The organism is Acetobacter pomorum, from assembly GCF_002738225.1.
In the GTDB taxonomy this organism is placed as follows: Bacteria; Pseudomonadota; Alphaproteobacteria; order Acetobacterales; family Acetobacteraceae; genus Acetobacter; species Acetobacter pomorum.
Genome location: NZ_PEBQ01000014.1, coordinates 57,672 through 108,188 on the forward strand (window position 1 = coordinate 57,672; position 50,517 = coordinate 108,188).

Consider the following 50,517-nt stretch of genomic DNA (forward strand, 5'->3'; position numbering starts at 1 on the left):
GTGCCAAGGTGACCGGAACAGGTGGGCAAACGGTTCTGGCTGGCATTGTGCACATGGTGGAACAGGCACAGGGTAGCAAAGCCAGCGTGCAACGGTTGGCAGATAAAGTGGCATCGGTTTTTGTGCCGGTCGTGCTGGCACTGGCAGTGCTGACATTTGCTACAGGCTGGCTGCTGACAGGCGTGTGGGACCAGAGCCTTGTGAACGCTATTTCAGTATTGGTCATTGCCTGCCCATGCTCGCTGGGGTTGGCCACGCCTACAGCCATTATGGTGGGCACAGGGTTGGGCGCACGGGCAGGGATCTTGTTCCGTAACGCAGATGCACTGGAGCAGACACGCAAGCTCACAACCCTTGTGGTGGATAAAACAGGCACTTTAACCCAAGGGCAGCCCGCAGTTGTGGATGTTCGGTTTACAGTGCACGAAACGGCACAAAACACACTTGCTCTGGCATATGCGTTGGAAAGCCAGTCCGAACATCCATTGGCGCGTGCTGTTGTCAATTATGCCCGTGCACAGGGTATAACGGCAGCAGAAATATCTGGCTTTCAGGCAGTGCCGGGGCAGGGCGTTGGGGCGGAATATCAGGGGCAATCCATTGCATTGGGTTCTCCTGCATATCTGGGCACGCTTGGCTGTGAGATAGATGATGAACTAACCCAAAGCTGGCAGCAGCAGGGGCGTACGGTTGTGGGGGTGGCACAGGGGCAGAGTGTACGGGCATGGTTTGCGCTGGCAGATCAAATTCGCCCAGAAGCGCAAGCGGCCATAGCCGCTTTGCAGCAGCAGGGCTTAGATGTTGTGATGTTAACAGGGGATAATGCCCGTGTTGCTCAGGCCGTGGCTCAGCAGGTTGGTATAAAAACTGTTATTGCTGGCGTGCTGCCAGATGGCAAAGCTGCCGAAATTCGTAAACTGAAAGCGCAGGGAAAATGCGTGGGCATGGTGGGTGATGGCATTAATGATGCCCCAGCCCTGGCCTCGGCCGATGTTGGGTTTGCTATAGGTGCCGGTGCGGATATTGCACTGGAAACAGCCGATGTGGTGCTGATGCGCAGCAACCTGATGGCCTTGGTAGATGCGCTTTCTCTTTCACGCGCCACGGTTTCCAAAATATGGCAAAATCTGTTTTTTGCCTTTATTTACAATATTCTTGGTCTGCCTTTGGCGGCCCTTGGCAAGTTGGACCCCGTTCTGGCAGGGGCCGCCATGGCAATGAGCTCTGTTTCGGTTGTTAGCAACTCCCTGTTGCTGAACCGATGGAAGCCCAAATCCTGATATCATCAGGTCGGCAGGGAGGAATTGGTTTCTCCCAACAGAATGCTGCCTTCTTCTGGCAACCATTCCCCTGTGTTTTCATCACGCCCTTGCAGATAAAACCGGCGCGGTGTGGTTCCTGAAGCTGATTGTGCGGCTTTTTGCAGGAATTTCTGCATGGGGGCGGATTGTTTGCGGTTAATCAGACAGTTTAGCTTGGTTTCAGGAAAAGCTTCCAGCATATGGGCCGAGCAGTCTTCCCCCGCAAAAATCATTAAAGGGGGCATCTGCCGTTTTGCGACAAAATATTTGTGAATAAGGGCCGTTTTGCCCGCATCTGCCGGAAAGGGATAATGGGAGACCTCGGTAGAAAGCAGAATTTTTTTATGCTCGGCTAACCGTGCCCCAAAAACATGCTCACGCGGCAGATTGTATCCATATTCTGCCGACGTGGCGAAAAGTGCGGTAATATCCTCCATGCCGGAGGTGCAGATAACCGGGTCTATGCCGTGTTCTTGCAATATCTGGAACAGATTGGCCATTTCTGGTGTGAGTCGCAGGGCCTGTACAACTTTGGCGGCCACGGGGCCAGCCTTGCCAGGGCGCTCTGCCGGGCATTCCCATGTTTGCTGGGTAATGGAAGCCCCAAGGCACCATTCATTTGCTGCACGGCTAAGGGCAATAACATCTGCTGCCGTTTGCCCTGCCACCAGCCGTATCATCCAGCGTTGCGCGGCTTCTGGCCCATGTAATGCGGCAACAGCCTGTTGGCAAAAGGCCATCCTGGCCCGAAAAGCCTGAAGCGTAACATCTTTTGCAAGCACATCTGTAGGCAATGGATGTGGCATATGTCCGTAACGGGCAGCAAGCGCACGGTAATCTTCTATCAGATCATCCACCAGCACCGGAAAGGAAACCGGCTTTCCGCCCATGTTCATAAATGGCGCAGGTAAGGGATGTGCAAATGCATGTACGTGGATGAGATGCCGGAATTCATCCGCACGCATCAGAAAACTGAAGTGTTCCAGCATGTAAAGGAACAGTGTTTCCTGCACATCGCCCACAATGGCTGTATTGTTCCAGTCTACCACCACATAGGGGCGGCGTTGTGGATTATAGGTGGTGGAATATTGCCCGTTGGCATTGATAACGGTCTGAATGGCCTTATGCACATGCGGGGCCCATTTAAGGGTTTCCAGCATAGGCGGTTCGCGTTCCATCAATTCGGGAATGGATGTTGCCTGTGCCGTAATGGGAAGACCAGCCAGTGCAGAAACGCCCATGCCAGCACAGCCAAGACCAAAACGACGACGGGAAAAACTGTTACGCATGAAAACCTCTGGCTGGTTTGCGTAGAATCTAAATCAGCGTGTTGGGGAAGGTGTATGTAATTGTAAACCAGAACATAGCAAAATGCCTTTTTCCTGACATGCCATGAGCGTTGGGGCCGGGTTAGTTTTCAGGCCTTTGCTGGCATCTGTCAGTAGTACAGTCTTGTAACCTGCTTTTTGTGCATCCATGGCTGTGGCCTTTACACAATATTCCAATGCCAAACCGCAGACAAAAACACGCGTGACGCCATGTTGCTTTAAAATTGTATCCAGCAAGAGGCCGGAGTTTGTTCTGGCTTCAAAAGCAGAATAACTGTCCTGATGGGCCTGCGTACCTTTAAACACGTGCTGGATATGGTCCGGCAAATGTAAACCTAGGGGGAAATCCGCTCCATACGTATGGGCTACGCAATGCGGAGGCCACAGACCATTGTGATGATTGGTTTTGAAAGACGCATGTTCAGGCGGGTGCCAGTCCTGCGAGGTTACAATCAACCCAAAGGGCAGATGCGCTAACTGATTGATAACTGGCAGAATAGCAGTGCCATGCGGCACGGGCAGGGCACCGCCCGGTAGAAAATCATTCTGCACATCCACTACAATCAGCGCATCCTCTTTGCCCAGCATAAGAGCAGACGAGGAAAGCGCTGAGTGTAATGGCATGCGTATTATTCTCTATGCAGAAGGTTGCAGCCGGGCCAAGGCGCGGGTGCGGCCAATTAACGGCAAAAGATCCCGCAGTTCAGGCCCTTGTTCTTCACCTGTCAGAGCCAGACGGAGCGGATGATACAGGGCTTTGCCAGAACGCCCTGTTTTTTCACGCACAGTGGTTGTCCATGTCTTCCACGTGGTTTCATCCCACGGTTCAGGGGGCAACAGGCTGGCGGCTTCCTTCAGGAAGTCATCCTCACCTTCCTGCACGGGGGGGATGATGTCTCCATCTGTGACATTATGCCATAGGCGTGCTTCTGAAAGCAGTTCGATATTTCCACGGATAGCCAGCCAAAAGGCTTCTGTTGCACCTTTGGGTAATCTGTCTGCCACATCTGCATAGGGTGTTTGGGCCAACAGCTTATGATTGAGGGAAAGGAGCTGGCGGGTATCAAACCGTGCGGCAGAGCGGGAGATATGGGAGATATCGTATATCTTGGCCTGCTCATCAAACGGAAGTAGCACAGGATCATCCGAACTGCCCAAACGGGCAAGGTAGGAGATAAGGGCTGTTGCTTCTACGCCATCCTGCCGGAATGTGCGCAGGGAGCATGCATCAAACCGTTTGGAAAGTTTGCCGCCGTTTTCATCCAGCAGCAGCGGGAGATGGGCAAAACGGAAATGATCAGGGTGCGCACCAAGGGCCTGGGCAATATCTATCTGCACGCCAGTATTGGTTACGTGGTCTTCCCCACGGATAATATGGGTAATGCCTGTTTCCAGATCATCCACCACAGAGGCCAGTGTGTACAGCACTGTGCCATCTGTACGCACCAAAACGGGGTCTGACACAGATGGCAGCTTAACCTGGCAATCTCCCATCACCATATCGCGCCAGCGCACGGTGGTGTTGGACAGCTTGAAGCGCCAGTAAGGCACCTTGCCGTTTGCTTCAGCCTGTGCACGCTGTTGGGGAGTCATTTTCAGCATGGCGCGGTCATAAACCGGGGCGCGGCGCTGGCGGATCTGTGTTTCGCGCTTGGCGGCCAGTTCCTGCTCGCTTTCAAAGCAGGGGTAAAGATGGCCAGAAGCCTTCAGCTTCTCAATAGCCGCAGCGTAGCGGTCCAGCCGTTCTGTCTGCCGGAAGGTTTCATCCCACTGAATGCCCATCCAGTGCAGATCTTTCTGGATAGCTTCCACCAGCTCCTCGCGGGAGCGGCCGATGTCCGTATCATCAATACGAAGTTGGAATTGGCCACCGTAGCGGCGGGCGTAAAGGGCATTGGCAAGTGCCTGACGGGCATTGCCAACATGCAGGAGGCCGGTAGGGCTGGGAGCAAAACGGAGTTTCATGACAGAAGCTTATGGCGCGAATGAACAGGAAATGCCAGCCACAGCGTTATGCTGTGTTAGTGCTGGTGGCCGCCATTATCGGCATCGTCTGTCGTGCCGTAAAGGTCTGTCAGGTCTTCATTATCTTCAACCAGCCGGCGTGGGTCCAGCGCACGCCAGTCTCGTTCCATTGGTGTTGCGCGGTGGGCTGTAAAATCATCCAGCTCATTGGCAGAATGCCAGCCATCTTCGCCTGCATCCAGCACAACGGCGTCCTCACCAAAGCTGAACCATGTTGTCAGCACATCTTTGGCGCTGGCGCCGGGGGTGCGGCAGCGTTCCACACTGTCGCGCACATAGGCGCGGGCAAAGGCGTTGGCGTGGGCCAGATCATGAAAAACACCAACATCTTCCACAATGTTATCTTCCGCACCGCCAGAAAGATCCAAAATGCGAACTTTCCATGTTTTGTCTTCAGTATCGGTTTTTTCGGTCATGACTGTTCGCCCTTGGTGGTTTTGCGGAAGGAGGGAAGAAGGAATTCCCGCCCGATTTTTACCCGTTCAACGCCGTTGTAGGAGACAATATCGGCTGTGGCGTAGGTTTCGTTCCATAGCTCAGGAATAAAGGAGCCTGTGCCAACAACATCAACAGGGGCGTGTGCATCCGCCATGCAGGCGCATTTGGTTACGCCAAAGCCGGAAGACGCAATAATTTTAACGTGCTGGAATCCGGCGTTATCCAGCTCTTCGCGCATTTTCCAGATAGCTGCGGCAGAAACACCTGTGCCAATCAGATAACGCAGTTCTTTATCAGAACGGTAACGGCGCAGTGCTTCAGGCGCATGACGGTTGACCACCGCATAGGATTCTTGCGGGTTCAGCCCCTGCATAAAGCGCCCGCCATGTGTATCCAGCCTTACAGCCAACCGGCCTTCTGCCGCTAGTTTGGGGAAGCGGTTGCAAACAGCCAGCGCATCCGTAATTTCTTGCCCAAAGTAATCGACCAGTACTACCAGATCAGTATGGGGAAATTCTGCGTGAAACATTTCGGCAGCACGTACGGTAGAGCCCGCATACCCAATTAAAGCATGCGGCATGGTGCCTGCACCGTGCTTGCTTCCAAAAAAGGGTGCTACGGCATCATTGGCGGTGCCTACAAACCCGATAGCTCCGTTTTCCTGCGCTGCACGCCCACCAACTGAAGCTGCATAGGCCATCAGTTCCTGCATTTCATACCCAGCACAGTGGCGGGCATCCATGGCCAGAAAGCGGGTATGCGGCAAGGAAAGCGCCATCTGATAAGCCCGATGCGCGGCAACGCATGGGCTGCCGAGTTTTTGCAGCAGCAGTGTTTCCAAGTCAGCCAGATGCGTAAAGGAGCCTGTTATATAAACTAAGGGCTCACCAGCACCTACCCATTCCCCTTCAGGGTGAAGCACATCCAGCGTGTAGGAGGCCTGGCGCTGAGCCATAACGTTTTTAAGCCATTCCAGCATCAACCCCGGCGCGGAAATAACCGGACGGCGGATAAAGAAGGCGTATGTTACCTCACAATCTCCAAACCGGCTCACAATCTGGCGGGTGCGATTGAAGTAGGAATCTGTGCGCGCGTGAATTTCCGCATCACTAAGCGGTGCTGCGGTGCCGGCGGAACAGACGCCAGCTGAAGGTTTGAAGGAGGAATGCGTCATCCTGATCTGCTCTTTCTGCCATTGGGGCTGCAGGGATGATGGGAACAACGGGGAGCAAGGTAAACCCCACCCCCCGGTTCTGTGATCAACCTGAAGGTTCAGGTTGGGTTGATAAAAGCGTGTAAGCCTTAGCGTTCGCTTTTCAGTTCTTCCGCAATCAGGAAGGCCAGTTCCAGAGACTGCTCGGCGTTCAGGCGCGGGTCACAGAATGTTTCATAACGGTTGCCCAGATCTTCTTCTGTCAGGCAGTGTGCGCCACCTACACATTCCGTTACGTTCTGGCCTGTCATTTCCAGATGCACACCACCGGCAGGCACGTTTTCTGCCGCACAGACAGCAAAGAACCCTTTTACTTCCTTCACGATAGAATCAAAGGAACGGGTTTTAATCTTCTGCTGCGTGGATGTGGTGTTGCCGTGCATGGGGTCTGTCAGCCACGTTACAGTTTGCCCGGTGGCTTTTACGGCCCGCATAAGCGGCGGCAGTTTATCTGCAATTTTATCTGCACCCATGCGAGAGATAAGCGTAATACGCCCAGCCTCATTTTTCGGGTTCAGGATTTCTGTCAGCTTTTTGATGTCTTCCACGCTGGTGGTGGGCCCAACCTTAATGCCGATGGGGTTACGTACACCGCGCAGGAATTCAACATGCGCGCCATCAGGCTGGCGGGTGCGATCCCCAATCCACACAAAATGCGCGGAGCAGTCGTACCATTCACCAGATGTCGAGTCGATGCGTGTCAGAGCCTGCTCATATGGCAGCAGCAGCGCTTCATGAGAGGTGTAGAACTCTGTTTCATCAATCTGCGGGGCGGAGGCTGCGTTCAGACCGCAAGCCTGCATGAAAGCCAGCGTTTCCCCAATACGTTCCGCCATCACACGGTAGCGGTTGGAAAGCGGAGAACGCTCCACAAAGCCCAGATTCCAGCGGTGCACCTGATGCAGGTTGGCATACCCACCGTGGGAGAACGCACGCAGCAGGTTCTGGATACCGGTGGACTGGAAGTAGCCAGTTTCCATCCGTGCAGGATCGGGGATGCGGGATTCAGGCGTGAAGTCTGAACCGTTAATAATATCACCCCGGTAAGATGGCAGGGTTACGCCATTTACGGTTTCCGTATCAGAAGAGCGTGGTTTGGCGAACTGGCCTGCCATACGGCCAATTTTAACCACTGGCACCTTGGCGCCAAATGTCAGAACCACGGCCATCTGCAACAGCACGCGGAAGGTATCGCGCACGATGTTGGCTTTAAATTCGCCAAAGCTTTCTGCGCAGGCGCCGCCTTGCAGCACAAAGGCCTGCCCGGTTGCGGCCTGTGCCAGATGGTTACGCAGGGTGCGTACTTCCCCAGCAAATACCAGCGGGGGATAGGAACTCAGGCGGTCTTCAACCGTTTTGAGCGCGGCTTGATCCGGATAACTGGGAATCTGCTTTACGGGAAACGAACGCCAGCTATCCGGCATCCAGGTCGCAGACGTCGGGTTGGGCTGGGTGAGCGTTGCACTCATAACGCGGATTCCTGTCAGTTTAAGGGTGGTCAGGTTAGAAGTTGAATAAAGGTTTCAGCAGCCTTGCATCGGTTTTACGGATGCCAAGGGGAGCCTTTATGTCTAAAACCGAGCCAATAGGCAAATCTCATCTTTATGCCAAACGCGTGTGGCTGCCTTTATTGTGTGGCGGTCATATGGCGGACTGGTTTGGCTTTTTGCCATGTTGGTGCAATATAACATGAGCACAACCCCGCTGGAACGTTTTTTCGGGCAGGGTAAATTTTCATTTTTTCGCGGGGTAACGCGCAATGGCGCAGCTGCGTAAACCGTTTGTAACGGTGCTTTCGGGCCTATGTGTTGGGTTTGGTCTTATGGCTGGTATTTCTGCGGCGTATGCAGATCCGGCCCTGATGCCTGATGATAATGTTTCCTTTGCTGAAGGATCCGGCAGCCTGGATTCCAATGGTCAGCAGAGCCCGTCTTCAGAAAAGAAGACTGTGCATGGGCATCGTAATCTGCCTCCTGGGTATCAGGATGCGCCTTCCATGGATTTCCAGCATGGTGCGGATCCAGATCATCTGGCCAAGGTGCATCGTGACTCGGTCACGGGGTCTGATATTTCCAAATACGGTTCTGCCTATCAGAGCAGCGGCCCGTTTGGTTCCGGGCAAGTTGGGGATTCTACGGGTAACGGCTGGGTTATCCCACGTTAATTTTCTTCCACCAAGCGTATCTGGGCCTGACCATTTGTCAGGTCTGTGATGCGTTGGGTGATGTCTTCGCGCCATTCTTCGGGCAGCGTAAGAATGAACTGGGCACCAAGAGCATCAAATGCTGGTGTGTCAGCCTCCACACCCCATTCTGGTAGACGAGACTGAAGAAGCCCGATAAGTGAAAACGGGCAATGAAAGCTCAGTTTAATACGCTCTATCAGCGGTTCTTTAGGGGCTTCTCGCAAACATTCTGCCGCTGTGCCAGCATAAGCGCGTACAAGGCCACCAGCCCCCAGTTTGATGCCACCAAACCAGCGCGACACCACAATGGCAACCCGATCAAGCTTTTGTGCAACAACAACCTGCAAAATTGGCCGCCCTGCGGTGCCAGAGGGTTCTCCAGCATCATGGCAGCGGCAATGTGGGCCAAATTGCCAAGCCCAGCAATGATGCGTGGCATCTGGCCCCGCAGCAGCAATGCGGCTGATAAAAGCTTCGGCCTCTTCTATGCTGGTTAAAGGTGTTGCGCTGGCAAGAAAGCGGCTTTTTTTAATATCCCGTTCCAGACTGAAGGGGCTGAGAAGCGTTTCGGTCATGTGCTTAATGATACAGTCTGCCTAAAGCCTAGAAAATATGTATGTTAATTGTTGCGTTGAATTAGGGAGAGGGTAGCTGTAAAATTACCCTCTCCAAGTAGACTGTTATTCGATAATTCTCGGAATCTTATCTTCCACATCTATATTTAGTGCACAAAAAGATAAACATATAACATTTCATTGAGAGTAGACTTCCACTTGAACAAGATGGAATATATTTTCTTCAAGTAATGAAATTTTTATATACCTTAATTCTTTAAAATCTAGTGTAATAATTAAAGGATTTCCATCGCTTCCACCAAAAGCTATTCCTTCTCTATATGAAGCAACTACATCCCAATTAAGGTTATCAATAGATGTTTCAATTTTTATTTTTTCAGCTCTTTCACTAAAACTTAGACGATTATATATGTATATGTGACGGCATTGAATATTTCTGTCTAATTCTATGGTTAGTGATGGTGACTGTTCTTCTGAAGTATGGAAGGCATAATCTTTATTAATATTCCCATCGCAAGCGGCAGCCCCTTCAGCTTCAATAGTGTCATGTATTGACCAAGAAGAGATAGAAGATGTCCAGGCTTTTGCTCCCAAAGCCCAGTTAATAGGTTCTGGCCGGAGTATCCACTTATTTTGTACAGCAATATCGGTAAATCGAATCATCTTATCAAGGTCCCCCATCATTTTTACACGTTCAAAAAGGTTTTCATAAAAAAGATTAGGGTCAATTAAAGACAAACCTTTTCGAAGAATAGAGTTCTCGATGAAAACTTCATTAATATATCTTCTAGATGAAAAGTCATGACCTCTTACAGGATGGCAAATTGAACCAAATTTATTTGCTTCCGGATCTAGAATGTAATAAGGATCGGTAAATGTAAAGTGGTGAATATCGAAAAATTCTTCTAAACTAGAAATGTTTATTGAATCTTTTATTTCATTTATTGCGGAGGCAATAAACCCTTCGCAATAAGGGAATTCTTTTATTTGCCCATTTTTGTAGTTGGAAGCAATATCTTTTCTTCTTTTATGGAGGTGTTCTACAACTCGTCTTGATACAAGGAGGAAAGGAAAAAAGCATTTCTTTGTAACATCAAATGATTCTTTTAATGTTTGTTCCCATTCCGGTGCCCATCCGCTTGTACCGTCAAATTCATAAAATATAACGTCAATTTTATTTTCATATACATATTTTATAATGGGATCTATATTTTTATTTACTAATACATCATTTTCCACCATAATAAAGTAATCAGCATCTTTATATGTATCCATTAGTACATATAGGGGATAGTCACCGTTGTACCAGAGATTAAATTCAGGTAAATACTCTATTCCAAGATCAGATATGTCACTTGTATGTGATACTTTATTATAAGATCCGCAGTCAAATGTTGAATTGGTTTCATCAGCAACAATAACAAAATCACATAAGCTTGTTGATCCGTTTAGTTTTTGGGCAATATACTCAATATATTGATCCCAAAAATGTGTTCTTAAGGCTAAAACTACGTTATAATTACTTTCCATATGTCTAATTCTCTTGGAGTTTGATTTAGAAGGCTGATTGAGTGACTTCTGCAGGATTCTGTGAATACGGATCATGCATCAGAAGTTTCGATGCGGATACCCTACATCCAGATGGTTCATTGCGTTAGAATATGAGGAAATATTTATATTTACAAAATAATTCTCCGCACTGATAAAATCTAGTACAGCCAGAAGCTAACATGAGTAAGTGAGAGTTTCCAGTCACATGTGGGCGGTATTTTCCAGCCCAATTTGATAGTAATTGGATAAATTCGGGAAAGAAGACTGTTTTTCTTGTGCGTAGGCTGATGATATCCGCTATTCGCGTTAATGCTTTATTGTTTGTTGTGCAATGAGCCTCTCTCTTTCCTTCGAATATCGTATGGATTTTCTGTTAGGGCTTATGGGAGATACCCGTCTGTATGGCTGAATTGACATGAATTGGTAAAATGGCATGACAGGAGGGTGAAAAATAGGCTTGCTCTGTTGGCGTAAGATCGTTTTGTTCCAATAGTTAGGAACAATGGCATTTCACTGTTGCCAGGTAAGGTATCTGCTGGCAGCGGAACAGAATAAAGGAAAGCAGCAGCATGATGCCTGTGTTGCGGAAGAAATGGTTGGTTCTGGCGGGTGTTTGCGCAGTTGCTCTGCCTGTTCTGAATATGCCTTCTGCTATGGCAGAAGAAGGGTTGGGTGATGACGATGATGCAGAAACGCATCGTCCTGCAGATATGCACAAGCTGGCAACCAAGCCGCCTTTGCCGCGTGCCCATAAGGATTTCAGCAAGTATCGCTACAAACCAGAGGGCGATAAAGTGCAGGAGCAGCCAGATGCCAACCGCTTATTGTTTTGGACAGCAGATGGCAAGCCAGATGGTTATGCGCAGCGGCGCGGCAGTAGCATTATTTATTATAATGCCCAAGGGCAGGCGATACGCATTCAGCATCTAACTCCTGCAGAAATGTCTGATTAAAACAGAAATTCTTCTTCTGTCTCTATGTCTTTCAGGCAGAAGAAGAAAGTTTCACCCAGTAGAAATTAGATCCAGAATGGCAGCAGATGTTTCCTCAATAGATCGGCGGGTAACATCAATAACAGGCCAGTTATGGCGGCGGCACAAACGGCGTGCCCAATGCAGTTCTTCCTGAACCTTTTCCAGATCAATATAGGCGTAATCTGCTATCGGATCGACTTTGGCTTTGGATGGCACCATCTGAGACAGGCGGTTACGGCGGATTTCAATCAGGCGTTCAGGATCAATGGTCAGGCCGATAACGGGTTTATCGGTTGTAAATAAATCCTGCGGCGGCTCAATGCCCATAACCAAGGGAACATTGGCAGCTTTCAGGCCCCGGTTTGCCAGATAAAAGCAGGTGGGTGTTTTAGAAACGCGTGAGACACCCACCAGAATAACATCTGCTTCATTCAGGCCTTTGGTTTCCTGCCCATCATCATGCGCCAGCACATAATGCATGGCCTCAATGCGCTGATAATAGTTTTCATCCATAATGTACTGGCCACCCGGATGAAGTGTGGCTTCTTCTCCCGTTTCTTCCGTAAGGAAGTGTAGGGCATTATCCAACACATCCAGAAGCCGAACCTGTAGGCTTGCGCAACCGGCTTCCATATCCGCCTGCAAGATAGGGTCAGTCAGGGAAGACATAACAGGCCCACGGTCCAGGGCGATGTGCCGTAGAACGCGCCGGAGCTGCAGTTGGGTGCGGATAAGGTTCCAGTGGCGCAGATGCACTTCTGTATTGGGAAACTGCGCAATGCAGGCGCGAGCAACAGAATCTAGCGTCTGGCCTGTTGCTTCAGAAACAAGGTGGAGCGTAATTTTTTTTTGCATGATCCAGATTCAAAAATGGCCGCCTCGGTTAGAGGCGGCCACCTTTTTGTTCAGGCTTTTACAGCCTTGTTGTTTTTGGCAGCCAGTGCAGCCTGTGCTGCGGCCAATCTGGCAACGGGGACACGGAACGGAGAGCAGGAAACGTAATCCAGCCCAACTTCTTCAAAGAAGGAGATGGAAAGCGGATCGCCCCCGTGCTCACCGCAGATGCCCAGCTTGATGTCTGGCTTGGTGGCGCGGCCTTTTTCAACACCCATACGCACCAGAGCGCCAACGCCTTCACGGTCGATTGAGACAAACGGGTCTTGCGGTAGCAAACCTTTTTCCACGTATTCTGGCAGGAAGGATCCAGCATCATCGCGTGAAAGGCCAAGCGTTGTCTGTGTCAGATCGTTTGTGCCGAAGGAGAAGAAGTCCGCGCTTTGTGCAATCTGATCGGCAGTAATGGCAGCACGAGGCAGCTCAATCATGGTGCCAATTTTGTAAGACAGCTCTGCCTTCCGTTCAGAAAGAACATCGGCAATGGCTGTTTCACAGGTTTTGCGTACCAGATCCAGTTCTGCCTTGGTACCAATCAGCGGGATCATGATTTCCGGCACAACAGGTTTACCTGTTTCCTTGGCAATATCCAAAGCTGCTTCTGCAATGGCACGTACCTGCATGGCATAGATTTCTGGGTACGTAATGCCCAGACGGCAGCCACGGTGGCCCAGCATCGGGTTTGCTTCAGACAGGGCAGAGCGGCGTGCACGCAGGGTTTCAACATTCTGCCCCAGCGCCTTGGCCACTTCTTCCAACTCTGCTTCACCATGCGGGAGAAACTCGTGCAGCGGCGGATCAAGCAGACGAATGGTGACAGGCAACCCGGCCATCAGGCGGAACAGTTCTGTAAAGTCACTCCGCTGGAAGGGTAGAAGCGCGTTAATGGCTTTGGCGCGTGTGGTTTTTTCATCCGCCATAATCATCTGGCGCACGTGGCCAATACGATCAGGGCCAAAGAACATGTGCTCTGTCCGGCACAGGCCAATGCCTTCTGCGCCAAAGCGGCGCGCAGTTGCTGCATCTTCGGGTGTTTCAGCATTGGCGCGCACACCCAGGCGACGGATGGAATCCGCCCACCCCATAAGGGTTGCAAAGTCACCAGAGAGAGTAGGAGGAATGGTGGGAACACGGCCTTTGTAAACAGCGCCTGTACCGCCATCCAGCGTCAGCCAGTCACCCGCCTTAAGCGCGTGGCCGTCTACCGTCATGGTCTGGGCTTTGTAATCCACGGCAATGCTGCCAGCACCGGCCACACATACGCGGCCCATGCCACGCGCAACCACGGCAGCGTGAGATGTCATGCCACCACGTGTTGTCAGCACCCCACGTGCAGCGTGCATGCCGTGCACGTCTTCTGGAGAGGTTTCAACACGCACCAGAATAACATCTTCACCATTGGCGGCACGGTCTTCCACATCCTCTGCCGAGAACGCGATAACACCCGTTGCCGCACCCGGAGAGGCAGGAAGGCCACGTGTAAGTAGCTGACGTTCTGCCTTGGGGTCCAGCACAGGGTGCAGAAGCTGATCAAGAGATGCAGGAGGCACGCGGTTAACGGCTTCTTCCTGCGTAATCAGGTTTTCCTTAGCCATATCAATGGCAATGCGCAGAGCGGCGGCGGCTGTGCGTTTGCCTGAACGTGTCTGGAGCAGGTACAGCTTGTTGGCCTGCACCGTGAATTCAATATCCTGCATATCGCGATAGTGGCGTTCCAGCAGATCGCGCACTTTCAGCAGTTCCTGATACGCGTTGGGCAGGGCCTTTTCCATCGGCACCTGACCTTCAGTCGCACGGGATGCAGCCATAGGTTGCGGTGTGCGGATGCCGGCCACAACGTCTTCACCTTGCGCGTTGATCAGGTATTCACCGTAGAAAATGTTTTCACCGGTGGAAGGATCACGCGTAAAGCAGACGCCGGTTGCGCAGTCATCACCCATGTTGCCGAACACCATGGACTGCACGTTAACAGCCGTGCCCCAGCTGGCTGGAATATCATGCAGCTTGCGGTAGGTGTTGGCGCGAGGGTTCATCCATGAGCCAAAAACGGCTCCAATGGCGCCCCATAGCTGTTCCTTCGGGCTTTCGGGAAAGGCGGTGCCGGTTTCCTGCAGAACAATCTGCTTGTAACCTTTAACGACTTCCTGCCATTCCTCAGCGCTCAGAGACGTATCGTCTTCCTTGCCGATGGCACGCTTGATCTGCTCAAGCAGATCTTCAAAGCGGTGGTGGGCAACGCCCAGCACAACAGAGCCGTACATCTGAATGAAGCGGCGGTAGCTATCCCATGCAAACCGGGCATCACCGGATGATTTTACAAGCCCTTCAACGGTGCTGTCATTCAGCCCCAGGTTGAGAACTGTATCCATCATGCCGGGCATGGAAACACGTGCGCCAGAACGGACAGAAACAAGCAGGGGAGCGTTGGCATCACCAAAGCGCAAGCCCATGGCTTTTTCAACTAGACCCATGGCTTCTTCAAGCTGGGATTCCAGGTCAGCCGGGTATTTCCGTCCGTTTTCGTAGAACGCCGTGCAGACTTCAGTGGTAATGGTAAACCCCGGAGGAACAGGAAGGCCAATATTGGCCATTTCTGCCAGATTGGCTCCTTTGCCGCCGAGGAGATTGCGCATCCCGGCGTTGCCTTCGCTCTGGCCTGCGCCGAAACTGTAGATCCACTTGGTCATGTGCCGTTCACTTCATTCCTGCACGCAGTAAAGCCAAAGCCCCGACCGAGGGGAGGAAAAGAGAGATAACGGGGCGATAGGCTGGCCTGCGTACTATTTTTATTCTTGGTTTTGGACGACTTGATAATCCATCCCTTCGTTGGAAGATAGCATGGCGCAGTTTTGCTGGGGGAGCAATCTCTCTTTTGTATCAGAATACAAAAAAACGTGTACGCCGTCCTGTTACTCCTGCCCCAGACAAAAAGCATTCCATTCCGCTTCATCCATAGTCTGAAGGCCAAGTTCGGCTGCCTTTTTGGCTTTTGAGCCAGCTTTTTCACCCAGTACTACCAGATCTGTCTTTTTAGAGACGGAATCCGAAACCTTGGCCCCCATACGCTCTGCAGTTGCTTTGGCTTCCGGGCGCGTCATGGTGTGCAGGGTGCCGGTAAACACAATTGTTTTACCTGCCAAGGCTCCTTCAGATGCAGCGGTTTCTTCCGTTATGGTCAGATTGGCGCGTAAATCTGCCAATGTTTGCAGGTTATGCTCTTCTGCTACAAAAGCTACCAGATCTTCAGCCGTTGTCGTGCCAATACCGGTAATGGAGCCCAGTTCCAGTCGCGCATCAGAACCAATAATGGCGGCTGCCTGCATCTGGTTAAACCAGTTTTCATACGTACCGTAATGGCGTGCCAGCAGGCGGGCATTGCTGGCCCCAATCCGGCGGATACCCAGTGCGTAAATAAAGCGAGAAAGGGAAATGGTGCGGCGGCTTTCTATGGCTTGCAGCAGTTTGTGAACAGATTGTTCACCCCAGCCATCGCGCTTTTCTATTTCTGCGGCATGGGTGTGCAGGCGGAAAATATCACCCGGCGTTAAAATCAGGCCGATATCATGGAATTCGCGGATACTGCGCTCTCCCAGCCCTTCGATGTCAAAGGCCTGGCGAGAAACAAAGTGAATAAGCCGTTCCACAACCTGTGCCGGGCAGGTAAGGCCGCCGGTGCAACGGCGCACAGCTTCGCCTTCAGGCCGCACGGCCACAGCACCACAAACAGGGCAATGATCCGGGAAGTGATAAGGAGCTTGCCGAGGTTTTCCATCCGTAGTGGGGGCAACGCCGAGCACTTGCGGGATAACATCCCCCGCCCGTTGGATGAAAACCATATCTCCGGGGCGTATATCCTTGCGGGCAATTTCATCTTCATTATGTAAGGTGGCACGCATAACCAGCACGCCCCCAACATTTACAGGCTCCAGATGCGCAACCGGCGTAAGAGCGCCTGTGCGGCCAACCTGAATTTCTATCTCCTTCAGGCGTGTGACAGCCTGTTCTGCGGGAAATTTCCATGCAATGGCCCAGCGTGGCGCACGGCCCGCAAAACCCAAGCGTTCCTGCAAGGCCAGATCATCAATTTTGTAAACAACACCATCAATATCGTAGGCAAGTTCCGCTCGGTTTTGACTAACTTCAGCAAAAAAAGCTTCGGCATCTTCCACGCCTTTAATCAGGCGGGAAAGAGGATTGACCGGAAAACCCCATGCTTTGAGTTGTTCCAGGTATGCCCAATGGCTGCGGCTGATTTTTTCGGAGCAAAAACCAAGGGCATAGGCAAAAAGAGAAAGCGGGCGCTGTGCTGTAATTTTGGGGTCGAGCTGCCGAAGTGACCCCGCTGCCGCATTACGCGGGTTGGCGAACAGGCGTTTATTTGCAGCCTCCTGCGTGGCGTTGAGTTCCAGAAAGTGTTTTTTGGAAAGGAAAACCTCCCCGCGAATTTCGATCAGATCTGGATAGGTGCCCGCAAGACGCAGCGGCAGATCCTTCAATGTGCGCAAATTGGCGGTAACATCTTCGCCTTCCGTGCCATCTCCACGGGTGGTGCCACGCACAAAACGACCTTTTTCATACGTCAGGCTGATGGAAAGACCATCAATTTTGGGTTCACCCACAAAAACCAGTTGCGCGGTCGCTTCCTGATCCAGCCCCAAAAAGCGTGTGGCGCGGCTGATAAAGCCTTCAAAATCTTCCCGGCCAAATACGTTATCCAATGAGAGCATGGGCACAAGATGAATGTGCTTGCCAAAGGCCGTATCTGGTGCAGCGCCTACAGCGTGGGCCGCGCTGTTTTCTGGTTCAGCTTCAGGATACTGGGTGACAATGGCATTATAGCGCCTGCGTAGAGCATCATATTCTGCATCGCTGATTTCTGGCGCATCGTTTCTATAGTAGGCGGTGTTGTGATGGGCTATTTCGGCGGCAAGGCGTTCCAGTTCTTCCCGTGCCTGTTGGTGGGTCATAGCAGCGGGAAGGTGGAGTGTTTCAGGCATTCTCATCATGTCCAAGCAGGCTGGCAGCAGCAGCGCGGGCGGCATCGGTGACTGTATCACCGGCCAGCATACGCGCAATTTCCTCATTACGCTCTGTATCTGTAAGCGCGGTGGCGTGCGTTACTGTTTGGCCGTTACGGGTAAGTTTGCCAATACGCAAATGTGCATCTGCGCTAGCAGCCACCTGAGGGCTGTGTGTAACAGCCAGAACCTGCACATTTTGTGCAAGCCGGTGCAGGCGTTCACCAATGGCTGCGGCTGTGGCGCCGCCAACACCTGCATCAATTTCATCAAAAATCAGCGTGCCAATTCCAGACTGGCCAGCCAGAACCAGTTTGAGCGCCAGCATAAGGCGGGAGAGTTCACCCCCAGAGGCAACTTTTGCCAATGGCCCGGCGGGTTGGCCCGGGTTGGCAGCAATAAGGAAAATAACCTGCTCCATCCCCTGTCTGCTCCACTGGTCTGCGGAGAGGGGCTTGATATCTACCAAAAAGCGGGCTTTTTCCAGCTTGATTGGTTTGAGTTCCGCTGTAACAGCCTGCTCCATTTTACGGGCGGCTTTGGTGCGGGCTTCTTGCAGGGCCTCGGCTTTTTGAATGTAGGTTAGACGCGCATCTTCCGTGGCAATTTTAAGAGATTCCAGCGCGGCCGTGCCGTTTTCCAGTGCCGTCAGGCGGCTAGATAGGCGTGCGAGCAGATCCGCTAGATCATCTACGGGAACAGAATGTTTGCGTGCAACGGTGCGCAGAGCAAACAGGCGTTCTTCCGTATCTTCCAGTAAGCGCGGATTGGCTTCTGTGTCTGCAGCCAGGCGAGAGAGCAGGCTTTCAGCCTCTGCAAGGGCGTTTTCCGCATTTTCCAAGGCAGCCAAGGCCTCTGTTGTGCGGGCCTCAAGTGGCTCGGTTTCCGCAGATTGCGGGGCCACGGAGGCAGCATGTGCCGGAACGAGGCGTAATAGAGCACGGCTTGCCCCACGCAAGGCAGCGGCAGGGCCGGGGGAGCGTCTGTCTTTGGGGGTGAGTTCGGAAAGGGCTGCAGCAACGGCTTCACCACGTCGTTCGGCTTGCTGAAGTGCGTGGCGTTGTTGAGCCAGTTCTTCTTCCTCCCCGGGTTGTGGAGCAAGTGCGGTGAGTTCATCAACCGTATGGCGCAGCCATTCTTCTTCCCGCGCGGCTTCCTCGAGTGCACGATGCGCATTGGCCAGCTCTGTGCGCAAAGTTTGCCAACGGTCAAAACTATTGGCAACGCCATTAAGAAGGGAGGGTTTGACACCATAAGCATCCAGCAAGCCGCGATGTGTGCTGGAATCTGCCAGCCCCATTTGTTCGTGCTGGCCTTGAATTTCAATAAGTGTTGCTGCCACGCGCCGCAAAAGCGTGATGCCCACGGGCTGATCATTGATCCACGCGCGTGAGCGTCCTTCCTTGGAGATCACACGGCGGAGAACCAAGGGTTCCTGCGCTTCTGCTGGAATATCCTGTTCTTGCAGAATGCCGAATGCTTCATGCGCGGTGGATACATCAAAGCTGGCAGTAACGCGTGCTTCTGCTGCGCCAGCACGCACCAGTCCGGCACTGGCACGTTCCCCCATGGCAAGGCCCAGACTATCTAATAAAATGGATTTGCCCGCCCCGGTTTCCCCTGTAAGTGCAGTAAAACCTGCATGGAGTGAGAGATCGAGCGTTTCAATCAGAACAACGTCCCTGATGGAAAGGCTTGTTAGCATAACGGCATCCGGTTTTCCGGGCTTGTGCCCAAATGACAGGAAAGACGGCAAAACACAAAAGCCAGAAGCTTTCTGCTTGCCCCGCCCTCAGTGGGGCGGCGCATACACATTACCTCTTTCAGGCACAGGCTGCCAGAAAAATGTTCTCTATGTGTTCTTTTATTTTGCGGGAGGGGGTGCAGAATCGGCAGGGGCTGTAGGTTCTGCTTTTACAGGTGTTACAGGGGCAGCCTTAATTGGCATGGCCTGTGGCTGCGTATTTTCATTCCGCGTATCGGTTGCTATGGCATCTGGCGCCATGGCCGTGCCTTTTCTGGCGCCAGGTGTGCCGGGTTCAGCATCTTGTGGCATATCAGATGCGGTAACAACCTTGCCTGGGATAGGGAATTTATCGTTCAGCAGATGATAACGGCGCAGATCATCATAGGCATAGCGATACCATTTGCTGCCAGAATAGTTGTAGCCCAACACAATGGCAGATTTACGGGCCTGATCTGTTAGTCCCAGATCCAGGTACACTTCCACCATGCGTTCCAAAGCTTCAGGCACATGGTTGGTGGTCTGAAAATCCTGCACAACGCGTTGGTAGCGGTTAATAGCGCCTTCGTAATTCTTTTCACGCTGATAATAGCGGCCAACCAGCATTTCCTTACCGGCCAGATGGTCTCGGCAAAGGTCGATTTTCAACTGCGCATCACGGGCATATTTGGATTGAGGGAAGCGCGTGATCACTTCTTCCAGCGCATCCATGGATTCTGCTGTGCCTTGCTGATCACGCTGTACATCCGCAATCTGCTCATAAAAGCACAGCGCGCGCAGATAATACGCATAAGCCGAATCTGAACTGGTAGGATGCAGGCTGATAAAGCGGTTAAGCTGCTGCACGGCTTCAGGATATTTCCCTTTCAGGTAATACGCATAGCCTTCCATAAGCTGGGCATTGGCGATGTAACCGGAATAGGGATAATTCTGCTGAAGCGTTTCAAACTCTGAGGCTGCGAGCGTGTAACGTTTGGTGCGCAGGGCATCAATGCCGTTATTATAAAGTGTTTCAGGCGCAGCAATTTTGGGGGCCGGCGGAAGCTTCTTGTTTTCATTAAACAAGCCACAGCCAGACAGGCTTGTCAGCAGGGCAACTGAAAGCACGCGGGGCAGAACGTGGCGAAGCAACTGTGGTTTGATACAAATGTCAGACATACCGGCTCTTCATTTAGAGACGGCATCTTATAGCATGCCCATTGCGCAAGAAAAGCAATGAAACAGCGATTGACTCGTTATTGCGCCAAAAAGGCATCAGGCGGCAGAAACGGCAGGCAGAGAAGGGGCCATATCACGCCATGCGCTTTTATCTGCAAAAAGTGCGCGCAAAACCTGATTATTCAACGCATGACCGGACATATGGCCCCGGAATTCACCGAGCAATACACCACCAGCCAGATAAAGATCCCCCACAGCATCCATAACTTTATGACGAATGAATTCATCCGGTTTACGTAGGCCGGTAGGATTTAGAATATGGCCATCATCCACCACAATGGCATTATCAAGAGATCCACCCCGTGCCAGTCCAGCACGGTGGAGCGCTTCAATTTCCGCTTTAAGGGTAAAAGTGCGGCTATTTGCCAGTTCATGGCGGAAAGACCACGGTGTAAGTTCTGCGCTGTAACTCTGTTGCCCGATGGCTTTTGCCGGGAAATCAATGCTCAAAGATAAATGAAGGTGACTGCCAGAGGTAGGGTGAAGTTCGACCCACGAATCATTGTGGCAAACCCGAATGGGTTTCGAGACTTCAATAAAGCGCCGATGTGCGTCTTGCGCTTGCCGGCCTGCACAATCCAGCAGAAAAACAAAATCTGCGGCAGAACCATCAAAAACCGGGGTTTCGGGGCCATCAATCAAAACAAGCACGTTATCTACACCACAGCCGTTTAATGCGGCCATAAGGTGTTCAACAGTCGCTACCCTATTTTCCGGGCGTTGTGCCTCACCTAAAACAGTGCTCAGGCGTGTTTCCACAACATAGTCATACTGCGCGGGAATAGGGGCTGCATTGGGCAGATCTGTACGCTGAAAGACAATACCATGCCCGGCAGGCGCAGGATGCAAACTCATGCGGATGGATTGGCCCGTATGCAGCCCTATGCCTGTGCAGGAAATGGCATGGCGTAACGTATGCTGCAAAGCAGACGGGGTTTTTCTAACAGAACGCATAAAAGATGCAGGGCTCTCCACAATATCAGAATACAGGAGAGGCTCCCTTAGCAGACCGTCCATTATCTGGGCATCCTATGCTTGCGTAGATAGAAGGTTATAATAACGCTAATGCCTGTTTCTGGTTGAGGCCAGTCAACGATTATTGCCATCTATTACATAAAAAATGCGTCGCCTTATAAAGGGCGACGCATCTGTAGATTTAAAGTGTAAAAAATTAACGGCGCAGGAAAGTAGGAATTTCCAGCCCGGAATCACCTTCCCCGGAACGCAGGCCTGAACCCTGATCAGCCTGACTGATTGTGGGGCGTGCTTGTGCATTGGGTTCCTGCCGAGAGGTATCGGCGTTGCGGCGGAATGCACCAGTTACACGGCCAAAAAGGCTACGATGGGCAGGAGCTTCCTGCGGTTGGGGAGCAGCTGCAGGCTGGCGCGGTGTTTCTGTAAACAGCCCTGCACGCGGAGAAACTGCCGGGCGCAATTGCTGGGGCTGCTGGCTGGGGGTGGCGGCTGGTGCGGCCTGAACAGGCACAGTGTGCGCAGGTGGGGCAGATACGTTGTTGGCACCAGCTGGCTGAAAGACCTGTGCATGCTGTGGCGCGGCAGGTGCAGGGGTAACCTGTGGCGTTACGGGTGGAACAGGCACAGCCGTAGAAACGGTGCCACCACCAACAGCAGCTTGTGGCTGTTCTGCCTGAGCTTCACCTTCCACAGCGACCAAGTGCGGGCGTTCTGCAGAATCGGAAGGCATATCAATGCCCGTGGCAACCACGGACACCCGGATACGGCCACTCATTTTTTCATCAATCACGGTGCCGAAAATCATGTTGGCATCTTCGGGCACTTCACGGCAGACACGATTAAATGCTTCTTCTGCTTCAAAGAAGGTCATGTCCTCACCACCGGTTACATTTACCAGCAGGCCCTTGGCGGTAGACATGCAGGTATCTTCCAGAAGTGGGTTGGAAATGGCCGCTTCGGCAGCTTCTACGGCGCGGTTTTCACCTTCACCTTCACCCGTACCCATCATGGCTTTGCCCATTTCAGCCATAACACTGCGAATATCGGCAAAATCCAGATTAACGTAACCACGGTCCATCATCAGATCGGTTACGCCGCGCACACCCATGTTGAGCACCTGATCAGCCAGTTGATAGGCTTCACGCAGGGTGGTGCGTTCATTGGCAATACGGAAAAGGTTCTGGTTGGGGATAACAATCAGCGTATCCACATATTGCTGAAGTTCCTTGATACCTTCATCCGCGACACGCCCACGGCGCTTGCCTTCGTAAGCAAAAGGCTTGCTGACAACGCCAATGGTGAGAATGTTTCGCTCACGTGCCATGCGGGCAATAACGGGGGCAGCCCCCGTGCCCGTGCCACCCCCCATGCCGGTGGTGATAAAAACCATGTGAGCGCCATCCAGATACCGTGCAATTTCGTCTGCAGCTTCTTCTGCCGCAGCACGGCCGACTTCCGGTTTTGCACCAGCACCCAAACCATGGGTCAGGTGCGGGCCAAGCTGGATTCGGCTATCTGCCAAGCTTTTTTCCAAGCTTTGGGCATCTGTATTGGCAACAACAAAATCCACACCCTGCAAATTGGATGCAATCATGTTGTCAACTGCGTTCGTGCCCCCACCGCCAACACCAATGACTGTGATTTTTGGGGAAAAATCAGCATGTGTTTGGGGTGGAACGGTCAGGTTGAGTGTCATGAGTGTCTCCCGAACGGCTGCAGCTTACCGGTATGTGCTAGAGAAATTAGATTGCGTTCAGATTACCAAGAATTTGCAAACTAAATCAAACCCTCTCTCGAATAAAAGCGATGAGTTTTTGCAAAAATCCAGTAGGTGCTGCTTCGCGAAACTCTACGTCTCCAAAAGGACGTTCTGCGCTGGCAGCCCAGCAGAGCAATCCGGCAGCGGTGGCAAAGCCTGCGGCTGCGGCCGTATTTTCAGGCAGGCCAATAATATGCTTAGGCCGACCAAGACGCACAGAGCGTGTGAAACTGGCACCTGATGGACGCCCGGAACTGACAGGCATACCAAGTATGCGCTCTGCCATAGGGCGAATGCCATCCAGTAAGGAGGCGCCACCCGTTAGCACAATGCGCCCGCTGGCCGCGGTGCCCAGCCCGGCGCCATCCAGTTTTTCACGCACCAGTTCGAGCGTTTCTTCTACCCGTGGGCGAATAATATGGCCGAGCTGTGCGCGTGAGACCTGCTCAAAATGCGGTACATCATTCCCCAGCAGCTCGACTGTCAGAACTTCGTCTTCCACATCGGAGGCCAGATCAGCACTGCCGTAAAAAGTTTTCAGGCGTTCGGCATTTTCCAATGAGGTGCTGAGCCCGCGGGCAATATCACGCGTAACATGCAAACCGCCCACGCCAATCTGGGCCGTATGTAAAATCTGCCCTTCACCAAACACAGCTAAAGATGTGGTGCCCCCACCCATATCAACAACGGTGGTGCCGAGGTCTCGCTCATCTGCATCCAGCACGGAAAGGCCAGAGGCCAGGGGGGAGGAAACCAAGGCTTCCATTTTTAGTTCCGCGCGGCTGAGAACAGTTTCCAGATTCATCAGCGCAGTGGTAGCGGCATCTATAATATGCAGGCGTGCCTTGAGTGTTTCACACAGATGGCCCCGTGGGTCTGAAACACCCTCCGTGTCATCTACGGTAAAATCTATGGGCAGGGTATGAATAACCTCGCGCCCCTGTACGGTGGCCTGAATACGCCCTTCCGTCACCACACGCCGAATGTCCGCTTCTGTAACAACACGGCCCCCAATAGGCCAGCGCACGTTAAACAGACGGCTGGCCGGATGCCCGCAGGAAAGGTTGACCACAATCTTATCAATAGGCCGTTCTGCCATGGTTTCAGCTTGGCCAACCGTGGCCCGAATGGCGGCTTCGGCTTCCTGTAATTCTGTAATGGCACCATTACGCACGCCGGCAGAACGCCGCCATCCGTAACCCACCACACGCAGGTTTCCGTTGGGCTCACCCTTGCCAATCAGGCAGGTAATTTTGGTGGAGCCAATATCCAAAACCGCCGTATAGCCGTTGCGCCATGTGTGCGGACGCTTGTTTTTTTCACTTGGAGGTAGAGGAAGGGAACTTTCTCCACCACTCATGAGCAAGGAAGATCCGGGGGCTGCCGTTGTCCGTTTTTTATGCAGACGCTCAGAAAGGCTAAAACCAGAGGAAGCGGGTGAACGCGTGGGGTCACTCATCTGAATTTTCCTCCGGGTTATCTTTTTTGGTTTCTTTAGGCGCGGGATGCGTAGGATGCGAGACTGGTTTGGGAGTATCTGCCTTGCGTGGTGGAGAGGCAGAACTGTCTGGCGTATTATTTCCTGTATCTGATGACGGTGGTGATGTTGGTGGTTTTTCCTTAATGGTCAACCGGTCTGGCAGGCGCATATCTATCAGCAGTACAGGCCGGTCCAGCAACTGTGTTGAGGCATTGATTTTTGCCAGCCTGTGAATGGCCGGTGTTTCTTCGCCTTCTGGCAACAGTACAGTTGTGCCATCCCGGAGCGTAAGATTCCATCGCCTGTCACTGACCCGTACGGCGGCTGTGACGTGGGACTTAACATCTGGCTCCTGCGCCAGAATATCAATCAGACTGGCTGCGGCGGTATTTGCCCCATCTCCAACCACCAAAGGTAATTTTGTAAAGGCTTCTGCATCCTTGCCGGTCATGCCTTGGTCGGGCACGCGGTTGCCTTGCCTGTCTATCAGTTCAAAATGCCCTTGGTGCTGCCATACTGCATAGGGTAGGCGCTCTGTAATATGCACGTCAATTTCACCAGAGAGATGGCGTTCTATGGTAACGTGATCCACAAAGGGCAGAGTATCCAGTTTTTCGCGTGCATCGGATACGCTAAAGTCCAGCACCGGGTCTCCCACCTCAACTCCCAGCGCATCCCGAATGCTTTGCTCACTTGTGAGTTGTGCACCATCAATATGAATGCTTGTAACGCGCAAGGCAGAGGTGCCCAGCAGCTTATCCCGCAATGGAGCGATTTGTTCCTGCACAGCCGGAATTTTCAGGCTGATATATCCAATACTGCCGAGTATGGCCAGAAACAGCAGCCCGGCAATAGGCCGCAGCAGACGTTTCTGACGCCTGAGAAAAAGCCCGATGCGTGAAGGTCTGTCAGCAGGAGGTAGAGGGGACCTCATTGTCGGCAGGCAGCCTGTTCAACCAACCACGCACAAAGTTCGGGGTAGGTAATGCCACAATAGGCCGCCTGTTCCGGCAATAGGGACGTTGCCGTCATGCCAGGTTGGGTGTTCACCTCCAGCAGAACAAGATGCGGCTGATCCTGGTTTGTATCATCCAGCCGGAAATCAGAGCGTGAAGCGCCAGAACACCCCAGGGCCTGATGTGCCTTTACGGCTACCTCAAGCGCCAGTTTGGCGCTGGCGGCATCAATTTGCGCAGGCAGAACATGGGCGGAGCCACCGACCTGATATTTTGAATCATAGTCGTAAAAATCATGCCCTGCGCCGGTGGGGGTAATATCCGTAATGGTAAGGGCACGATCTCCCATAACACCTACGGTAATTTCCCGGCCGGGAATAAAAGCTTCTACAAGCGCATGTGGGCCGAAAGTCCAGTTTTTAACAATATTGGCGCGAGTGTTGGAACCTGCACGTACGATGGATACCCCAACGGAGGAACCTTCGTTCAGCGGTTTCACCACATAAGGCATGGGCAGCGGATCTGCATCGGCAAGGCTGGCAATTTCCACCACCATGCCCTCGGCTACGGGCAGCCCGGCTGTCTGGAAAATGGCGCGGGCTGCGGCTTTGTCCATCGCGTTGGCAGAGGCACGAATACCTGAATGTGTGTAAGGAATGCCCATCCAGTCCAGAATGCCCTGAATACAGCCATCCTCGCCAAATCTGCCATGTAGGGCGTTGAACACGACATCCGGTTTTTGTGCGTTCAGTACTTCAACCAGAGCAGACAGATCTGCCTGGGCATCCAGCGTGCACACATCATACCCTTTGCTCCGCAAAGCCTCAGCCACACCCTCACCGGATGAAAGACTGACCACACGCTCGGAAGACATTCCCCCCATCAGCACGGTCACACGTTTTGGCGTACTCATTGGGCAGATGCCTCCGTTTTCCCTAATCGCTTGATTTCCCAATGTAGGGAAACACCGGAATTCTGGGCAACACGTGTGCGCACGTCTTCTCCCAATCCTTCCAGATCAGCCGCTGTGGCATTGCCCAAATTGATAAGGAAATTGCAGTGTTTTTCGCTTACCTGAGCATCTCCGCGGCGTAGTCCGCGGCATCCGGCAGCATCAATCAGTTCCCACGCTTTGCGAGAAGATGTTTCTGCATCCGGGTTACGGAAGGTGGAACCCCCCGTACGTGCACGCACGGGCTGAGAAAGTTCACGCGCTGCCCGCACTTCTGCAATACGCTTGGCCACATCCTGCGGGGTTGCAGGTGTGCCACGCAAACGGGCCCGAATAACAAATGCACCTTCTGGCAAGCCAGAACGACGGTAACCAAACCGCAAGGCGGCGTTATCCAGCCGAATCAGACTGCCATCGCGCGTAATAATTTCTGCCCAATCCAAAACATTGGCGATGTCTGACCCATAAGCGCCAGCGTTCATACGCACGGCCCCTCCAATGGAGCCGGGAATACCCGCCAGAAATTCCAGCCCAGCAAGCCCGGCCTGTGCTGCATGTTCGGCCACTGTGGCATCTAGGCAGGCGCAGCCAGCTATAATACCATCGGCTTCCACCGTAATGTCCGCAAAGCCACGGGCCATACGGACAACAACGCCTTCTAGGCCGCCATCGCGGATAATCACGTTAGAGCAGGCCCCTAAAGCCGTTATGGGCAGTTCGGGGGAGAGGCGTTGCAAAATATTTGCCAGATCTTCGGCATCAGCAGGTTGGAACAGCCATTCCGCTGCTCCGCCAACCCGGAACCATGTGCGTGGGCCAAGCGGGGCCTGCGGTGTCAGCCTTCCGCGCATATTGGCAAAAGCGTGCTTGACCATATCCTGCATGGAGGCCGGATTGTTCATGCCGCGTTGCCACCCTTATCTTCAGCCTGTAGGGCGGCAAGCTGTGCAGGCAGAGCTTGTGCCCAGTTGGTGATGGTGCCTGCACCAAGGCACACAACGTAATCACCCGGTTTGGCAATGGCGTTGATCATTTCTGCCAGATGGTCCGGGCTGGAAAGTGGCACCACAGAGCGGTGGCCACGTTCACGTAGCCCTTCAATCAGCTTGTCACGGCTGGCATCGGGCAATGGGTCTTCACCCGCAGCGTATACATCAGACACAATCACAGTATCCGCATCATTCATGCAGGCGCAGAAATCTGAGAACAGAATTTTCAGGCGTGAATAGCGATGCGGCTGCATAACGGCAATAACGTGGTTAGCCCCGGCTTGTCGGGCCGCTTTGAGCACAGCGGCAATTTCAACAGGATGATGGCCGTAATCATCAATCACCGTAATGCCACCAGCTTCCCCCGTGCGGGTAAAGCGGCGTTTGACACCACGGAAGCTGGCCAAACCCGAACGGATAACATCATCGCTGATGTCCATTTCCGTTGCCACAGCAATAGCGGCCAGAGCGTTCTGCACGTTATGAGAACCCAGCATGGGCAGGCGGAAAGGCCCAGCTTTGCGGGTGCGGCGACTTACGCGGTCTGTCAGCGTGACTTCAAACGTAGCGCCCAGTTTATCGGTAATCAGTTTTTCTGCGCGCACGTCAGCCTGCGGTGAGAACCCGTAGGTGACAATCCGGTGGTCAGACAGGCGTGGGATCATCTGCTGCACGGCTGGGTGATCAATACACAGCACGGCAAACCCGTAAAATGGTACGTTGGAAACAAACTGGTCATAAGCAGCTTCCATAGCTTCGGGGGAGCCCCAGTGGTCCAGATGTTCCGGGTCCATGTTGGTGACAACGGAAATGACGGAGGGCAGGCGCAGAAAGGAGCCATCGCTCTCATCTGCTTCCACCACCATCCAATCCCCTTTACCCATGCGGGTATTGGTGCCGTAGGCTTCAATAATACCGCCGTTAATCACGGTTGGGTCCAGTTTGGCGGCTTCCAGCACCGCAGCTACAAGGCTGGTGGTGGTGGTTTTGCCGTGCGTGCCGCCTACAGCAACAGACCAGCGCAGACGCATCAGTTCGGCCAGCATTTCTGCACGGCGCACAACCGGAATCAGTTTGGCGCGTGCGGCCACAACTTCCGGGTTATCACGTTTAACAGCGGTGGAAATGACCACCACCTGCGCATCACCCAGATTTTCTGCCTTGTGGCCAATAGTTACGGGAATACCAGCAGCCCGCAGGCGTTTTACATTGGCGTTTTCTGCGATATCCGACCCCTGTACGGAGTAACCCAACAGGCACAGCACCTCCGCAATGCCGGACATGCCAATGCCGCCAATGCCGACAAAATGGATGGTTCCGATGGAAAGGGGGAGGGCTCTCATGCGCGTGTCTCCGTCTCGTTGGAGGTCGTCGGATGGGCGGGTGCAGGGGAAGGAGTGAAGCATTCTTCTACTATATCGGCCAGGCGGAGGGCAGCATCCGGGCGGGCAAGCGTGGCAGCGGCTTGGGCTGCCTGTGCCAGTTCATCCGGCGCGGTGAAAAGATCATTCAGGCGGCTTGCAAGGGCCGCAGAGGTAAAGTCCGGCTGGCGGATCATCCAACCAGCTCCAGCATTGGTAATGGCGCGGGCGTTTTCTGTCTGCTCATCGCTGGCGGCAATGGGCAGGGGCACCAGAATGGACGGGCGGCCCGCTGTTGTAATTTCTGCCACAGAAGATCCGCCAGCACGCCCGATAACCAGATGAGCTGAAGCCAGAAGTTCGGGCACATCCTGCAAAAAGGATTCAACGCGCGCCTGCACACCCATTTCGGCATAGGCGGTTCGCACGGCATCCAGATCATCCTGCCGCGCCTGTTGCGTAATACGCATACGCTGGCGCAGCCCCTCCGGTAATTTGGCTATGGCAGCCGGTACAACTTCAGAGAAAATGCGTGCACCCAGAGACCCACCCCATACCAGTAGATTGATATGGTCTGTTGGCGCCACCCATCCTTCACCCGCAAGGGCTGCAATGGCGGGGCGTACGGGCATGCCTGTAAACACGGTGCGCGCGCCAATGGGCAGTTTGGCAACAGAGGGGAAAGACGTGGCAATAACATCCGCAAAGCGGGAAAGCACTGCATTGGCCTTACCCAAAACCGCGTTGCCTTCATGAATAATCAGGGCTGGGTGTTTACGCCCGATCAGCCGCGCACCCAGCAAGGGCGGTACAGAAGGATACCCCCCAAAACCCACCACAACATCTGGCTTGATCTGCTGGAGAATAGAACGTGCTCTCCATGCACTTGCCAGCAGGGTAAGCCCTGCGCGAATGGCACGGATTGGCCCGCGCCCAGCCACACCAGCACCGCTGAGAACATATTGCGGGCCACGGGAAAATACACCGCTTTCACGCTTGCCTGCGCGCCCGTCTGTCATGAGCACAAGGTGATGGCCGCGTTCTGCCAACGTGTCTGCCAAGGCTTCGGCCGGAAAGAAGTGCCCGCCAGTGCCGCCTGCGGCAATGACGATAGTACGTGAATTCATGCTGACCGCCATTGTCTGAGTGTGGTTACAAAACCATTGCCAGCAGAGACACGCCCCTGCTGCTGCCGTGTAAGGGCAAGTACCATGCCAATAGCTAATGCGACTGACATGGCTGAAGACCCACCATAGGAAATGAAGGGCAGTGTCATGCCCTTGGTAGGAATAAGATGCAAGGAGGAAGCCATATTCACAAATGCCTGCAAGCCGAAGCCTGTGACCAGCCCAGATGTGGCAATGACCACAAACGGATCATCCTCACGGATCAGCCGGAGCAGGGTGCGTACTACAATCACGCCAAATACGCAGATGATAAGCATACACACCACCAGCCCATATTCTTCTCCCGCCACAGCAAACACAAAGTCTGCATGCGCATCAGGCAACAGGTCTTTCACGCGGCCTTCACCGGGGCCGCGCCCCAATAGGCCGCCATTGCCAAAGGCACGCAGGGCGGTGTCAATCTGGTAATGATCTCCCACGCCGGGATGCATAAAGCGTTCAACGCGCGAGCGCACATGCGGGAAGATAAAAAACGCAGCAATACCGGCGGCAATCATGCAGCCAAAGCCAAATGCAACTAGGATGAGGTTGAGCCCATCTACAAAAAGCTGCACCAGAAACACGGCGGTAATAACCGTAAGCATGCCAATATCTGGCTGAGATTTCAGCAAAAGCACAATCAGCCCATACAGGGCAAAGGCAATGAGCATACCCGGGAAGTAACGGGAAACACGGCGCTGCGTGAGCAACCAGCCCGTAACAACGGCAAAGCAGGGCTTCAAAAACTCAGATGGCTGGAGAGACATCATGGGCAGGGCAATCCAGCGCCGTGCCCCTTTAATTTCTATACCATGCACAAGGGTAAGCGCGGTTGCCCCCAGCATCAGCACCCCGCCTATCATGGAAAGGCGCAGCACTGCCTTGCGGGAAAGCATGGAAATGCCAACCACAATGACACCCGCAATGCCCAGAAACAGCACCTGCTTGAAAATGAACATATTGCGTGATGCGCCAATACGTACAGCCACGGCAGGGCTGGCAGCCAGCATGAGGATGTAGCCGAAACCAATAAGGATAAAGGTGCAGATCAGGGTTGTCCGGTCTACATTCCGCCACCAGCGGCCAAATGGGGAATCATCGGTGCGGGAAGAACCGGCCATCAGTCTCTCACTGCTCTGTCATGCCCGCATGCCGGGCGCAAACCTCATCCGCCAGTTCCTGAAAGCGCAGGCCACGAGCCTCAAAGCCAGAAAACTGATCAAAGCTGGCGCAGGCGGGTGAAAGCAGCACAACAGGCGTATGCGTACGGTGTGCTTCCGTATAAGCCGCAGGCACGGCGTTTTCCAGTGTTTCTGCCATTGTAAAAGGCACGTTGTGTTCTTTTAGTGTTTGGGCAAGCAGCGGAGCATCCCGCCCAATCAGGAATGTATGAACAATATGCGGGAAATAGGGCGTGAGGGAGGCAATGCCTCCCTCTTTTGCTATACCGCCCGCAATCCAGATCAGTTTTTCATAGCATCCCAATGCGCGTGCAGCTGCATCTGCATTTGTGGCTTTGCTGTCATCCACAAACTCTACCCCGTTACAGGTAGCAACGCGTTTTTGCCGATGTGGCAGGCCGGGAAAGGAGGCTACAGCCTGTGCAATGGCTGCATCTGGCACACCCAGAAAACGCGCGATAGCAATAGCGGCTGCTGCATTTTCTGCATTGTGGGTGCCGGGAAGGCTAGGCCCGGTTTGCGCTATGCGTGTGCTGTGGTGCCATATGGCACCATCTTTGCCGTAGTAAGAACAGGCAGGGTTGGTGCCGGAAATGGTTTCACATTTGGCAGGGCCGTGTTCCAGTTCTGCGGCAATGGTGCGGCACCATGCATCATCCATACCAATCACGGCCAGATCCTTGTTTGTCTGACCGGTGAACACACGCTTTTTGGCTTGGGCGTAGCCATCCATACCTGCATGACGGTCCAGATGATCTGGTGTCAGGTTCAGCAAACATGCGGCATCAAAGCGCAGGGTATCCAGCCGTTCCAGCATGTAGGATGACATTTCCAGCACATATACGCCGTTATCTGGCAGCAAAGGCAGGGCCAAAGCGGCTGGCCCAAGGTTGCCACCAGCAGCTACAGGCAGTTTGGCTTCTGCCAGAATATGGGCCAGCAAAGTGGTGGTGGTGGATTTGCCGTTGGTGCCTGTAATACCAACAAAACGGGCCTTGCTGCCAGATTGACGCACAGCCCGATAAAGCACTTCTGCATCGGAAAGAATGGGAATACCCGCGGCCTTGGCCATAAGGGCAATAGGGTGCGGCTTAGGTAAAACGTGCGGGATACCGGGGGAAAGAATAAGCGCTTCAAACCCATTCAGGCTTTCAAACGGCTTGCACGTAATATGTGCGGCAACATCTGGCGGAAGGGTAGAAAGTGCATCTGCCAGCCCTTTACGTCCGCCCTCACCATCATCCCATACCTGTACGGTGGCTCCTGTGCTTGCCAGCATAAGCACGGCTGGCAGGCCATTTTTACCAAGGCCGAAAACAGCAAAGCGCTGCCCGGAAAACAGGGAGGGTGAAAAGCCGTTCATCTTAGTTTCAGCGTGGCCAGACCACACAGCCCCAGAACAATGGAAACAATCCAGAACCGAATGACAATCTTGGGTTCTGCCCATCCTTTTTTCTCAAAATGGTGGTGGAACGGGGCCATAAGAAACACACGCCGGCCTGTGCGTTTGTACCAGAATACTTGGATGACCACAGAAAGTGTTTCTGCCACAAATAGGCCGCCGACAATGCACAGCACCAGTTCATGTTTAATGGCGACAGCCAATGAACCCAACGCGCCGCCAAGGGAGAGGGAGCCTGTATCCCCCATAAATACCGAGGCTGGAGGGGCATTAAACCACAAAAACCCAAGGCCAGCGCCTACAAGGGCAGCGCAGAATACGGCCAGTTCCCCTGTACCGGGCACAGCGTGAATTTGCAGGTAATCAGCAAAAACGTGGTTGCCAACCAGATAGGAGAGAATGGCAAACACCAAAGAGGCCACAATAACCGGGCCAATGGCCAGCCCATCCAGCCCATCTGTAAAGTTTACCGCGTTGCCAAAGCCGGTAATGACGATCATGGCGAAAACGGGGTAGAGAATACCCAGCGGCAGCAGAAGGTCTTTTACAAACGGAAAAGCCAGATGATTTGCCAGTTCTGGCGGCATGAGATGTTGCAGCCACCATCCACAAATCAGTGAGATACCGAATTCTCCCCCCAATCTGGCACGCTTGGAAAGCCCATCTGTATTGCGGCGGGCCAGTTTGCGGTAATCATCCGCAAACCCAATGGCGCCAAACCCCAGAGTGGTGAGCATAACGGCCCACACAAACCCGTTTTCCAGATCTCCCCAGATCAGCATGGAAACCATCAGGGAAATCAAAATCAGCACACCCCCCATTGTTGGTGTGCCCGTTTTTTCCAGAATATGGCGTTCGGGGCCAACGGCACGAATGGGTTGGCCTTCTCGTTGAATGCGGCGCAACATTCTGATCAGCGGACGGCCAAGAAGAAGGCTGATGCCAAGGGCTGTCATACATGCACACCCCGCGCGAAACGTGATGTAACGTAGCAGATTCAGAATTGTAATATGGCCATCATGCGCAGCATGAGAAATCAGCATATAGAGCATTAGGCACACTCCACCGTAGGAAGTGTGTTAAGTGCTGCAATAATATCCCGCATGCGGCTTCCTAAACTGCCTTTTACCAATATGGCGTCCCCTTTGCGCAATGCCGCGCAGACATGAGGAACAAGTAAGGCGGCGCTTTCTGCCCACGCACCCTGCTTGGAGGGTGGAAGGGCATCAAAAAGGGTTTTCATGTAGGATCCGCAGCAAAAAACAAGATCAGCAGCACTGGCGGCAGGGGCAGCAAGTACCTGATGTTCGGAAATGGAGAATTCACCCAGTTCACGCATATCGCCTAAAACGGCAATGCGGCGTGTGGCAGGGATATGATGCAAAACATCCAAGGCCGCCCGAATGGAAGCGGCTGAGGCATTGTAACTTTCATCCAGCAGCGTAATGGTTCCGCCCGCAATTTGGGTGAGGGCACCACGCCCTTTGCCGGGCCGAAAATCTGCCAACGCAGTTGCCGCTTTTGCAACATCTGCGCCAAGTGCGGCACAGGCAGCTAGTGCCGCAACAGCATTGCGGGCCAGATGCGTACCAGGGGCACGAAGATGGACGTGAAACGTTTGACCTTGAATGGAAACATCAAAGCGTGAGCCATCAGCATTCGTCTGCAAATGTATCAGATATGCCGGGCTTTGAGGATTAGCGCCGCAAGGCCACAAAACTGCATGTGCCTTTTCTGCAGCAGTAGTAAAAAACTGCGTGCCGTGCGCATCATCTGGCACAATGGCAATGCCGCCTTTAGGCAGGGCGGTGATGAGAGATGCTTTTTCTTCCGCAATGGCGTCCAGGCTGCCCATATGGCCCAGATGTGCTGACCCAATGGTGGTAATAACAGCCACATCCGGTTTGACCATTCTGGCAAGTGGGAGAATTTCTCCCGGATGGTTCATGCCAATTTCACTGATACAAAAAGCGGCTTCTCGTGGCAGGCGCGCCAGCGTAAGCGGCACGCCCCAATGGTTATTGTAGGATGCCTCTGCCGCATGCGTTAGGCCAGAAGGTGCCAAGCAGAGCCGCAGCATTTCCTTGGTGGTGGTTTTACCCACGCTACCCGTTACAGCAACCACTTTTCCCTTAAAACGTGCACGTGCAGCGTGTGCCAGTTTTTGCAGGCCAAGCATGGTATCTGGCACTAGCAAAATACGTGCATCTGTCAGCCCTTCGGCAGCGTGGGCCAAAACAGCAGCGGCACCTTTTTCAAGCGCAGCGGCAATATGTGCGTGTCCATCGCTGTTATCACCTTTAAGGGCAATAAACAGGTCTCCGGGCGCAAGTGTGCGCGTATCAATAGAAATGCCGGTAACGGAGATGGGGGTCTTTCCTAAAAATTTCCCACCTGTTGCGGTTTCAAGTTCTTCCCGCGTCCACAAAAGGGTCATGAACAGCCCGCCAGTGTGCGCAACACGGCGGCATCATCAAACGGTAAAATGGTATTGCCTATAATTTGTCCCTGTTCATGACCCTTGCCGGCCACAACCAGTACGTCATCTGTTTTCAGCATGGAAAGAGCTTCTGCTATCGCCTGTTTTCTATCTGCAATTTCCAGCGCCTGCGGGGCGCCAGCTTTTATATCTGCACGAATGGATGCGGGGTTTTCTGTGCGTGGGTTATCATCCGTAATAATGGCAATATCCGCACCCTTTACAGCTTCCTGCCCCATAAGGGGGCGTTTGCCGCTGTCACGATCTCCCCCGGCACCTAAAACAACAATCAATCTGCCGCGCGCATGCGGGCGTAAGGAGGCAAGAAGCCGTGCCAGTGCATCCGGTGTGTGGGCATAATCCACATAGGCACACGCTCCGTTGGGCAAAACAGTTGCGCGTTCCAACCGACCGCGAACGCCTCGAAGTTGCGTAAGCAAGGGCAGAATATGTGCAATTTCCGCATCATCCTGCGCAGCAAGAGCTACAGCCAGCAAGACGTTATCTGCTTGAAAACGCCCTGGAATGGGGAGCAAAACCGTGCTGATGCGTCCATTATGCTGAATTGTCAGTTCCTGCCCGGCAGGCAGGGCATGATGTGTAACAAGGCGGAGTGTTGTGCCTTGTTCTCCCACCAACCGTAGCTGCAGTTTTCGACGTGAGGCAATGGACTGTATGGCTGCCAGAGTTTCTGCGTCCATATCAGCATTTGCGGCCGCAATAGCATGTTCGGGCAAAAGGGTATCAAACAGCTTCAGCTTTGCTGCACGATAGGCATCAAGTGTCAGATGATAATCCAGATGATCCCGGGTTAGATTGGTAAAGCTAGCCGCAGCCAAATGGAGGCCATCTAACCGTCCCTGTTCCAACCCGTGGGATGAAGCTTCCAGCGCAACATGATCAAACCCGGATTGCGCAAGGGCCGCCAAACCATTGGCCAGCGCGACAGGATCTGGCGTTGTAAGTGGGGGAAAGGAGATTGCGGTATTTTCTGCCCCAGTCAGGCCAAGCGTGCCAATGGCTGCCGCTTTAAACCCCTGCAATGTCCATATCTGGCGTATAAAATCCGCAGTGCTGGTTTTGCCATTTGTGCCTGTAATGGCCACAAGATGCTGTGGTTGAGGTCCAGCCAGAAGAGAGGCCATAAGTGCCAGGGCATGGCGTGGGTTGGGTGCCAAAACTAGTGGGCGAACAGGCACATTTTCTGGCCAAGGTGTGTTTGTGGGTGCCAGAACGGCTGTTGCGCCATTTTGCACAGCAGTTGCAATAAATGTTCGGCCATCTGTTTTAACACCAGGCACTGCAACAAAAAGCGTGCCTGGCTTTACCTGCCGACTGTCCGCCGTAATGGCCGTAATTTCAGGATTTGCAGATAGGGCAGGCAGCCCTGCCGCAGCAAGAAGAGAAGAAAGAGGGAGGCTCATTCGTCCATAACCTCCGCATCCGCTTTTTTACGTTCTGCCATGGCACGTTTGAGCGCCGCTTTTTCTGCCTTGTGTTCTGCTTCTGCCTTGCGTGGGTCTCCGGGGTCATTTCCGGGACCAAGAGGTCTTACCCCGCGTGGTACGGTGGGGTGCAGGGGCAGGGCCATCTGCGCATCAATCTGTTCAGCATGCTCGGTATCGGGGAAAATCTGGAGCATGGGGCCAATACGTGAAACAATTTTGGAAACAGTGGGGGCTGCGTTCCAGCCAGCTGTTGTCCAGCCATGTGTCTGGGGGGTGGCCTTGGGGCTATCCAGCATCACATACACAGCATAGTGCGGGGCATTCATGGGAAAGATGCCCGTAAAAGCTGAAATATTCACGTGTTTTAGATAACCACCATGTGGCCCGATCTTTTCTGCCGTACCGGTTTTACCACCCACAAAATATCCCGGAGATTCCGCCGTATGGCCTGTGCCATGCGTCACATCCAACCGCAGCAGGCGGCGCAGCAGGCTAGATATTTTCTCGGAAAGAACACGTGGGCCTGCTGGCGTTACAGGTTCATCAGATGTGCTGCTTGGGGCATCATCTTCCACACTTTGCTCAAGCGCTGCATTCTGGATGCCGCTGGCAAACTGCGTGTTAATACCAGAGGCGCTGGTGGTGGTGTTGGCCGGGTCTTCCTTATCCAACAGCGTTGGGGTTACCAGAATACCACCATTTACCGTGGCTGCTGTGCCGCGCACAATGGCTAACGGAGGTTCTGCCACACCGTGCCCGAACCCGACTGTCATAACCGTGGCGATGCCCCATTGATGCGGCACCAAAGGCCGTGCCGCTTCGGGCAACTCAACCGGAACGGGGGAGAAAAACCCCATGGCACGCAGCCATTCGGATTGTTTTTTACCGCCAACATCCAATGCAATATGTGCCGCCGCCGGGTTGGATGAATATGCCATCACTTCGGGCAATGTCAGCCACGGGGAGAAATGATCGCTCTTCATGTCACGGATGGTAAAGCGCCCGATGTGCAAGGGCACGGATGAAAAGCGGTCCCAAATATGGATGGTGCCGGTTTCCAGCCCCATGGCCGCCGTTTGAAGTTTGAAGGTAGAGCCAGGTTCGTAAAGGCCTGTCACAGCCCGGTTAAAGCGCTCATCATTGGTGGCATGGGCAAAATTATTGGCGTCAAAGTCAGGCAGGCTGACCATGGCAATAATTTCACCGCTCCGTACATCCATAACAATGCCACATGCGCCAATGGCCTGAAAGGTTTGCATGGCATTTGCCACTTCCTCACGCACAGCGGATTGAACGCGAATATCGAGTGACAGACGAAGGGGGCGATGATCAGAAAGCAGGCGTTTATCGAAATATTTTTCAATACCGGCCACGCCATGGTCGTCAATATCAACAGCACCCATAATCTGGGCGGCCATACGCCCTAGGGGGTAATGGCGTCTTTCCCCCGGCTCAAAATAGATACCCGGAATGCCAAGGTTATTGATGGCCAGTTCCTGCTGGGGGGAAATATTACGTGCAATGTAAACAAACTGCTTGGGGCGGGAAAGACGATCTGCCGTTTCTTCCTCATCCAGATCCTTCAGGATGGATTTCAGTTTGTGTGCAACATCCTTGGGGTCAATCAGCTCTTGTGGGTTAGCGTAAACCTGCGCAACGGGCAGGGAAAGTGCCAATGTCTGGCCATTACGGTCCACAATGGAAGCTCGATGCACCTGAGGGAGCGAGAAATCCCCCGCCAGGCTACCCTTGGGGTCAATTTTGGGGATTTCGGGAATTTGCGGTGCAATCTGCCGTTTTTCCGGCGCCATGGGGCGGATAACTGTGGCAATGCTGAGTTTAAGCGCCACAACAGCAAAAAGCAGGCAGAAACCGCCAGCAACACCCAAAAGCCTTACATGCATTTGGTCCCGATGTGCGCGGGCGCGCAGATCGTCCCCCGTAACACCTACTGTACGCGTTGTGTCGGGGTCTTGGGGGGAGACAGACATGTCAGGTCAAAAAGGCCTTTAACCACAAATAATCAGTTGGCAACGGGAACCGGAGCCGGCAACGCATCTCCACCACGGCTGAGCAGAGAGCCGCTGCTATAACCGGAAGTGGCGCGCGCTTCCATATAGCTGGAAGGCGTAGGAGATGTGCGGTGTGGGCGTGTGGCATGCCAACTGGCCGCGGCAACCGGAAGCGGATGCCGGATAGGGGCTGCCTCATCATCCGTAGCCTGTGCAACATGCCGTATGGCAGGGGTTGTTGTGTGGGACAGGCTGTGGCGGATGGGTGCCGCAGGCGCATCATCATCCACGTTGGTAGAGGCAACAACCTGTGGGCGTGGTGTTTCTGTTACAACACGGTGCGCAGGGCGAGAAAGTGCTGTGGGTTCTGTTGTTTGTGCAACACGTACGGGCGCAACAGCAGGTTCAGGCGCGGCATGAGGGTGATCATGATGCACAACAGGAGCATGTAGGACAGGTATAGCATCAGCTACGGATGCTGCGTGAGGATGCGGTGCAGGTTCAGCTGCAGCATGTGGCACATCAGCTACCAGAGCGGGAACTGCCACGGGGCGTGCAGGATGGCTTACTGCTGCCGGTGTGTTGTGTGCAGGGCGTGCATCAGCCACAACAGCCGGGGCTGGTGCATGTGCTGGTGGTGCAATAACAGGTGGAGGTGCAACGCCAGCAGCTTTATCCGCAACCAATGCCGCCGGGGCAGGGGGCTGAGCATCTTTCACAACGGCGGGAAGATGCCCTTCCAGATCAGCCATGCGCACAAACTGTGTAGGGTCCATTGTATGCAGCCCGGCTTCGTGCCGTGCCACAAGCTGTGCAAGGCGTTCAGGCTGATTTTCCAAAGCCCATTCCGTGCGCAGAATGGATGTTTGTGTACGAACGTGCTCCGTTTCCTTCACGATCTGAGAAATCTGCTGATCAAGAAGGGTGGTCTGGTGCTTCTTTGTGTAAAGGAAAAAGCCAGATGCAATCGCCAGAACCGCACAGCAGCATGTAAATGGACGGGGGATCATGGACTTAACCCTTTTTTACGGAAGCAGGGGATAATGCACGTTTCATAACAGCGCGCAGCCGTGCACTTCTGGCGCGGGGATTATGGCTACATTCAATATCGCTGGGTCTGCGGGCTTTGTGCGTAAGGGCCACAAAGTCAGCTTCTGGTGCAGGGGTTGCTGCGGCACGTGGATCATAGCGCGAAAAACTTTTATCCTTGCCTGTGGCATGCTGCACCATACGTTTGGCAATACGGTCTTCCAGTGAATGGAAGGAAACAACAACCAGCCGCCCACCCGGTGCCAGCATATCCAGCGCCTGTTCAAGCCCACGCTCAATTTCACCCAGTTCGTCATTCACGGCGATACGCAGCCCCTGAAAGGCACGCGTGGCAGAATCTATGCCGGAACGATCTTTGGGAATAACTGAACGCACAAGTTCAGCCAGCTGTGTTGTGGTGTGGAAAGGTGTTTCTGCCCGCGCATTTACAACAGCACGCGCAAGACGGCGTGCGTGACGTTCCTCTCCATAAAAATGGAAAATATCTGCCAGTTCCGCTTCCGGTGCCTTGTTGACGATATCTGCTGCCGATGGGCCAGATTTTTCCATCCGCATATCAAGTGGGCCTTCCATACGGAAGGAAAAGCCGCGCTCAGCTTCATCCAACTGAAAGGAAGATACACCCAGATCCAGCACAATGCCGTCAAAGGTGGCAATATCCGCTGCACGTGCAAGTTCCTGCATGTTGCCAAAACTACCTTGCAGCATATGGAGGCGTGATTCCCCGTTTGCAGCAGGGAAAGAATGGCTTAGCGCTTGCCCACGCGCAATGGCGTCCGGGTCACGGTCAATCGCCCATACGTTGCAGTCGGCGCTCTTCAAAATAGCGGAACTATAGCCACCGCCACCAAAAGTGCAGTCCAGAATACGCTCACCCTCTGCGGGGCGGAGATATTCCAGAACTTCGGGAAGCATAACGGGGATATGGCCCTGAGTGACCTCAGAGGAAGTGAGAGAAGAAAGAGCGTTCATGCACGACGCCCTTTTGCATCTGCACTATCTGCGGCCGGAATACTGACACGACGTGAGCGCTGACGTGCTTCTACCCGCCGCTGCTGCGCCGCTTGGGGTTCCCATATCTGAAAAATGCGACCAACACCCATAAAGGCTGCTGTAGGGCTTTCTGCCAGCCCGGCATGTTCGCGTAAAAAATCGGGCAGAATAATACGGCCTTCGCGGTCAGGATCTATAGGGTAGGCATCTGCATACAGGGCGGCGGCCAGATCATCATGTTCATCAGAGAACATGTCCAGCCGGTCTAGTGGTTCGGTCAGGCGTGCAAAGGTAGCGGCAGGCCATGCCTCAATACAGGGCAGGGTGTGGGAGGGGCGGAGAACCATCAGCGCGTCACCTTCCGTCTGCTGCTTTTTAAGCACTGAACGGAACCCGGCCGGAATCGAAACACGCCCCTTGGCATCGAATCGATTTTCATGCGTGCCGAGAAATACGCCCACGTACGTTAGAAGCCTCTGCAGAATTAGCCTTTCCGTTCGCAAGTCAGCGGGGAACAGAACCGCTTTCACCACACGTATGGTTTAATATGGGATAGCATGGGATGGTATGGGACGCAAATTAAAATAACAGAAAAAACAGCAGAAAACTGCCATTATTTAAGTATTCATACAGAAAAGATTTTAAGCTGAAATGTATTGATTTTAAGGCGGCAAACAAAAGATTGCCGTTTTGTGTTCTTTTTATGTTCTATTTTTGCATGAAAACCAGGGGGAAATACGCATAAAGCAGAATGTCAGGTGGTCTGTAAGCCGGGTTCTGTCCACCTCTGTAAAGAGGCTGGACGGTCATTCGTCTAGGGCATGTTTTGCAACATGCCTCTCGCAACCAACCCGAACGGCAGGGCGGAAGAACCCCCGAAACCACAAGGGTTTCTGCCGTTCCTATTCGGTTTTGCTCCCGGTGGGGTTTACCATGCCTCCTCTGTTGCCAGCGGAGCGGTGCGCTCTTACCGCACCGTTTCACCCTTACCTTCAGCCTGTCCCATAAAATCCCATAAGAACTTTATAAAGCCAGACCCGGAAGGCGGTCTGTTTTCTGTGGCACTTTCCCTAAGGTTACCCTCGCCGGCCGTTAGCCGGCACCGTTCTTCCGTGGAGCCCGGACTTTCCTCTCTCTCGCTCGTTAAAGAGCAGGACAGCGACCGTCCAACCACCTGACGGAGCGCACCCTGCGTCGGGCTTGCGTTCAGGTCAAGTCGCAAGAGATGTTATGAGGCATGACGATGCATAAAATTGTCGGTAATCTAAAGCACATGTGTGATGTGCCTCAAAACTCTGCGCCTGCACGGCCCAATTTTTCATCTCGGCTTTTGTTGCGTTGCATCAAATGGCAGGAGCAGATCAAGCGGAAGCATGCGGGAAACAATGAGCCTGAAGCAGACAGGCCCCATAATGCAGCGCAGGAAATGGCTGCGTTTCTTGTGCGGTTGCGCAAGGCCATGGATACGCCCTCCTTCCCGACACGTCTTTCATCTGTGTTGGTCCGAAGGGTGGTAACGTTATCTATTCCCGGCGCTGCGGGGCCTATGCGGGCACGTCTTTTTATTCCTTATGGGCGGGTCAAAGGGGCTTTGTTGTATCTGCACGGTGGTGGTTTTGTGCACTGTGGGCTGAATTCCCATTACGGCATCTGCTGCCGTCTGGCGCGGGCTTCTGGTGCGGCTGTGTTGTTACCAGATTATCGGCTGGCTCCAGAATATCCTTTTCCTGCCGCTATAGATGATAGCCAGGCCGCCCTACAATGGTTGGCTGGTGCTTCCGCACGGTATTGGGGTGGTAAAGTGGCTGTAGCGGGAGACAGCGCTGGCGGAAATCTGGCGGCTGTTCTGGCGCAGGATGGGCGCGCGGGGCTGGGGCCTCAGCCTGTTATGCAACTGCTGTATTATCCATCTTTATATGGTGAGAAACTTTTTCCATCCCACCAAACTTACGAAAAAGGATATTTCCTCTCACGCAAGTCAATGCAGTGGTATGGAGACCAGTATATTCAAAAACAGGAACACTGGCTGCATCCACGTTTTGCGCCGGGGTTAAACCCGGATCTGCACGATTTGCCACCTGCCGTTATTGTGACAGCAGAATGTGATCCGATGCGCGATGAAGGCACGGCTTATGCACAGGCATTGGAGCGGGCCGGGGTGCCGGTAACATACCGCTGTTACCCCGGTGCCTTACATGCGTTTCTGAATTTTTATGCCTTTATGCCACATGGCAAAGCGGCCTTACGCTTTGGAGGCAAGGCGCTGAAAAAAGCTTTTGCCGGATAAACTGACCTGGAAACGTTAGGGAATGGGATGGAAAACGCCCGGAGACCCCTGATCTGAATAAACAATGCGGTTCAGCCTATCCACGCGCAAGGTGAACAGTTTGGGTAGATCATCTTTTGGGCCGGGGCAGGTGCCGGAATGTTTTTCCATCACATCAATACGCGATGCAGTGGGGGCATCGTTTCCGTTTACCACAAACAGCAGGCAATCTGGCCGATCATGCGTCATGCCGTTATGGGTTACCTTCAGGCGCAGGTGGCGCACCAAGGCCGTATCATCAAACCAGCTTGCGGGTTTGAAGGTATAGGAATCCACCAGCCGATCCAGCGTGCCGGTCTTGGCCAGCAAGATCATCATGAGGGAAAGAGGTAGGACGATTGCCAGCCGACGCAGGATATGTTGGCGCAGAGTGCGTTTTGCAAATGGCCCGCGGCCAGTCATTTTGGGTGAGGATGTGTTCATGTCAGCATATCTTCGTGCCAAAGGGCACCATCACGTGCCAGAAGCGCACGGGTGGTTGCAGGGCCCCAACTGCCTGCAGGGTAAGGTTCCAGCGGGGTAAGGGCATAGCGCCAGGAATCCAGAATAGGTTCCACCCATTTCCATGAGGCCTCAACCTCATCACGTCGAATAAACAGGGCAGGGTCTCCACGTACGGCATCCAGTAGCAGGCGCTCGTAGGAATCCTGATACTGCACAGCAAATTCGTTTTCGTAAGACATATGCAGCGTAGCATTACGCACTCTGAACCCCCCAGCGCCAGGGTCTCGCGCAGCCAAGACAAGCGAGAGTTCTTCATGCGGGGCAATACGAATGACCAATCGGCCGGGGGAGGGCATATTGGTAAAAATGGGCCAGACCTGCGGGCGGAACTGGATAACAATTTCCGTGGTTTTTGTGGCCAGTCGTTTGCCTGTGCGTAGATAAAAAGGCGTATTTCCCCAACGTGCCGTGCGAATTTTGGTGCGAATAGCCACAAAAGTTTCGGTATCGCTGGGGCGGCCGCTTTTCAGGTCTTCAACATAACCCGGAACGTCTTCCCCATTTATGCGGCCCGCTGTGTATTGCCCTCGGATAACGTTTTTACGCACCATATCCGGTGTCATGGGCCGGAGGGCGTTAAGAACTTTCAGCTTTTCATTCCGCAGGTCATCAGCGCGGAGAGAGGCCGGGGCATCCATGGCCACCATGCACAGCATCTGCAAAAGGTGGTTTTGCACCATATCCCGTAACGCGCCGGATTTATCGTAATAAGAGCCGCGGTCTCCCACGCCTACCGTTTCTGCCGCCGTAATCTGCACATGGGCAATGGCCTCGGAAGACCATAACTGCTCTAGTGCTGGGTTGGCAAAACGTAGGGCCAGAATGTTCTGCACGCCTTCTTTACCCAGATAATGGTCAATCCGGTAAATGGCATCTTCAGAAAAATAGCGTCCCACACCTTCATTGATCTCATTGGCAGAATGCAGATCTGTGCCAATAGGTTTTTCCAGCACAACGCGGGTGTGGGGTGTGATGAGGTTATGGTGGGAAAGGCCCGCGCAAATGGCGGAATAGAGTGCCGGAGCCGTGGCAAAGTAGAAAACGCGCGGGCGTTCCGGGTTAGGCAATGTTGCGCTCAGATCCTGCCAGTGAGAGCCTTCCTGCGTGGCATCAAGATACACATAGGTCAAAAGCCCCAAAAACTGGTTCAGGGTTTCTGTATCTTTTGCAATATCGGGGGCAAATTCGTGCAGGGTGGCGCTGCACAGATTACGAAACTGCTCGGTATTTAACTCAGACCGTGCTGTGCAGATAATCCGTGCTTCCTGATCAAATTCGCGGGCATGGAAGCGGCGCAAAAAAGCCGGCAGCAGTTTTCGGCGTGTCAGATCACCTGTCGCGCCAAAAATTACAAAATCAAAAGGTTCCGTGCGGTTCACAAGAGCCATGATGCAGGGTTCTCGCTGGTCAGCCGGAGGGGGATGCCCGCCGTAAAAAAGTCGTGGTTTGCGGGCAAATAGCCCAGAGCAGAAACGTAAGGTGGTGTGCTTATGGAAGGCTGCCCGCGTGTTTGCAAGAGGTTCTGATGTGCTGCATCATTGACCACATACACGTGGCGCGATAAGCCCGCGCTTCACTATCTGGCAATGTTAGCAGGTTTTGCCTGCACAGTGTTGGGTGTTTGTACATAAATTTAGGAGGCCGAAGCATGGATGGCGAACGCATTTCCGGGGATGAAGATGCAGCGGTTGGTGGAATTGCCGCAGATCGGCTGAGAAGCATTATTGAGCGTGTTGAACGCCTGGAAGAAGAGCGCAAGGCTCTGGCCGGAGATATCAAGGATATCTTTACAGAAGCAAAGTCTGCTGGGTTTGATGTAAAAGTTATTCGTCAGATCATTCGTCTGCGCAAGCAGGAACCCGCAGAAGTGGAAGAGCAGGAAACTCTGCTGGATATCTACCGCCGCGCGTTGGGTATGTAACAAAGGCTAGTCGGGTCTATTTCCCATGATGTCTCTGTCTTTTCCTGATTGGATGCCTGTGTGGGGCCAGCTTCTGGTTCTGGCTTTTGGCGTGTTGTTCGGGCTTGCTTTCATGATGATGCCTTTTGCCGTGTTTGGGGTGAAGGGCCGGTTGGGTGAGATTTCTCTCCAGTTGGAGGAAATTCAGGCCGAACTGCGTGCGCAGGCCGTGCGGGGTGCTCCTGCGTATCAGGAGCCTACCTTGCCTGTTGCGGCAGAGCGGAACGGCAGAACATCATCTGGCGTGGTGGTGGAAGAGGTGCGTCCGCCAGAGGTTGAAAAGCCTCCGGCGGCGCCTCGTAATGTGCCAGTGTTCCCTGAATTGCGGACACCCAAGGTTTCTGATGCGTATGAAGCGCGGGAGGAAGCACCACCCAAGCCACCTCTGGCGCCGGATCCGGCAAAACCGGTGGTGCGCCGTATGCCGTGGCATGAGCCAGAAGCGCCTCCGGCAGAAACCGGAGCGCAAATTCTTCGGCGGCAACGTGCGCCAGATGCTAACCAGCCTCCATACCGGCCTGATTTTTCACACGAAGCGCCACAACCTCAACCATCTGTCCGGATGCCACGGGTTGATGAGCATACAGGCCGGGCCGAACCCGTGCTGAACTGGCCGAAAAAAGATCCGGCAAACGATAAGTTTTAGATCATAACGAGGTCATCACGATGGATGATCTCGTCCCGGCCATGCCAGCCCAAAATGTCTGCCAGTTCGTTAGAGCGATGCCCAGCAATACGCCGGGCATCATCCGCATCATAGGCTGCAAGCCCATGTGCGAGCACAATGCCATCGGTATTGATAATTTCTACCAGATCACCTTGAGAGAAATCTCCTTTTACCCCTAGCACACCAGCTGGTAAAAGAGATTTGCCCTGTTGCAGGGCGGTAACGGCACCATCATCCACCATAATTTCACCTGCCGGGGTCAGGCTGCCTGCAATCCACTGTTTGCGGGCTGTATGTGCGCACTCTTGCGGCAAAAACCATGAGCACCGCGCACCTTCCATAAGGGCCCGCAGCGGGTGAGATGTTTTACCCAAGGCAATAGCCATGGCGCAGCCAGAGCGGGTGGCAATGCCTGCTGCCAACAGTTTGGTGCGCATGCCCCCCGAAGAATAGCCCGGAGGAGGTTCACCCCCCATGGCTTCAATATCTGAGGTAAGGGTTTCAATAACCGGCAGATGGTGGGCATCAGGGTTTGTACGTGGGTCCGCCGTGTAAAGACCATCAATATCAGAAAGCAGCACAAGCTGGTCAGAATCTGTCATCTGTGCCACGCGGGCTGCCAGCCTGTCATTATCGCCAAAGCGAATTTCAGCGGTGGCAACGGTATCATTTTCGTTGATAACCGGAACACAGCCCATTTCCAGCAAGGTATTTAGTGTTGCGCGCGCATTCAGGTAACGCTTGCGGTCTTCTGTATCTTCTGGCGTAAGCAGCAACTGTGCTGCAACAAGACCGTGGGCTGAAAGCGCATTGCTCCATGCCTGTGCCAGACTGATCTGCCCTACGGCTGCGGCAGCCTGCTTTTCTGCCAGGCGGAGTGCGCCATCAGTCAGCCCCAATGTGTGTCGGGCAAGTGCAATAGCGCCAGAAGATACAACTGTAACAGCCGTACCCTGCTTGCGCAGATACGCAATATCAGCTGCCACACTGGCCAGCCATTCCTGACGAGGGGCCTGTTTTTTGGGGTCCACCACCAGCGCGCTACCTATTTTAACAACAAGCCGTTTGGCATTGGTGAGGGAAGGGCTGGTGTATCCGGTCATGGATCAGTTCCGTAAATGGAAAGGGGCAGGAGAGACCTTAGTATGGCGTAAGGTGTTCAGGCGCGATTTTCATCCGCATTTTTGCGGGTTTCGGTCACCTTGTTCTGCAGCATACGCAAAAGTTCAGGCACGCCCTGATGCGTTGCCGCAGAAATCAGCACCACGGGGGCGCCACTGGCTTTTTCCAGCGCAGCGCGGCGTGAAGAGGCTTCCCGCGGGGTCATGGCATCCATTTTGTTCAGCGCGATAATTTCAGGTTTTTCAGCCAGCCCGCCATCATAGGCTGCAAGTTCATGCCGTATGGTGCGCCACGCATCCACAACATTGCCAGCGGCTCCATCAATAAGGTGCAGCAGCACAGCGCAGCGTTCAACATGGCCCAGAAAACGGTCGCCTAGCCCGGTGCCTTCATGTGCGCCTTCAATAAGGCCGGGAATATCCGCCACAACAAATTCTTCCGTCATGGAAAGGCGCACAACGCCAAGCTGAGGATGCAATGTTGTAAAGGGATAATCCGCAATTTTGGGTTTAGCGGCCGAAACAACAGAAAGAAAAGTGGATTTGCCAGCATTGGGCAGGCCCACAAGGCCGACATCTGCAATCAGCTTCAGGCGCAGCCATACCCAGCGTTCCTCACCCGGCCAGCCTTTGTCAGACCGACGGGGTGCACGGTTGGTGCTGCTTTTGAAATGCGCATTGCCGTAACCGCCATCACCACCACGGCAGAGGGTGATGCGCTTGCCGGCTTCGTTCAGGTCTGCCAGCAATGTAACGCGGTCATCATCCATAATCTGGGTGCCAATGGGCACCTTGATGATAACAGGAGAGGCCGCAGCCCCCGTGCGGTCAGACCCGGCACCGTTACCACCCTTGCGGGCACGGAAATGCTGCGTGTAACGAAAATCGATAAGGGTGTTTAGGTTGGGTACGGCTTCAAAAATAATGTCGCCGCCACGCCCGCCGTTTCCACCATCGGGCCCGCCGAATTCGATATATTTTTCCCGCCGGAAGGCTGTCACGCCATCTCCGCCATCTCCTGAGCGGACGTAGATTTTTGCCTGATCCAGAAACTTCATGACATACCTTACTCAAATCCAGAACGCGAAAAAGGGCCGATCCTGAGGACCGGCCCCTGTTTCTGCTCCGGCCACACGGGAAAACGTGCGGTGGAAAAACCGAACTGCTTATTCAGCAGCGGCAGGCAGCGCATCCACAGAAACGTGTACGCGGCCTTCTGCACGGCGTTCAAAACGAACATTGCCGTTAACCAGTGCAAACAGGGTGTGGTCCTTGCCAACACCAACGTTTACGCCAGCTTTCACCTTCGTGCCGCGCTGGCGCACGATGATGTTGCCAGCAATAACCTGCTCGCCACCAAATTTCTTGACGCCAAGGCGGCGTCCGGCGCTATCGCGCCCGTTACGGGATGAACCGCCAGCTTTTTTTTGTGCCATGACCTAAGTCCTCCGTGGTCTTAACCAGCTAAATACCCTGTGCGGGATTAAGCTGCGTTGATTTCCTGAATGCGCAGAACGGTAACCGGCTGGCGGTGGCCGTTTTTGCGGCGGCTGTTCTGCCGACGGCGCTTCTTGAAGATGATGACCTTCTTGAGGCGGTCCTGAGCGATAACGGTTGCCGTTACCTTTGCGCCAGCCACGGTGGGGGCGCCAATCTGGGTGCTGCCTTCGCCGCCAACGGCCAGAACTTCATCAAATGTAACGGTTGCGCCGGCTTCAACTTCCAGCTTTTCAACCTTCAGCACCATGTTGGGCTCAACCCGGTACTGCTTGCCGCCGGTGCGGATAACTGCGTACATAAACTGTCTCTTCCGATCTACTGGATCTTCGCGGCACCTTATACAGATACAGGCGAAAATTCTGGTCGCTTTTTCTTCTTTGGCTGCGCAACGCGCACAGCATGGTTCCATCTATGTGGATTAGGGCGGCCTTTTAATAGGTAAGGCAAGGGCACGTCAACAGAAATATGGGTTGGTAAGGCTTGCATGGGCAATAAAAGCATGTCTATAAGCCCGCAATAGCAGGAGAGATGCCGGAGCGGTCGAACGGGGCGGTCTCGAAAACCGTTGTGCCTTATGGGTACCGAGGGTTCGAATCCCTCTCTCTCCGCCATGAGGCAATATTGAATTTTATTCACTTTAATGAATTCTATGTTTATGCCTTGTCTCTGAGGTTGTAGATTTTTTGTAGTTTCATGATTGCAGATTGAGAAAGAGAGAGGCATCTTTCGCAGCATAATGCAAGAATGATAGTGGGGAGTAGTAACCACCTTATCTTGCTAACATATTGTGTATAGAAATAATTGCTTCTGGTTGATTTTAGGGAAATGGAAGTTTGCGCTTGTAATGATCTTTCTTGCTGGCGGCCACATGCTTCACCACATAGGCTAGATTAAGTTATAATGGGCCCTAAAGACTCTGTGTAGGAAAATGGAATGGCTATATTAGATTATAGAAATATGGAACTTTCTATAGGTAAAGATCATACATTAACGGTTTCTAAAAAAGTACAAAATCGTATATCTCTCATAAAATTTGGAGATATTTATATATTGTGTAGCTATGATTTTCCCGGAGAATTCTCATTATATAATGGTGGCGTAAAATCTTGCGGGCATTTTGTTAATATATTGGAAATAAATTCTCATATATATATAATGGATTATAAAACAAAAAAATTCCTCTGTTCAGAACCAAATGGTTCAATTGGAACGAGAGATAATCCAAAGTTATGGGAAGAATTTACATTATCCGAGAATACTGTAAGGAAAAAAGTTTTTGTAAAAAATGATGATTATATTTTTAGTGAGAAAGATATTTTCTCTATTATAAATGGTGATTCATACTTTTGTAAAAACTTATCTGAGTTAGAAAATAATATCATTGCGTCAGCAATATTGTGTTCTATGCCAAGGGAAAATTTGGAAAAATTTTGTAAAAATCTTATTCATTCTTATAATTATATTAAAGCAATTAAACCTTTATTCAAATATAATTGCAAAATATATGAAATATTATTCGAATTATTTAGGTGGGGTATAAGCGGACGATCTGAAACTCATTATAGAGAGATCCCTCAAGATTTTGATTGGATTGTGAAATACAGTAAATTTCATCCAGAGATGTCAATAACTGAATTGTTGTTGCATTTTGCAAGAAGATCTATTTCTCCAAATAAATCTTGTTGCGTGGTCACTACAGTTAGAAATGAAGGTATCTATATTATTGAATGGATAGCTCATTACCTTTCCCTTGGGTTTGAATCTATTTTTAT

The 50,517-nt window shown here is 53.0% G+C and carries 43 protein-coding genes, 1 tRNA gene and 1 other RNA gene (1 of these 45 cut by a window edge); 8 read left to right on the plus strand and 37 right to left on the minus strand.

Translation table 11 applies throughout. The annotated features are described in order from the left end of the window. Positions 1-1,280 carry the 3' portion of a heavy metal translocating P-type ATPase gene (locus CSR02_RS01705; RefSeq protein ID WP_099540351.1) on the plus strand. It extends 1,093 nt beyond the left edge of the window, so only the last 1,280 of its 2,373 coding nucleotides appear in the window; the start codon falls outside the window, past its left edge; its stop codon occupies positions 1,278-1,280. 5 nt (positions 1,281-1,285) lie between these two features. Here the strand turns inward: CSR02_RS01705 and CSR02_RS01710 are convergent, their stop codons facing one another. The 6 genes from CSR02_RS01710 to CSR02_RS01735 all read right to left on the minus strand — a co-directional run bounded on the left by CSR02_RS01710 (position 1,286) and on the right by CSR02_RS01735 (position 7,774). After that, positions 1,286-2,590 (minus strand): lipoprotein pyruvate-formate lyase, encoded by a 1,305-nt coding sequence (locus CSR02_RS01710; RefSeq protein ID WP_099540352.1) that lies wholly within the window; start codon positions 2,588-2,590, stop codon positions 1,286-1,288. 33 nt (positions 2,591-2,623) lie between these two features. Further along, positions 2,624-3,253, minus strand: a complete 630-nt coding sequence (locus CSR02_RS01715; RefSeq protein WP_099540353.1) for a nicotinamidase — start codon at positions 3,251-3,253, stop codon at positions 2,624-2,626. 12 nt (positions 3,254-3,265) lie between these two features. Next, positions 3,266-4,594, minus strand: coding sequence for a glutamate--tRNA ligase (gene gltX, locus CSR02_RS01720; protein WP_099540354.1), 1,329 nt, complete (start codon positions 4,592-4,594; stop codon positions 3,266-3,268). A gap of 56 nt (positions 4,595-4,650) precedes the next feature. Continuing rightward, the gene (locus tag CSR02_RS01725) at positions 4,651-5,070 is read right to left on the minus strand and encodes a hypothetical protein (RefSeq protein WP_042787758.1); all 420 of its coding nucleotides are present in this window, start codon (positions 5,068-5,070) and stop codon (positions 4,651-4,653) included. Next, positions 5,067-6,314, minus strand: coding sequence for a nicotinate phosphoribosyltransferase (locus tag CSR02_RS01730; RefSeq protein WP_099540355.1), 1,248 nt, complete (start codon positions 6,312-6,314; stop codon positions 5,067-5,069). Before CSR02_RS01730 ends, CSR02_RS01725 begins: the two co-directional genes overlap by 4 nt. A gap of 80 nt (positions 6,315-6,394) precedes the next feature. Beyond that, positions 6,395-7,774: a class II 3-deoxy-7-phosphoheptulonate synthase gene (locus CSR02_RS01735; protein WP_099540356.1), complete on the minus strand. Its 1,380-nt coding sequence runs from the start codon at positions 7,772-7,774 to the stop codon at positions 6,395-6,397. Positions 7,775-8,064: 290 nt separating this feature from the next. On the opposite strand from CSR02_RS01735, the gene CSR02_RS01740 reads away from it, so the two are divergent. Further along, the gene (locus tag CSR02_RS01740; protein ID WP_042787754.1) at positions 8,065-8,469 is read left to right on the plus strand and encodes a hypothetical protein; all 405 of its coding nucleotides are present in this window, start codon (positions 8,065-8,067) and stop codon (positions 8,467-8,469) included. On the opposite strand, the gene CSR02_RS01745 is transcribed toward CSR02_RS01740, so the two are convergent. Continuing rightward, a complete protein-coding gene (locus CSR02_RS01745; protein WP_099540357.1) occupies positions 8,466-9,065 on the minus strand; it encodes an IMPACT family protein in 600 nt (199 codons plus the stop codon). The two genes, CSR02_RS01740 and CSR02_RS01745, sit on opposite strands and share 4 nt — an antisense overlap. A 177-nt stretch (positions 9,066-9,242) precedes the next feature. Beyond that, positions 9,243-10,595, minus strand: a complete 1,353-nt coding sequence (locus tag CSR02_RS01750; RefSeq protein WP_167384071.1) for a discoidin domain-containing protein — start codon at positions 10,593-10,595, stop codon at positions 9,243-9,245. Between the two features lie 590 nt (positions 10,596-11,185). Here CSR02_RS01750 and CSR02_RS01755 point away from each other — a divergent pair. Beyond that, positions 11,186-11,569 carry a hypothetical protein gene (locus CSR02_RS01755; protein WP_042787751.1) on the plus strand — a complete coding sequence of 128 codons (384 nt, stop codon included), beginning with the start codon at positions 11,186-11,188 and terminating at the stop codon, positions 11,567-11,569. A 51-nt stretch (positions 11,570-11,620) separates the two neighbouring features. On the opposite strand, the gene CSR02_RS01760 is transcribed toward CSR02_RS01755, so the two are convergent. From CSR02_RS01760 to rnpB, 23 genes are all read right to left on the minus strand, one after another. After that, positions 11,621-12,445 (minus strand): pyruvate, water dikinase regulatory protein, encoded by an 825-nt coding sequence (locus CSR02_RS01760; protein ID WP_042787750.1) that lies wholly within the window; start codon positions 12,443-12,445, stop codon positions 11,621-11,623. Positions 12,446-12,495: 50 nt separating this feature from the next. Next, positions 12,496-15,171, minus strand: coding sequence for a pyruvate, phosphate dikinase (gene ppdK, locus CSR02_RS01765; protein WP_099540359.1), 2,676 nt, complete (start codon positions 15,169-15,171; stop codon positions 12,496-12,498). A gap of 222 nt (positions 15,172-15,393) precedes the next feature. Continuing rightward, entirely contained in the window at positions 15,394-17,481 is a 2,088-nt protein-coding gene (gene ligA, locus CSR02_RS01770) for an NAD-dependent DNA ligase LigA (RefSeq protein WP_099540360.1), read from the minus strand. Continuing rightward, a complete protein-coding gene (gene recN / locus CSR02_RS01775; protein WP_167384072.1) occupies positions 17,474-19,207 on the minus strand; it encodes a DNA repair protein RecN in 1,734 nt (577 codons plus the stop codon). Before recN ends, ligA begins: the two co-directional genes overlap by 8 nt. A 159-nt stretch (positions 19,208-19,366) precedes the next feature. Next, entirely contained in the window at positions 19,367-20,404 is a 1,038-nt protein-coding gene (locus tag CSR02_RS01780; protein WP_099540362.1) for an outer membrane protein assembly factor BamD, read from the minus strand. Between the two features lie 96 nt (positions 20,405-20,500). After that, complete coding sequence (gene lpxC, locus CSR02_RS01785) at positions 20,501-21,481, minus strand: UDP-3-O-acyl-N-acetylglucosamine deacetylase (RefSeq protein WP_099540363.1); 981 nt, start codon at positions 21,479-21,481, stop codon at positions 20,501-20,503. Positions 21,482-21,635: 154 nt separating this feature from the next. Continuing rightward, positions 21,636-23,135: a cell division protein FtsZ gene (ftsZ, locus tag CSR02_RS01790; RefSeq protein ID WP_099540364.1), complete on the minus strand. Its 1,500-nt coding sequence runs from the start codon at positions 23,133-23,135 to the stop codon at positions 21,636-21,638. 85 nt (positions 23,136-23,220) lie between these two features. Then, on the minus strand, positions 23,221-24,657 hold the full coding sequence (ftsA, locus tag CSR02_RS01795; RefSeq protein ID WP_099540365.1) for a cell division protein FtsA: 1,437 nt from the start codon (positions 24,655-24,657) through the stop codon (positions 23,221-23,223). Beyond that, entirely contained in the window at positions 24,650-25,612 is a 963-nt protein-coding gene (locus CSR02_RS01800; protein ID WP_099540366.1) for a cell division protein FtsQ/DivIB, read from the minus strand. Before CSR02_RS01800 ends, ftsA begins: the two co-directional genes overlap by 8 nt. Continuing rightward, complete coding sequence (locus CSR02_RS01805) at positions 25,609-26,547, minus strand: D-alanine--D-alanine ligase (RefSeq protein WP_099540367.1); 939 nt, start codon at positions 26,545-26,547, stop codon at positions 25,609-25,611. Before CSR02_RS01805 ends, CSR02_RS01800 begins: the two co-directional genes overlap by 4 nt. Beyond that, positions 26,544-27,488, minus strand: coding sequence for a UDP-N-acetylmuramate dehydrogenase (gene murB, locus CSR02_RS01810; protein ID WP_099540368.1), 945 nt, complete (start codon positions 27,486-27,488; stop codon positions 26,544-26,546). Before murB ends, CSR02_RS01805 begins: the two co-directional genes overlap by 4 nt. After that, complete coding sequence (gene murC / locus CSR02_RS01815; protein WP_003623074.1) at positions 27,485-28,918, minus strand: UDP-N-acetylmuramate--L-alanine ligase; 1,434 nt, start codon at positions 28,916-28,918, stop codon at positions 27,485-27,487. The genes murB and murC overlap by 4 nt, the downstream gene beginning before the upstream one ends. Continuing rightward, positions 28,915-30,063, minus strand: coding sequence for an undecaprenyldiphospho-muramoylpentapeptide beta-N-acetylglucosaminyltransferase (gene murG, locus CSR02_RS01820; RefSeq protein WP_099540369.1), 1,149 nt, complete (start codon positions 30,061-30,063; stop codon positions 28,915-28,917). Before murG ends, murC begins: the two co-directional genes overlap by 4 nt. Then, positions 30,060-31,223: an FtsW/RodA/SpoVE family cell cycle protein gene (locus tag CSR02_RS01825; protein ID WP_099540370.1), complete on the minus strand. Its 1,164-nt coding sequence runs from the start codon at positions 31,221-31,223 to the stop codon at positions 30,060-30,062. Before CSR02_RS01825 ends, murG begins: the two co-directional genes overlap by 4 nt. Positions 31,224-31,230: 7 nt before the next feature. After that, entirely contained in the window at positions 31,231-32,646 is a 1,416-nt protein-coding gene (gene murD, locus CSR02_RS01830; RefSeq protein WP_099540371.1) for a UDP-N-acetylmuramoyl-L-alanine--D-glutamate ligase, read from the minus strand. Continuing rightward, positions 32,643-33,737, minus strand: a complete 1,095-nt coding sequence (gene mraY, locus CSR02_RS01835; RefSeq protein ID WP_042787735.1) for a phospho-N-acetylmuramoyl-pentapeptide-transferase — start codon at positions 33,735-33,737, stop codon at positions 32,643-32,645. Before mraY ends, murD begins: the two co-directional genes overlap by 4 nt. After that, positions 33,737-35,122 (minus strand): UDP-N-acetylmuramoyl-tripeptide--D-alanyl-D-alanine ligase, encoded by a 1,386-nt coding sequence (locus CSR02_RS01840; protein ID WP_099540372.1) that lies wholly within the window; start codon positions 35,120-35,122, stop codon positions 33,737-33,739. The genes mraY and CSR02_RS01840 overlap by 1 nt, the downstream gene beginning before the upstream one ends. Beyond that, entirely contained in the window at positions 35,119-36,588 is a 1,470-nt protein-coding gene (locus tag CSR02_RS01845) for a UDP-N-acetylmuramoyl-L-alanyl-D-glutamate--2,6-diaminopimelate ligase (protein ID WP_099540373.1), read from the minus strand. The genes CSR02_RS01840 and CSR02_RS01845 overlap by 4 nt, the downstream gene beginning before the upstream one ends. Further along, on the minus strand, positions 36,585-38,603 hold the full coding sequence (locus CSR02_RS01850) for a peptidoglycan D,D-transpeptidase FtsI family protein (RefSeq protein ID WP_099540374.1): 2,019 nt from the start codon (positions 38,601-38,603) through the stop codon (positions 36,585-36,587). The genes CSR02_RS01845 and CSR02_RS01850 overlap by 4 nt, the downstream gene beginning before the upstream one ends. 32 nt (positions 38,604-38,635) lie before the next feature. Continuing rightward, entirely contained in the window at positions 38,636-39,634 is a 999-nt protein-coding gene (gene ftsL, locus CSR02_RS01855) for a cell division protein FtsL (RefSeq protein WP_099540375.1), read from the minus strand. A gap of 4 nt (positions 39,635-39,638) precedes the next feature. Next, positions 39,639-40,646 carry a 16S rRNA (cytosine(1402)-N(4))-methyltransferase RsmH gene (gene rsmH / locus CSR02_RS01860; protein ID WP_099540376.1) on the minus strand — a complete coding sequence of 336 codons (1,008 nt, stop codon included), beginning with the start codon at positions 40,644-40,646 and terminating at the stop codon, positions 39,639-39,641. Next, the gene (gene mraZ / locus CSR02_RS01865; protein ID WP_042787729.1) at positions 40,643-41,128 is read right to left on the minus strand and encodes a division/cell wall cluster transcriptional repressor MraZ; all 486 of its coding nucleotides are present in this window, start codon (positions 41,126-41,128) and stop codon (positions 40,643-40,645) included. The genes rsmH and mraZ overlap by 4 nt, the downstream gene beginning before the upstream one ends. 289 nt (positions 41,129-41,417) lie before the next feature. After that, positions 41,418-41,845: RNase P RNA component class A (rnpB, locus tag CSR02_RS01870), an RNA gene on the minus strand. A gap of 59 nt (positions 41,846-41,904) precedes the next feature. On the opposite strand from rnpB, the gene CSR02_RS01875 reads away from it, so the two are divergent. Next, a complete protein-coding gene (locus CSR02_RS01875) occupies positions 41,905-42,954 on the plus strand; it encodes an alpha/beta hydrolase (RefSeq protein WP_099540377.1) in 1,050 nt (349 codons plus the stop codon). A 15-nt stretch (positions 42,955-42,969) separates the two neighbouring features. On the opposite strand, the gene CSR02_RS01880 is transcribed toward CSR02_RS01875, so the two are convergent. Together CSR02_RS01880 and zwf are read right to left on the minus strand one after the other, a co-directional pair. Beyond that, complete coding sequence (locus tag CSR02_RS01880) at positions 42,970-43,416, minus strand: hypothetical protein (RefSeq protein WP_042787727.1); 447 nt, start codon at positions 43,414-43,416, stop codon at positions 42,970-42,972. Then, positions 43,413-44,885 (minus strand): glucose-6-phosphate dehydrogenase, encoded by a 1,473-nt coding sequence (gene zwf / locus CSR02_RS01885; RefSeq protein WP_099540378.1) that lies wholly within the window; start codon positions 44,883-44,885, stop codon positions 43,413-43,415. Before zwf ends, CSR02_RS01880 begins: the two co-directional genes overlap by 4 nt. A 260-nt stretch (positions 44,886-45,145) precedes the next feature. Here zwf and CSR02_RS01890 point away from each other — a divergent pair, with 260 nt between their 5' ends. Beyond that, positions 45,146-45,418, plus strand: coding sequence for a DUF2312 domain-containing protein (locus CSR02_RS01890; RefSeq protein WP_003623048.1), 273 nt, complete (start codon positions 45,146-45,148; stop codon positions 45,416-45,418). A gap of 25 nt (positions 45,419-45,443) precedes the next feature. Next, positions 45,444-46,103 carry a hypothetical protein gene (locus CSR02_RS01895; RefSeq protein ID WP_042787726.1) on the plus strand — a complete coding sequence of 220 codons (660 nt, stop codon included), beginning with the start codon at positions 45,444-45,446 and terminating at the stop codon, positions 46,101-46,103. Here the strand turns inward: CSR02_RS01895 and proB are convergent. The 4 genes from proB to rplU form a co-directional block, all read right to left on the minus strand. Next, positions 46,100-47,227: a glutamate 5-kinase gene (gene proB, locus CSR02_RS01900; protein ID WP_099540379.1), complete on the minus strand. Its 1,128-nt coding sequence runs from the start codon at positions 47,225-47,227 to the stop codon at positions 46,100-46,102. The two genes, CSR02_RS01895 and proB, sit on opposite strands and share 4 nt — an antisense overlap. A 56-nt stretch (positions 47,228-47,283) precedes the next feature. Continuing rightward, on the minus strand, positions 47,284-48,303 hold the full coding sequence (gene obgE, locus CSR02_RS01905) for a GTPase ObgE (RefSeq protein WP_042787724.1): 1,020 nt from the start codon (positions 48,301-48,303) through the stop codon (positions 47,284-47,286). 108 nt (positions 48,304-48,411) lie between these two features. Continuing rightward, positions 48,412-48,681: a 50S ribosomal protein L27 gene (gene rpmA, locus CSR02_RS01910; RefSeq protein ID WP_042787723.1), complete on the minus strand. Its 270-nt coding sequence runs from the start codon at positions 48,679-48,681 to the stop codon at positions 48,412-48,414. A 47-nt stretch (positions 48,682-48,728) separates the two neighbouring features. Then, positions 48,729-49,043 carry a 50S ribosomal protein L21 gene (gene rplU / locus CSR02_RS01915; RefSeq protein ID WP_003623027.1) on the minus strand — a complete coding sequence of 105 codons (315 nt, stop codon included), beginning with the start codon at positions 49,041-49,043 and terminating at the stop codon, positions 48,729-48,731. Positions 49,044-49,267: 224 nt separating this feature from the next. On the opposite strand from rplU, the gene CSR02_RS01920 reads away from it, so the two are divergent. Beyond that, positions 49,268-49,356, plus strand: a tRNA-Ser gene (locus tag CSR02_RS01920). 322 nt (positions 49,357-49,678) lie between these two features. Next, positions 49,679-50,517: glycosyltransferase family protein (locus CSR02_RS16220; RefSeq protein WP_143225513.1), on the plus strand; the 839-nt coding region annotated here is incomplete at its 3' end.

What these genes read in the sequence shown, in the direction of transcription:
- CSR02_RS01750 (WP_167384071.1), bottom strand. Translation starts at nt 10,595, where the DNA reads ATGGAAAGTAATTATAACGTAGTTTTAGCCTTAAGAACACATTTTTGG.
- recN (WP_167384072.1), bottom strand. Translation starts at nt 19,207, where the DNA reads ATGCTAACAAGCCTTTCCATCAGGGACGTTGTTCTGATTGAAACGCTC.
- CSR02_RS01725 (WP_042787758.1), bottom strand. Translation starts at nt 5,070, where the DNA reads ATGACCGAAAAAACCGATACTGAAGACAAAACATGGAAAGTTCGCATT.
- CSR02_RS01850 (WP_099540374.1), bottom strand. Translation starts at nt 38,603, where the DNA reads ATGTCTGTCTCCCCCCAAGACCCCGACACAACGCGTACAGTAGGTGTT.
- CSR02_RS01840 (WP_099540372.1), bottom strand. Translation starts at nt 35,122, where the DNA reads ATGACCCTTTTGTGGACGCGGGAAGAACTTGAAACCGCAACAGGTGGG.
- murG (WP_099540369.1), bottom strand. Translation starts at nt 30,063, where the DNA reads ATGAATTCACGTACTATCGTCATTGCCGCAGGCGGCACTGGCGGGCAC.
- CSR02_RS01825 (WP_099540370.1), bottom strand. Translation starts at nt 31,223, where the DNA reads ATGGCCGGTTCTTCCCGCACCGATGATTCCCCATTTGGCCGCTGGTGG.
- CSR02_RS01735 (WP_099540356.1), bottom strand. Translation starts at nt 7,774, where the DNA reads ATGAGTGCAACGCTCACCCAGCCCAACCCGACGTCTGCGACCTGGATG.
- ppdK (WP_099540359.1), bottom strand. Translation starts at nt 15,171, where the DNA reads ATGACCAAGTGGATCTACAGTTTCGGCGCAGGCCAGAGCGAAGGCAAC.
- CSR02_RS01760 (WP_042787750.1), bottom strand. Translation starts at nt 12,445, where the DNA reads ATGCAAAAAAAAATTACGCTCCACCTTGTTTCTGAAGCAACAGGCCAG.
- CSR02_RS01745 (WP_099540357.1), bottom strand. Translation starts at nt 9,065, where the DNA reads ATGACCGAAACGCTTCTCAGCCCCTTCAGTCTGGAACGGGATATTAAA.
- mraY (WP_042787735.1), bottom strand. Translation starts at nt 33,737, where the DNA reads ATGCTCTATATGCTGATTTCTCATGCTGCGCATGATGGCCATATTACA.
- proB (WP_099540379.1), bottom strand. Translation starts at nt 47,227, where the DNA reads ATGACCGGATACACCAGCCCTTCCCTCACCAATGCCAAACGGCTTGTT.
- CSR02_RS01895 (WP_042787726.1), top strand. Translation starts at nt 45,444, where the DNA reads ATGATGTCTCTGTCTTTTCCTGATTGGATGCCTGTGTGGGGCCAGCTT.
- CSR02_RS01800 (WP_099540366.1), bottom strand. Translation starts at nt 25,612, where the DNA reads ATGAGGTCCCCTCTACCTCCTGCTGACAGACCTTCACGCATCGGGCTT.
- ftsA (WP_099540365.1), bottom strand. Translation starts at nt 24,657, where the DNA reads ATGAGTGACCCCACGCGTTCACCCGCTTCCTCTGGTTTTAGCCTTTCT.
- CSR02_RS01755 (WP_042787751.1), top strand. Translation starts at nt 11,186, where the DNA reads ATGATGCCTGTGTTGCGGAAGAAATGGTTGGTTCTGGCGGGTGTTTGC.
- gltX (WP_099540354.1), bottom strand. Translation starts at nt 4,594, where the DNA reads ATGAAACTCCGTTTTGCTCCCAGCCCTACCGGCCTCCTGCATGTTGGC.
- CSR02_RS01780 (WP_099540362.1), bottom strand. Translation starts at nt 20,404, where the DNA reads ATGTCTGACATTTGTATCAAACCACAGTTGCTTCGCCACGTTCTGCCC.
- CSR02_RS01805 (WP_099540367.1), bottom strand. Translation starts at nt 26,547, where the DNA reads ATGAGTACGCCAAAACGTGTGACCGTGCTGATGGGGGGAATGTCTTCC.
- lpxC (WP_099540363.1), bottom strand. Translation starts at nt 21,481, where the DNA reads ATGGACGGTCTGCTAAGGGAGCCTCTCCTGTATTCTGATATTGTGGAG.
- obgE (WP_042787724.1), bottom strand. Translation starts at nt 48,303, where the DNA reads ATGAAGTTTCTGGATCAGGCAAAAATCTACGTCCGCTCAGGAGATGGC.
- CSR02_RS01715 (WP_099540353.1), bottom strand. Translation starts at nt 3,253, where the DNA reads ATGCCATTACACTCAGCGCTTTCCTCGTCTGCTCTTATGCTGGGCAAA.
- ftsZ (WP_099540364.1), bottom strand. Translation starts at nt 23,135, where the DNA reads ATGACACTCAACCTGACCGTTCCACCCCAAACACATGCTGATTTTTCC.
- ligA (WP_099540360.1), bottom strand. Translation starts at nt 17,481, where the DNA reads ATGCCTGAAACACTCCACCTTCCCGCTGCTATGACCCACCAACAGGCA.
- rplU (WP_003623027.1), bottom strand. Translation starts at nt 49,043, where the DNA reads ATGTACGCAGTTATCCGCACCGGCGGCAAGCAGTACCGGGTTGAGCCC.
- murB (WP_099540368.1), bottom strand. Translation starts at nt 27,488, where the DNA reads ATGAACAATCCGGCCTCCATGCAGGATATGGTCAAGCACGCTTTTGCC.
- ftsL (WP_099540375.1), bottom strand. Translation starts at nt 39,634, where the DNA reads ATGATCCCCCGTCCATTTACATGCTGCTGTGCGGTTCTGGCGATTGCA.
- zwf (WP_099540378.1), bottom strand. Translation starts at nt 44,885, where the DNA reads ATGGCTCTTGTGAACCGCACGGAACCTTTTGATTTTGTAATTTTTGGC.
- CSR02_RS01875 (WP_099540377.1), top strand. Translation starts at nt 41,905, where the DNA reads ATGACGATGCATAAAATTGTCGGTAATCTAAAGCACATGTGTGATGTG.
- CSR02_RS01880 (WP_042787727.1), bottom strand. Translation starts at nt 43,416, where the DNA reads ATGAACACATCCTCACCCAAAATGACTGGCCGCGGGCCATTTGCAAAA.
- CSR02_RS01740 (WP_042787754.1), top strand. Translation starts at nt 8,065, where the DNA reads ATGGCGCAGCTGCGTAAACCGTTTGTAACGGTGCTTTCGGGCCTATGT.
- rpmA (WP_042787723.1), bottom strand. Translation starts at nt 48,681, where the DNA reads ATGGCACAAAAAAAAGCTGGCGGTTCATCCCGTAACGGGCGCGATAGC.
- CSR02_RS01845 (WP_099540373.1), bottom strand. Translation starts at nt 36,588, where the DNA reads ATGAGCCTCCCTCTTTCTTCTCTTCTTGCTGCGGCAGGGCTGCCTGCC.
- CSR02_RS01710 (WP_099540352.1), bottom strand. Translation starts at nt 2,590, where the DNA reads ATGCGTAACAGTTTTTCCCGTCGTCGTTTTGGTCTTGGCTGTGCTGGC.
- murD (WP_099540371.1), bottom strand. Translation starts at nt 32,646, where the DNA reads ATGAACGGCTTTTCACCCTCCCTGTTTTCCGGGCAGCGCTTTGCTGTT.
- rsmH (WP_099540376.1), bottom strand. Translation starts at nt 40,646, where the DNA reads ATGAACGCTCTTTCTTCTCTCACTTCCTCTGAGGTCACTCAGGGCCAT.
- murC (WP_003623074.1), bottom strand. Translation starts at nt 28,918, where the DNA reads ATGAGAGCCCTCCCCCTTTCCATCGGAACCATCCATTTTGTCGGCATT.
- CSR02_RS01890 (WP_003623048.1), top strand. Translation starts at nt 45,146, where the DNA reads ATGGATGGCGAACGCATTTCCGGGGATGAAGATGCAGCGGTTGGTGGA.